At 33.5% G+C, this 57,671-nt stretch carries 56 protein-coding genes and 1 pseudogene (2 of these 57 running past the window's edge); 35 read left to right on the forward strand and 22 right to left on the reverse strand.

The genetic code is table 11. The annotated features are described in order from the left end of the window. Positions 1-108, reverse strand: partial view of a peptide-methionine (S)-S-oxide reductase MsrA gene (gene msrA / locus F6P99_RS09560; protein ID WP_152287256.1) — the 5' portion only. Its footprint begins 528 nt before the window's first position; the window shows 108 of its 636 coding nt (coding positions 1-108); the start codon lies at positions 106-108; its stop codon lies beyond the left edge, outside the window. A 179-nt stretch (positions 109-287) separates the two neighbouring features. Between msrA and dnaX the strand changes: the two are divergent. From dnaX to F6P99_RS09580, 4 genes and pseudogenes are all read left to right on the forward strand, one after another. Continuing rightward, positions 288-1,984, forward strand: a pseudogene (gene dnaX, locus F6P99_RS09565) (DNA polymerase III subunit gamma/tau). A gap of 137 nt (positions 1,985-2,121) precedes the next feature. Further along, positions 2,122-2,670 (forward strand): pyridoxamine 5'-phosphate oxidase family protein, encoded by a 549-nt coding sequence (locus tag F6P99_RS09570; protein ID WP_152287257.1) that lies wholly within the window; start codon positions 2,122-2,124, stop codon positions 2,668-2,670. Positions 2,671-2,672: 2 nt separating this feature from the next. Further along, complete coding sequence (miaE, locus tag F6P99_RS09575; protein ID WP_152287258.1) at positions 2,673-3,254, forward strand: tRNA-(ms[2]io[6]A)-hydroxylase; 582 nt, start codon at positions 2,673-2,675, stop codon at positions 3,252-3,254. 11 nt (positions 3,255-3,265) lie between these two features. Then, positions 3,266-4,030, forward strand: coding sequence for a TIGR02757 family protein (locus F6P99_RS09580; protein ID WP_152287259.1), 765 nt, complete (start codon positions 3,266-3,268; stop codon positions 4,028-4,030). Here F6P99_RS09580 and F6P99_RS09585 read toward each other — a convergent pair. Then, entirely contained in the window at positions 4,027-4,989 is a 963-nt protein-coding gene (locus F6P99_RS09585; protein ID WP_152287260.1) for an oxidoreductase family protein, read from the reverse strand. The genes F6P99_RS09580 and F6P99_RS09585 overlap by 4 nt on opposite strands. 100 nt (positions 4,990-5,089) lie before the next feature. Between F6P99_RS09585 and clcA the strand changes: the two genes are divergently transcribed. From clcA to F6P99_RS09635, 10 genes are all read left to right on the forward strand, one after another. Then, positions 5,090-6,400 carry a H(+)/Cl(-) exchange transporter ClcA gene (clcA, locus tag F6P99_RS09590; protein ID WP_152287261.1) on the forward strand — a complete coding sequence of 437 codons (1,311 nt, stop codon included), beginning with the start codon at positions 5,090-5,092 and terminating at the stop codon, positions 6,398-6,400. Between the two features lie 12 nt (positions 6,401-6,412). Continuing rightward, positions 6,413-7,306 carry an RluA family pseudouridine synthase gene (locus tag F6P99_RS09595; RefSeq protein WP_152287262.1) on the forward strand — a complete coding sequence of 298 codons (894 nt, stop codon included), beginning with the start codon at positions 6,413-6,415 and terminating at the stop codon, positions 7,304-7,306. A gap of 1 nt (position 7,307) precedes the next feature. Further along, positions 7,308-7,820 carry a hypothetical protein gene (locus F6P99_RS09600; RefSeq protein ID WP_152287263.1) on the forward strand — a complete coding sequence of 171 codons (513 nt, stop codon included), beginning with the start codon at positions 7,308-7,310 and terminating at the stop codon, positions 7,818-7,820. A gap of 67 nt (positions 7,821-7,887) precedes the next feature. After that, positions 7,888-8,658, forward strand: coding sequence for an outer membrane lipoprotein-sorting protein (locus tag F6P99_RS09605; protein WP_152287264.1), 771 nt, complete (start codon positions 7,888-7,890; stop codon positions 8,656-8,658). A gap of 1 nt (position 8,659) precedes the next feature. Then, positions 8,660-9,883 (forward strand): ABC transporter permease, encoded by a 1,224-nt coding sequence (locus F6P99_RS09610; protein ID WP_152287265.1) that lies wholly within the window; start codon positions 8,660-8,662, stop codon positions 9,881-9,883. Positions 9,884-9,886: 3 nt separating this feature from the next. Continuing rightward, positions 9,887-11,104 (forward strand): ABC transporter permease, encoded by a 1,218-nt coding sequence (locus F6P99_RS09615; RefSeq protein ID WP_152287266.1) that lies wholly within the window; start codon positions 9,887-9,889, stop codon positions 11,102-11,104. A 10-nt stretch (positions 11,105-11,114) separates the two neighbouring features. Continuing rightward, positions 11,115-11,801, forward strand: coding sequence for an ABC transporter ATP-binding protein (locus tag F6P99_RS09620; protein ID WP_152287267.1), 687 nt, complete (start codon positions 11,115-11,117; stop codon positions 11,799-11,801). Further along, positions 11,788-12,951, forward strand: coding sequence for a hypothetical protein (locus F6P99_RS09625; protein ID WP_152287268.1), 1,164 nt, complete (start codon positions 11,788-11,790; stop codon positions 12,949-12,951). Before F6P99_RS09620 ends, F6P99_RS09625 begins: the two co-directional genes overlap by 14 nt. Then, complete coding sequence (locus F6P99_RS09630) at positions 12,951-14,444, forward strand: YfcC family protein (RefSeq protein ID WP_317162580.1); 1,494 nt, start codon at positions 12,951-12,953, stop codon at positions 14,442-14,444. Before F6P99_RS09625 ends, F6P99_RS09630 begins: the two co-directional genes overlap by 1 nt. Before the next feature lie 62 nt (positions 14,445-14,506). Continuing rightward, complete coding sequence (locus F6P99_RS09635; RefSeq protein WP_152287269.1) at positions 14,507-15,100, forward strand: PhnA domain-containing protein; 594 nt, start codon at positions 14,507-14,509, stop codon at positions 15,098-15,100. Positions 15,101-15,164: 64 nt separating this feature from the next. Here the strand turns inward: F6P99_RS09635 and F6P99_RS09640 are convergent, their stop codons facing one another. Then, positions 15,165-15,887 (reverse strand): CDP-alcohol phosphatidyltransferase family protein, encoded by a 723-nt coding sequence (locus tag F6P99_RS09640; protein WP_152287485.1) that lies wholly within the window; start codon positions 15,885-15,887, stop codon positions 15,165-15,167. 137 nt (positions 15,888-16,024) lie between these two features. On the opposite strand from F6P99_RS09640, the gene F6P99_RS09645 reads away from it, so the two are divergent. The 3 genes from F6P99_RS09645 (at position 16,025) to lnt (ending at position 19,757) form a co-directional block, all read left to right on the forward strand. Further along, the gene (locus F6P99_RS09645) at positions 16,025-16,987 is read left to right on the forward strand and encodes a YheT family hydrolase (protein ID WP_152287270.1); all 963 of its coding nucleotides are present in this window, start codon (positions 16,025-16,027) and stop codon (positions 16,985-16,987) included. A gap of 76 nt (positions 16,988-17,063) precedes the next feature. After that, complete coding sequence (locus tag F6P99_RS09650; RefSeq protein ID WP_317162581.1) at positions 17,064-18,152, forward strand: putative type IX sorting system protein PorV2; 1,089 nt, start codon at positions 17,064-17,066, stop codon at positions 18,150-18,152. Between the two features lie 18 nt (positions 18,153-18,170). Next, positions 18,171-19,757, forward strand: coding sequence for an apolipoprotein N-acyltransferase (gene lnt / locus F6P99_RS09655; RefSeq protein ID WP_152287271.1), 1,587 nt, complete (start codon positions 18,171-18,173; stop codon positions 19,755-19,757). A gap of 38 nt (positions 19,758-19,795) precedes the next feature. On the opposite strand, the gene hisIE is transcribed toward lnt, so the two are convergent. The 14 genes from hisIE to F6P99_RS09725 form a co-directional block, all read right to left on the reverse strand. Then, positions 19,796-20,392 carry a bifunctional phosphoribosyl-AMP cyclohydrolase/phosphoribosyl-ATP diphosphatase HisIE gene (hisIE, locus tag F6P99_RS09660; protein ID WP_152287272.1) on the reverse strand — a complete coding sequence of 199 codons (597 nt, stop codon included), beginning with the start codon at positions 20,390-20,392 and terminating at the stop codon, positions 19,796-19,798. Positions 20,393-20,480: 88 nt separating this feature from the next. Next, on the reverse strand, positions 20,481-21,236 hold the full coding sequence (gene hisF, locus F6P99_RS09665) for an imidazole glycerol phosphate synthase subunit HisF (protein WP_152287273.1): 756 nt from the start codon (positions 21,234-21,236) through the stop codon (positions 20,481-20,483). A gap of 51 nt (positions 21,237-21,287) precedes the next feature. After that, a complete protein-coding gene (hisA, locus tag F6P99_RS09670; protein WP_152287274.1) occupies positions 21,288-22,019 on the reverse strand; it encodes a 1-(5-phosphoribosyl)-5-[(5-phosphoribosylamino)methylideneamino]imidazole-4-carboxamide isomerase in 732 nt (243 codons plus the stop codon). A 115-nt stretch (positions 22,020-22,134) separates the two neighbouring features. Then, positions 22,135-22,716 (reverse strand): imidazole glycerol phosphate synthase subunit HisH, encoded by a 582-nt coding sequence (gene hisH, locus F6P99_RS09675; RefSeq protein ID WP_152287275.1) that lies wholly within the window; start codon positions 22,714-22,716, stop codon positions 22,135-22,137. Positions 22,717-22,798: 82 nt separating this feature from the next. Continuing rightward, a complete protein-coding gene (gene hisB, locus F6P99_RS09680; protein WP_152287276.1) occupies positions 22,799-23,938 on the reverse strand; it encodes a bifunctional histidinol-phosphatase/imidazoleglycerol-phosphate dehydratase HisB in 1,140 nt (379 codons plus the stop codon). A 64-nt stretch (positions 23,939-24,002) separates the two neighbouring features. Continuing rightward, positions 24,003-25,046, reverse strand: a complete 1,044-nt coding sequence (gene hisC / locus F6P99_RS09685; protein WP_152287277.1) for a histidinol-phosphate transaminase — start codon at positions 25,044-25,046, stop codon at positions 24,003-24,005. A gap of 26 nt (positions 25,047-25,072) precedes the next feature. Continuing rightward, the gene (hisD, locus tag F6P99_RS09690; protein WP_152287278.1) at positions 25,073-26,359 is read right to left on the reverse strand and encodes a histidinol dehydrogenase; all 1,287 of its coding nucleotides are present in this window, start codon (positions 26,357-26,359) and stop codon (positions 25,073-25,075) included. Positions 26,360-26,427: 68 nt separating this feature from the next. After that, complete coding sequence (hisG, locus tag F6P99_RS09695) at positions 26,428-27,288, reverse strand: ATP phosphoribosyltransferase (protein ID WP_152287279.1); 861 nt, start codon at positions 27,286-27,288, stop codon at positions 26,428-26,430. Between the two features lie 256 nt (positions 27,289-27,544). Beyond that, positions 27,545-29,122 (reverse strand): sulfatase, encoded by a 1,578-nt coding sequence (locus F6P99_RS09700; protein WP_152287280.1) that lies wholly within the window; start codon positions 29,120-29,122, stop codon positions 27,545-27,547. A gap of 46 nt (positions 29,123-29,168) precedes the next feature. After that, positions 29,169-29,774 carry a pseudouridine synthase gene (locus F6P99_RS09705; RefSeq protein WP_226913055.1) on the reverse strand — a complete coding sequence of 202 codons (606 nt, stop codon included), beginning with the start codon at positions 29,772-29,774 and terminating at the stop codon, positions 29,169-29,171. Positions 29,775-29,812: 38 nt separating this feature from the next. Then, entirely contained in the window at positions 29,813-30,766 is a 954-nt protein-coding gene (locus F6P99_RS09710) for an acetyl-CoA carboxylase carboxyltransferase subunit alpha (protein WP_152287281.1), read from the reverse strand. A 61-nt stretch (positions 30,767-30,827) separates the two neighbouring features. Further along, entirely contained in the window at positions 30,828-31,916 is a 1,089-nt protein-coding gene (locus F6P99_RS09715) for an LptF/LptG family permease (RefSeq protein WP_152287282.1), read from the reverse strand. 31 nt (positions 31,917-31,947) lie between these two features. Then, a complete protein-coding gene (tgt, locus tag F6P99_RS09720) occupies positions 31,948-33,078 on the reverse strand; it encodes a tRNA guanosine(34) transglycosylase Tgt (RefSeq protein ID WP_152287283.1) in 1,131 nt (376 codons plus the stop codon). A gap of 47 nt (positions 33,079-33,125) precedes the next feature. Then, a complete protein-coding gene (locus F6P99_RS09725) occupies positions 33,126-34,358 on the reverse strand; it encodes a hypothetical protein (protein WP_152287284.1) in 1,233 nt (410 codons plus the stop codon). A gap of 175 nt (positions 34,359-34,533) precedes the next feature. Between F6P99_RS09725 and F6P99_RS09730 the strand changes: the two genes are divergently transcribed. From F6P99_RS09730 to F6P99_RS09785, 12 genes are all read left to right on the forward strand, one after another. Continuing rightward, a complete protein-coding gene (locus tag F6P99_RS09730) occupies positions 34,534-34,947 on the forward strand; it encodes a response regulator (protein WP_152287285.1) in 414 nt (137 codons plus the stop codon). Next, positions 34,944-35,483 carry a heme NO-binding domain-containing protein gene (locus F6P99_RS09735; RefSeq protein ID WP_152287286.1) on the forward strand — a complete coding sequence of 180 codons (540 nt, stop codon included), beginning with the start codon at positions 34,944-34,946 and terminating at the stop codon, positions 35,481-35,483. The genes F6P99_RS09730 and F6P99_RS09735 overlap by 4 nt, the downstream gene beginning before the upstream one ends. Positions 35,484-35,486: 3 nt before the next feature. After that, positions 35,487-37,544 (forward strand): PAS domain S-box protein, encoded by a 2,058-nt coding sequence (locus tag F6P99_RS09740; protein ID WP_152287287.1) that lies wholly within the window; start codon positions 35,487-35,489, stop codon positions 37,542-37,544. Between the two features lie 7 nt (positions 37,545-37,551). Beyond that, positions 37,552-37,875, forward strand: coding sequence for an Hpt domain-containing protein (locus tag F6P99_RS09745; protein ID WP_152287288.1), 324 nt, complete (start codon positions 37,552-37,554; stop codon positions 37,873-37,875). Further along, on the forward strand, positions 37,872-38,579 hold the full coding sequence (locus F6P99_RS09750) for a LytR/AlgR family response regulator transcription factor (RefSeq protein ID WP_152287289.1): 708 nt from the start codon (positions 37,872-37,874) through the stop codon (positions 38,577-38,579). The genes F6P99_RS09745 and F6P99_RS09750 overlap by 4 nt, the downstream gene beginning before the upstream one ends. Before the next feature lie 96 nt (positions 38,580-38,675). Further along, positions 38,676-40,187: a hypothetical protein gene (locus tag F6P99_RS09755; RefSeq protein ID WP_152287290.1), complete on the forward strand. Its 1,512-nt coding sequence runs from the start codon at positions 38,676-38,678 to the stop codon at positions 40,185-40,187. A 4-nt stretch (positions 40,188-40,191) separates the two neighbouring features. Then, positions 40,192-41,208, forward strand: a complete 1,017-nt coding sequence (locus tag F6P99_RS09760; protein ID WP_152287291.1) for an HlyD family secretion protein — start codon at positions 40,192-40,194, stop codon at positions 41,206-41,208. A 245-nt stretch (positions 41,209-41,453) separates the two neighbouring features. Next, positions 41,454-42,821 (forward strand): nucleotide sugar dehydrogenase, encoded by a 1,368-nt coding sequence (locus tag F6P99_RS09765; RefSeq protein WP_152287292.1) that lies wholly within the window; start codon positions 41,454-41,456, stop codon positions 42,819-42,821. Positions 42,822-42,849: 28 nt separating this feature from the next. Continuing rightward, complete coding sequence (locus F6P99_RS09770; RefSeq protein WP_152287293.1) at positions 42,850-44,226, forward strand: TackOD1 domain-containing metal-binding protein; 1,377 nt, start codon at positions 42,850-42,852, stop codon at positions 44,224-44,226. Further along, a complete protein-coding gene (locus tag F6P99_RS09775) occupies positions 44,223-45,545 on the forward strand; it encodes a glycosyltransferase family 2 protein (RefSeq protein ID WP_226913056.1) in 1,323 nt (440 codons plus the stop codon). Before F6P99_RS09770 ends, F6P99_RS09775 begins: the two co-directional genes overlap by 4 nt. A 105-nt stretch (positions 45,546-45,650) precedes the next feature. Next, complete coding sequence (locus F6P99_RS09780) at positions 45,651-47,747, forward strand: DUF4114 domain-containing protein (RefSeq protein ID WP_152287294.1); 2,097 nt, start codon at positions 45,651-45,653, stop codon at positions 47,745-47,747. Positions 47,748-47,872: 125 nt separating this feature from the next. Continuing rightward, positions 47,873-48,442 carry a CopD family protein gene (locus tag F6P99_RS09785; protein WP_152287295.1) on the forward strand — a complete coding sequence of 190 codons (570 nt, stop codon included), beginning with the start codon at positions 47,873-47,875 and terminating at the stop codon, positions 48,440-48,442. On the opposite strand, the gene F6P99_RS09790 is transcribed toward F6P99_RS09785, so the two are convergent. Further along, positions 48,434-49,573 carry a glycosyltransferase family 2 protein gene (locus F6P99_RS09790; RefSeq protein ID WP_152287296.1) on the reverse strand — a complete coding sequence of 380 codons (1,140 nt, stop codon included), beginning with the start codon at positions 49,571-49,573 and terminating at the stop codon, positions 48,434-48,436. The two genes, F6P99_RS09785 and F6P99_RS09790, sit on opposite strands and share 9 nt — an antisense overlap. 86 nt (positions 49,574-49,659) lie before the next feature. Further along, positions 49,660-50,277 carry a recombination mediator RecR gene (gene recR / locus F6P99_RS09795; protein WP_152287297.1) on the reverse strand — a complete coding sequence of 206 codons (618 nt, stop codon included), beginning with the start codon at positions 50,275-50,277 and terminating at the stop codon, positions 49,660-49,662. A 140-nt stretch (positions 50,278-50,417) separates the two neighbouring features. Here recR and F6P99_RS09800 point away from each other — a divergent pair, with 140 nt between their 5' ends. The 5 genes from F6P99_RS09800 (at position 50,418) to F6P99_RS09820 (ending at position 54,815) form a co-directional block, all read left to right on the forward strand. Further along, positions 50,418-51,890, forward strand: coding sequence for a sodium:solute symporter (locus F6P99_RS09800; RefSeq protein ID WP_152287298.1), 1,473 nt, complete (start codon positions 50,418-50,420; stop codon positions 51,888-51,890). A gap of 40 nt (positions 51,891-51,930) precedes the next feature. Continuing rightward, positions 51,931-52,578: a pyridoxamine 5'-phosphate oxidase gene (pdxH, locus tag F6P99_RS09805; RefSeq protein ID WP_152287299.1), complete on the forward strand. Its 648-nt coding sequence runs from the start codon at positions 51,931-51,933 to the stop codon at positions 52,576-52,578. Positions 52,579-52,663: 85 nt separating this feature from the next. Beyond that, positions 52,664-53,152, forward strand: a complete 489-nt coding sequence (locus F6P99_RS09810) for a SixA phosphatase family protein (RefSeq protein ID WP_152287300.1) — start codon at positions 52,664-52,666, stop codon at positions 53,150-53,152. 12 nt (positions 53,153-53,164) lie between these two features. Next, positions 53,165-54,064, forward strand: coding sequence for a Ppx/GppA phosphatase family protein (locus F6P99_RS09815; protein ID WP_152287301.1), 900 nt, complete (start codon positions 53,165-53,167; stop codon positions 54,062-54,064). Positions 54,065-54,068: 4 nt separating this feature from the next. Next, entirely contained in the window at positions 54,069-54,815 is a 747-nt protein-coding gene (locus F6P99_RS09820; protein WP_152287302.1) for a peptidylprolyl isomerase, read from the forward strand. Here the strand turns inward: F6P99_RS09820 and F6P99_RS09825 are convergent. Further along, positions 54,812-55,384, reverse strand: coding sequence for a hypothetical protein (locus F6P99_RS09825; protein WP_152287303.1), 573 nt, complete (start codon positions 55,382-55,384; stop codon positions 54,812-54,814). The two genes, F6P99_RS09820 and F6P99_RS09825, sit on opposite strands and share 4 nt — an antisense overlap. A 175-nt stretch (positions 55,385-55,559) precedes the next feature. On the opposite strand from F6P99_RS09825, the gene F6P99_RS09830 reads away from it, so the two are divergent. Then, on the forward strand, positions 55,560-56,189 hold the full coding sequence (locus F6P99_RS09830; protein WP_152287304.1) for a 7-carboxy-7-deazaguanine synthase QueE: 630 nt from the start codon (positions 55,560-55,562) through the stop codon (positions 56,187-56,189). A gap of 156 nt (positions 56,190-56,345) precedes the next feature. Here the strand turns inward: F6P99_RS09830 and F6P99_RS09835 are convergent, their stop codons facing one another. Beyond that, on the reverse strand, positions 56,346-57,194 hold the full coding sequence (locus F6P99_RS09835; RefSeq protein WP_152287305.1) for a transketolase: 849 nt from the start codon (positions 57,192-57,194) through the stop codon (positions 56,346-56,348). 81 nt (positions 57,195-57,275) lie between these two features. Further along, positions 57,276-57,671, reverse strand: the 3' end of a protein-coding gene (locus F6P99_RS09840) for a 3'-5' exonuclease family protein (RefSeq protein WP_152287306.1). The gene runs 960 nt beyond the window's last position; the window shows 396 of its 1,356 coding nt (coding positions 961-1,356); its start codon lies off the right edge, out of view; it ends in the stop codon at positions 57,276-57,278.

Here is a 57,671-nt window from a genome sequence, read left to right on the forward strand (position 1 = left end):
GACTTTTAATTCTCCAGATTTTAGTTGCTTCTTAAACTCTTGTCCAAAAACATTTCCTGAAAGCATCAATAAAAAAATAGCCGTACTTATAATTTGATTCCTTTTCATTTTATTTATCGTATTAAAAATTTATTAATTGGTACGAATAATCTTCGATTCATTACAATAATAATTCTATCTAATGTATCCAAATAATCATCACATCAAAAAACTTTTCTTGAAGTCTCTTTTTTGTTGTTTATCGCCTTTTGAATTCCTACATTTGTTTTTCAATTTTTTGCGCATTTATGGAACAATTTATAGTATCAGCACGTAAGTATCGTCCTCAAGTTTTTGAAGATGTGGTAGGCCAACAAGCCATTACCAATACTTTAGAAAATGCTATTAAAAACAACCATTTAGCTCAAGCATTATTATTTACCGGTCCAAGAGGTGTTGGTAAAACAAGTTGTGCTAGAATTTTAGCAAAAAAAATAAACGATGAAGATGGCAGCCATCAAGACGAAGATTTTGCTTTCAATATTTTCGAATTAGATGCAGCTTCGAACAATTCGGTAGACGACATAAGATCACTAACGGATCAAGTGAGAATACCTCCGCAAACTGGTAAATTTAAAGTCTATATTATCGATGAGGTGCACATGTTATCACAAGCAGCCTTCAATGCTTTTCTTAAAACTTTAGAAGAACCACCTGCACATGCTATTTTTATTTTAGCAACTACCGAAAAACATAAAATAATACCAACCATACTATCTCGTTGTCAAATATTTGATTTCAAACGAATAGGTGTACTTGATGCTAAATTGCATTTAAAAAAAATTGCTGAGCAAGAAAGAATTACAGCTGATGACGATGCCTTACACATTATTGCGCAAAAAGCTGATGGTGCAATGCGTGATGCTTTGTCAATTTTTGACCGAGTAATTAGTTTTTCAGGAAAAAACTTAACACGAGAAGCCGTTACAGAAAATCTAAATGTATTAGATTACGATGTTTATTTTAAAGTAACTGATTTGATGCTTAAAAATAACATCCCTCAATTGTTAATTGAATTTAACAATGTATTGAGTAAAGGTTTTGAAGGTCATCATTTTATCAATGGTTTAGCTTCTCATTTTAGAGATCTTCTTGTTGCCAAAGATGCTGATACTATACCTCTTTTAGAAGTTGGAGATGCTGCTAAAAAACAATATCTTACACAGTCTAGTGCCGCGCCAATGCCTTTTTTAATGCAGGCTATTGAAAAGGCAAATGAATGCGACTTGAAGTATAAAACAAGTAAAAATCAACGATTGTTGGTTGAGCTTACCCTTATGCAAATCGCATCTATCACCTTCGAGGCAGAAAAAAAAAAAGCAGTAACTACATAATTCCAGCTTCATTTTTCAAGTCTCAACTGGTAGAAGAAAAAATTCAATCTATCAAAAAAGAGCTTCCGAAAGAAACTCATACAACACCATCAACGCCAAAACCAATCGTTCATTCAACCCCAAAACCTGCACCCAAAGTGCGAACTGGTCGGAGAAGAACCTCTGCCCTATCGTTAAAAAGTTTAAGCGAAAAGGTAGAAGCTGTTGAAATAACACCTGAGGATGAAATCGACAGAGACACCTTGCCTAAAACCCCATTTTCTGATGCAACACTTCAGAACTTATGGACGCAATATGCGCAAGAACTCATCAAACGTGGAGATAAAAGTTTGGCATCTATAGTTTTGGCCTCTAAACCCATCGTCAAAGGCTTTCACCTGCATCTCACTTTGCCCAACCAATTAATGGCGGATCAACTAGAAAAATTGAGACCTAGGTTGTTGAGGTACCTAAGAGAGTCTTTAAATAATTTTAGCGTTGATCTTACCGTAAAAGTTGAGATTACTCAAACTAAAAAATTCGTTTACACTCCTCAAGAAAAATACGCGAAACTCAAAGAACTCAATCCTGCTATTGAAATGTTAAGAAATCGCTTCAATTTAGACGTATAGCATCTTTATCAAATATTTATACACCTTGTACCGCTAACAATTTAAACTTTGTATTCGCGTAGAAACACAGCAATTCGAGTTGGTTTTTCTCTTTTTGATTGTGTAGCTTGCAAAAAAAATCAATAAACATTGATGGAATGGGAAAACAACATGAATCAATCACCAACGAATTTCAAGATTTTATCAATTCACAAAAAATATTTTTTGTTGGAACAGCAGCAAATAAAGGTCGAGTAAATATTTCACCGAAAGGAATGGATTCTTTTAGAATTGTCAATGAAAATAAAATTCTTTGGTTAAATCTTACGGGTAGCGGTAATGAAACTGCCGCTCACTTACTGCAAAATAACAGAATGACGATTATGTTTTGTGCTTTTGAAGGAAAACCTCTTATTTTACGTTTGTACGGAACCGCCAAAATATACCATGAAAGAGATGAAAAATTTCATGAATATCTACCAAGCTTTCCTAATTTTGCAGGTGCACGACAAATTATCGAAATGGAGATTGACTTGGTACAAGCTTCTTGTGGCATGGCAGTACCGTTTTTAGATTTCAAAGAAGAGCGCACGCATCTTGAAGACTGGGCTAAAAAACAAGGAAAAGAAAAATTAAAAGACTATCAATCAGAGAAAAACTCGAAGAGCATCGATGGTTTTGAAACTGAAATCAATACAAATAATTAAATATGTTAGGTTTAAAATTACCAACTGACCCTCGATGGGTGAACATTGCTGAAAAAAATATTGACGAAATATTAATCGATCATGCACATTGTGAGCAAAAAGCTGCTTCTACGGCAATTTCTTTGCTTGTAAGTTTTCCTGAATACACCGATTTAGTTCAAGAAATGATTGCATTGGTAAAAGAAGAAATGAGTCACTACAAATTGGTTTTAGACAGATTGATTGCTCGCGGTAAAACGATGGGTAGAGACCGAAAAGATTTGTACGTTTTAGAATTATTAAAGTTTTTCCCTAAAGGAGGTAGTAGAACTGATCAATTGGTACATCGCTTGCTATATGCTGCTTTGATAGAAGCCAGAAGTTGCGAACGTTTTCGTTTATTGTCTGAGAATTTAGAAGACAAAGATTTGGCAAAATTCTATAGAGATTTAATGGCATCTGAAGCCAATCACTACACCTTATTTTTACAATTCGCGAGACAATATGGAAACCGTGAAGAAGTAGACAAAAAATGGGATGACTTACTGGTATATGAAGCAAATATCATGAAAGATTTAGGTACCAAAGAATCGATTCACGGTTAAGAATATCATTCATGAATCAACAAGAACTCAAAGATTTTTTAGATGCCAAGGTTATAGCATACAACACATTGGAGTTTATTGACTCCGATCCTGTTCAAATTCCTCATTTATACGAACAGAAAGAAGATATTGAAATTGCAGGTTTTCTAGCTGCAACCATCGCTTGGGGCAAACGAGAAATGATCATTAAAAACAGTCATAAAATGATGTCCTTTTTAGGGAATTCTCCTTATGATTTTGTCATGAATCATACTGCAGAGCATCTTGAAGCTTTTGAACATTTTGTCCATAGAACCTTCAACTTAGATGATTTTAAATACTTTATCACGGCACTGAAAAACATCTACACACATCACCAAGGCATCGAACAGGTCTTTGAAAAATACCAAACCGAAAACTCGTTGCAACCTGCTATTCATGAATTCAAAAAATTGTTTTTTGAACTTCCTCACCAATCAAGAAGTACCAAACATGTTTCTGATCCTTTAAAAGGTTCTGCTGCGAAACGTATCAATATGTATCTTCGATGGATGGTAAGAAAGGACAACCTTGGAGTAGATTTCGGTATTTGGAAAAACATCAATCCTTCAAAACTGTCTTGCCCTTTAGATGTACATTCTGGGAACGTTGCAAGAAAGCTCGGACTCTTAAAAAGAAAACAAAACGATGGTAAAGCATTATTAGAATTAGATACTGCTTTACGAAAAATGGACCCACTAGACCCTGTAAAATATGACTTTGCTCTTTTTGGCCTAGGCGTATTTGAAAAATTTTAATTTATTTTCTTTAAAGTTTCTCTGGTTATTCGTTCGCTGTAAGAATTTATTTTCCAATGTCCAGGACTCCATCCTTTTAAAAAACGATGAAAATCTGTCCATGCAACAGGGTACAACTCACGCCAATTTTTCTCCAAAGCTTCAAAGTCTATTCCACTATTTCCTACAGCACTTTTCAATGCTTTGAAATATAGCTCAAGAATATATTCTTCATTGTTTTCACAGTCTTCTTCATAAAAACAACTTCCTACAAAATAAGCCAAATCCTTTACACCTACACCGCCTCCAACATATTGAAAATCTACAGCTGCGACATTTCCTGCTTTTGAAAAACAAAAATTAGCCAGTTTTGCATCACCATGAACTAAGGTTTGAAACGGACTTTCGTTTAAAATTTGATCTATTTTTTTACTTGCTTTTTTCAAATCAAGATCTTCTAAGACTTCTAATTCTTCTGATCTTGTTTCTAAATGCCAATACGTACCTACTTTCCACAATCCTACTGGAGCAATATGTAAGTGAGTGGCATGAAATTTTGCCAACCATTCTATGCAATGTTTAAGCTCTAAATCAGAAATTTGATTTCTGCGGATGGGATAACCAGCTTGATCAAGATCTTCTAACAAAATACAAACTTCATCTCCGATCTTTTTCACTCCAAAACATTTTGGTATTCTCGTAGTCTTCAGTTTTTCTGCATAATGTTCGTACCAATAAGATTCAACCTGATAGGATTTAATTTTTCTTTCATGCGATATATTGGTATTCCATCCTCGAGGATGTTTTTCTACTTCAGGTAATTTTATGTGTTTTACAATAATTGTTTTATGTATTGAACCTTCAAGGCCATACCTTACAATACTTCCATAACCACTCCAAAGTGACTGAATCATTTCAATTTCAAAAGTCGAATCTGAACCTGTTTGAACACAAATAAAATCTTTAAATACCTCTCGCATTTCTTAGTTAATTATTACTCCACAAATATAGAGATTCATAAGAAAGGTAACCGTATTGTTTTTTTAGTTATTTTTATTTTTCTAGACCAAAAATCACACAATGAAATATCATTTTAGAACAAGTAAAGAAAATAAAATACATTATCGCTTGTTGTTTTATGCTTTGTTAATTGGGATATTGGTTGGTCTCGTAAGTTCTATCTTTCGTATAGTCTTGTCTTTGGTTGAAGAACTTAGAAAAGATATCTTTTCCAATGTTACAAATGAAACACTGATTGCGTATGTATGGCCATTTTTGTTTGTATTGATAACCGTTAGCATTTCTGTATTCTTAGTTCGAAAATATGCCCCTGAAACTGCCGGAAGTGGTATTCAGGAAATTGAAGGAGCCCTAGATGGTGTTCGTCCAATGAGATGGCAAAAAGTGATTCCTATTAAATTTATTGCCTCTATTTTTTCTTTAGGAAGTGGAATGTTATTAGGACGAGAAGGTCCCACAATTCAACTCGGCGCAAGTATTGGTAAAATGATCAAAGACACCTTAGCCCCTGAGTCCATAAAAGACAATCCGTTAATTTCTTCAGGAGCCGCTGCTGGACTAGCAAGTGCTTTCAATGCACCTTTTGCGGGTATTATTTTTGTGATTGAAGAAATGCACGAACATTTTAAATGGAATTTTTTCTCTGTTGCCGCAATTATGATTGGAGCCGGTTCTTCTGATATGGTTGTGCGTACGTTAATTGAAACCAAACCAAGTATAGAAATGAGCATTTTCTCTTCCCCTGAACCGGGAAGTCTTTGGTTGTATATTTTACTAGGAGTTCTATTAAGTATTTTAGGATATACTTTCAATCTATTGCTTTTAAAATCTTTAGATAATTTTCAATTTTTAAACAAAAAACCAATCATCTTAACTGGTTTCATTGTTGCTATAACGATCACTAGTATCGGGATTTATTATCCTGAAATGATTGGAGGAGGCTACCACACAGTGACAAAAGTTTTAGATCATTCTTTTTCATTGAGTTTTTTATTAATTCTCTTAGCTGCTAGAATGCTACTAACACTTTTCAGTTATGGAACCGGAGTTGCAGGTGGTATTTTTGTACCTCTACTTACATTAGGAGTTATAGTAGGCATGTTTTACGGAAGCGTGATGCAAGATCTATTTCCAGAACATATTTCTCATTCAGGAGTTTTTGCCGTAGCAGGTATGGCAGGTATATTTGCTGCAACCGTAAGAGCACCACTTACTGGTTTGGTATTGGCTGTAGAAATGACTTCGAATTATGAACTGATTCTTCCTCTAATTTTAACAACCGTGTCAGCATCTGTAATTACCACTCTTATGGGTAACAAGCCTATTTATGCCACTTTATTGACAAGAACATTAAATGCTTCAAAATCTTAATTTCTTCGTCTTATGAATTCAAACAGTCCCAAATTATTGAAAATAGAAAGCTACATAGTACCCACGCTTCTTAAGAAAACGAGATTACAAGATTTAGCTGCGGATATGTTTACCATGCTCCCCACAAAAAGTGGAGTAAAAAAAGCGCTCAAAAACAAACTGGTTAAAATTGACAACCAAATAGTCAACAGTAGTACTTTTCTATATGGAGGCGAAACCATTGACTTGTATCAAAATCAAAAAAACAACCAAAAACCTACGATACAAATAGCTCTAAAAATAATATACGAAGACGAGCACTTAGCGCTTATCAATAAGCCAGCTGGTATTACGGTAAGTGGAACAAAAAAGTACACTTTAGAAAATGCATTGTCTGGAAATCTCGCAAAAAGTAAGGAGCCTGATGCATTGATTCGGCCAGAACCCATTCATAGATTAGACCATCCTACCAGTGGAATTTTGTTAATCGGAAAAACATCAAAAAGTGTGGTAGCATTGAATAAATTATTTGAAAATAGAACCATCCGAAAAACATATTATGCTATAACTATTGGAAAAATGCAACCATTTGGATCTATAGAAACCGCTATTGAAACTAAAAATGCACGTACTTCTTACGAAGTTATTTATAGTGAAAAATCAGATCGTTTTGATTTTCTAAACCTTGTAAAACTAAGTCCACATTCGGGTAGAAAACATCAATTGAGAATACATCTTTCAGAACAAGAAACCCCCATTTTAGGCGATAAAACTTACGGTTCTGAAGGAAAAATACTGAACGGAAACGGATTGTATTTACATGCCTATTCTTTAGAGTTTACACACCCAATAACAGGAGATACAATCAACTACAAAGCAAAACCACCAAAGAAATTTACACGATTATTCCCAGAAATAACCTATTAACATGCAATATACCGAAGCATTTTTCGAAAAATTATTTGAGACAACGAGAAACAAAAAAGGATTGCTGAATTTTATAAAAAGTCATCCTGAGGCGTTTATACCCCTTTTCAAATTATCGTTAAAAAACAATACTACCGCTTGGAGAGCTTCTTGGTTAATAGGGCATACCATGAATATAAATGATGGGAGGATTGTAGCCGATGTTGATAAAATGATTTCAATACTTCCGCTATTGAAAGAAGGGCATCAGCGACAAACCATCATTATTTTGCTCAACATGTTTTTGAACGATGAGCAAGAAGGAAAATTATTCGATACCTGTTTGAATATTTGGGAAAACATAAAATTGATACCTTCTACTAGAATTACAGCAATGAAATTTATTCTAAGTGTTGTAGAAAAATTTCCAGAGCTAAAAAGTGAAATAAAATTATGGACACAAGATATGTACCTAGAGAGTTTATCACCAGGTATCAAAAACAGTTTAACCAAACAAATCAAAAGAATTTTATAAACCGAATCTGTTGTTTTACCCTCAATTATTTCATACTTTTATTTTATAAATTTCATACTTCTCTCCTATGCAAAAACGGTATATTCTCGAAAAATTTATCTTTATATTATGTATCACGATTTCTTTTTCTACAAACGCGCAAACGTCTGTAAACTTAAAAGATATTATCTACAAAGCAGAGAACAAACTTCGAGGAAAGAGTTCTGTGGCTGAAATGAAAATCACCACAATCCGCCCCAAGTATACCCGTGAAATGGAAATGAAATCATGGACTCAAGGAGAAGATTTAAGTTTGATGTATATCACAAAACCTGTACGAGATAAGGGAACAACCTACCTCAAACGCTATAAAGAAATTTGGTACTACCTCCCGTCTATCGAGAGAAACATAAAAATGCCACCTTCTATGATGAATCAAAGTTGGATGGGTACCGATTTAAGTAATGACGATTTGGTAAAAAAAACATCGCTTTCGAAAGATTTTGAACATACCTTGCTAGGTGAAGAAACTATCGACGGGCATACTTGCTATCATATCAAATTAATTCCTCATGAAAATGCCGATGTTATCTGGGGAAAAATTGAATTATGGATAGAAAACAATCACTACAATGTGATGAAACAACAATCATTTGATGAAGATATGGAACTTGTAAATACCATGACAGCATCAAACATTCAAGAAATGAGTGGAGAAACTATTCCTTTGAAAATGGAGTTTTTCCCAGCAGATAAGCCACAGCAAAAAACTTTAATGGAATATATTTCTATAGAATTCAACGTAAAGATTCCGACTCATTATTTTACCACACAGTACATGACCAAAATCAAAGCCTAATATGAAAAAACTGTTTTTAATATTAGCTTGGAGAAATATTTGGCGAAATAAAAAAAGAGCCTTCATTACAATTTCTTCTATCGCTGCATCTCTTTTCTTTGTACTCTTTCTAAGGCAAATGCAATTTTGGGTGTACGATTTCAACATCAAAAACAGCGTAGCTGCAACTGTTGGATACATACAAATTACAGACAGTAGTTATGTAGATGAAAAAATTATCGACAACACTTTAAGTTCCAATCAAGTTGATGTAGAAGCTTTGACAAAAATTGAAGGTGTTAAGGGAGTCTATCCAAGATTTCTATCAGGAGCTTTGGTATCAACAGGTATCAAATCTAAATATGCAGGGATCAGCGGAATTTCGCCAGAAACAGACAACAAACTATTAAAGCTAGATATCAAACTAAGAAAAGGAACCCTTATCAATGCAGATGACAGAGCCATCATGATTACCGAAAACATGGCAGACTACTATCAAGTATCTGTTGGAGATTCACTCATTTTAATGGGACAGGGTTATCATGGCTTTACAGCAGCAGGAATTTATCCTATCAAGGCCATTTTGAATTTCCCTGTTGGTGAATTATCTAGTATGGTATTTATGCCTATAAAAGAAGCACAATTTATGCATGTCGCTGATAACAGGTTTACGCATGTTTTGATAGATATTGAAAGTAACAATCAACTAGAAGAAATATATTCAGAAGTCAAAAAAGTGAGCAATGATTCACAAATATCAGTAAGAACTTGGGAAGAAGTAGTTCCTGGTTTGAAACAAGGAATTGACATGGACGCAAATTCGGGATTGATCATATCTGGAATTTTATACATGATAGTAGGTTTTGGTATTTTTGGAACCATTGTAATGTTACACAACGAACGAAAATTTGAGTTTGGTGTATTGAATGCCATCGGCACCAATCGATTCGATCTCTTGTTCATCACCTTAACAGAACTAACCATTTTAACTTTAATCGGAATTGTAATTGGTAATTTATCTTCGTTACCGCTGCTCTACTACTTCAATCAAAATCCAATAAAAATTGGAGGTGATGCAGCACAAGCTGTAATCGATCAAGGATTTGAACCTTATATGGGTACCGGCTTATTTCTCGATGTGTTTACTGCAAACTCTCTAGCTATTTTAGCAATTGCTACTTTTGTTTCTTTATATATTGTGATAAAGATCATCCGTATCAATGCACTTAAATCCATGAAAAAATAACCTATGAAAACTACGATAAAAATAGCTTGGAGAAACTGTTGGAGAAACTCATTGCGTTCTTCCATCGTAATTGCTTCAATAGCTCTTGGAATTTGGAGTTCTATTTTTCTAATGGGATTTTCAACCGGACTGGTCGAGCAGCGTATCGAAAAAATGGTAAACCTAGAAATAGGTGATATTCAAATTCACTCAACTACTTATGATGTTCAAAGCGACATTTTAAGTACAGTACAGGACTTAGAAACTACCGAAAACCTTTTGAGCTATAACCCAAATGTTGCCAGCTACTCATCAAGATTTAAGACTGATGCTTTTGCGCTTTCTCCACACGGACAACAGGGTGTTAAATTACTCGGAGTAAATCCTGCAGATGAGATGAAAGTACTCAACTTGGCAGAGCACTTAGAAGAAGGAACTTTTTTAGACTCTAAAAATACATACCCTATTTTAGTCGGTAAAAAACTAGCGAAAGAATTGCATTTAAAACTCAATTCGAAAATTCAATTAAATTTCACTGATACTAATGCCAATCAAATCACAAAAAACTTTAAGGTTTGTGGTATTTTTTATGTCGGGAATGATGCCTTTGATGGTTTTACCGTTTTTGCTCCAATCAAAACCATCGAAAGATTAACAGGTGAACATTTGATTCATGAGATTATTGTCAAAACAAAAAACACAGATAACCTTGCTTCTATCGCAACAGAACTTCAGAGTAACAATCCGAATAACTTAATTGAAAACTGGCAAAAAAGATACCCTGAAATTGCCTATGGAGTAGACATGATGGATACTACCATGTACATATTAATGTCGATAATTATTGCCGCACTATTATTTGGAATTGTCAACACCTTAGTAATGTCAATTCTAGAAAGAAAAAAGGAGTTGGGAATTTTAATGGCAATTGGTATTTCTACTTGGAAATTAAGAATGATGATTGTTTTTGAATCGTTGGTTTATGGTTTGGTTGGTGGGCCATTGGGTGTATTCTTAGGATATGTAACGATACAATACTTTGGAGAAAAAGGTTTAGATTTATCTGGTTTTGGTGAAGGCATGGAAGCATTCGGGTACGACCCAATAATCTATGTTCAAATAGACCCAAAATATTATTTGATCTATACATCATATATTTTACTTGCCACTTTTATAGGTGGTTTTTACCCTAGTAGAATGGCGACAAAATTGAATCCAATTGAAGCCATTCGTTCTATCTAAATCGAAGTTTATGAAAAAAGTAATTGAAACTAAAAAAGTAAATAAAATATTTGGCGATGGCGAAATTGCTGTACATGCTTTAAACGATGTATCTATAGAAATATCTGAAGGTGAATTTACTGCATTGGTAGGACCTTCAGGATCTGGAAAGACTACACTACTAAATATGATTGGTGGTCTCGACAACCCTAATAGTGGTAATGTAATATTGAATGCCCAAGACATAGGAATGCTAAAAAAGAATGAAATGACAGAGTTTCGTCAAAAAAACATTGGTTTTGTATTTCAAGCATATAATTTAATCCCTGTGCTATCAGCCTATGAAAATGCCGAATTCATTATGCTTCTTCAAGGCATCTCATCTCAAGAAAGAAAAGAGAGAGTCTATAAGTTATTAGAAGAAGTTGGTCTAAAAGGCAAGGAAAACAACAAACCTGGTGAATTATCGGGCGGACAGCAACAGCGTGTTGCCGTAGTACGTGCATTGGCTGCCAAACCAGCCTATATTCTGGCGGATGAGCCAACAGCAAACCTTGATAGTACCGCTACCAATGATTTGCTAGATTTAATGTATCGACTCAATCAAGAAGAAAATATGACTTTTGTATTTGCCACACATGACCAAAGGGTAATTGACAGGGCAAAAAGAGTAATTTATTTAGACGATGGAAAAGTAGTCAAAGATGAATTACGTTAAAACCTACATATTCATTCTTTCGTTAGCACTTTCCTGTACTTTAACTGCGCAAGAAAAAACTATATTTCAAGAAAATTTTTCATTTCGTGGATATTTAAAATACATGCAAACATTGGCTTTTGCAGGGAATACTGATTTAGCCGTAGACAACTTGTTTCACAACCGATTGAACTTCGCATATGAAAATCAAAAGGGTCATAAATTTGTTGCAGAATTTAGAAATCGAATTTTTTATGGTACCTCTGTAAACAGCATTCCAAATTATGGAAATTTGATTAATGAATACAATGGTGTTTTGCCTTTTGAGTTTTTATTCGTTAGTAATAGTAATGTAGTAATGAGCACGATTATAGATCGGGCCTACTATCAATACACAAGCGAAAAAACACAATTTCGTGTTGGTCGACAACGCATCAATTGGGGAATCAATACCACATGGAATCCGAATGACTTATTTAACAGTTATAATATTTATGATTTTGATTATGAAGAACGAGAAGGTGCAGACGCCGTTCGTTTTTCTTACTTCCCCACTTATATGTCAAGTTTTGATATTGCCTATAAGTTTACCGGTGATTGGAAAACAGATATTTTTTCTGCAATGTATAAATTCAATAATTGGAATTATGATTTTCAATTTTTAGCAGGAAAATTTCAAGAAAAAATTTCTTTGGGTACAGGTTGGGCCGGAAGCATCAAATCAATTGGTTTTAAGGGTGAATTGACTTTTTTCCAACCCTATGATTTTGTATCAAAAATGAACACCTCTTTCTCGACAAGTTTAGATTACTCTTTAAGAAACGGAACGTATTTAATGGCAAGTTATTTATACAACTCATCGGGTACAAATATGTTGAGTGACATTACCAATCCGATTTTTGAAGTACCAAATGCAGAATCTTTAATGCCTGCTAGTCACAATATCATGGGGACAACTTCTTATATGTTTAGTCCCATTTTTTCTGGTTCATTAATGACTGTATATAGTTTTGGAATCAATAGTTTATCACTTGCACCCGCGGCTACCTTTAGCGTGATGAATAATCTAGATTTAGATATTATAGGTCAGTTTTTCTGGCAAGAATTTACAGATAGTCCATTCCAAAATATTGGGAATGGTGTTTATTGGCGTTTTAAATGGAGTTTCTAATGATGAAAAAAATTAAAATTCCTTCGGCTCCAACTTTTCTGATGATCATCTGCGGTCTCGTGACTATTTTGACATGGATCATTCCAGCAGGAGCTTACGATACTTTAGTCTATAATAACTCAGAAAATTGCTTTGAACACACCTCTCTGCAATACACAAAAACGTTGCCAGCAAAGCAATCCACTCTTGACTCATTAGAGATTACAATTCCATTGAAGAATTTCACTTCTGGAGCCATTTGGAAACCAATTACGATACCAAAATCTTATCAAATAATAGAAGCAAATCCACAAGGTTTTATTGCCTTTATTCAAGCCCCTATAAGAGGGATTATCGCTGCTTCTGACATAATTTTTCTTGTGATCATATTGGGTGGACTCATCGGAATTATGAACTACACCGGTGCATTTGATGCTGGAATTTCTTGGTTAGGAAAAGTATTGATCGGTAAAGAATACTTACTTATTGTTTTCACGACTGTTGCTATTGCTATTGGAGGAACAACATTTGGTTTGGCAGAAGAAACGATTGCCTTCTACCCTATTTTAATTCCAATATTTTTGGCGGCACGTTATGATGCTATGGTAGCTTTGGCTTCTGTTTATGTAGGTTCGTCAATAGGAACCATGTTCTCAACTACCAACCCGTTCAGTACGATTATTGCCTCAGATGCTGCCGGAATCAATTGGACTAGCGGTATAGAGCTGAGAGTTTTGTTCTTACTATTGGCAACTAGTATTTGTATAATTTATATCCTTAGGTATGGTAAAAAAGTTCAGAAGAACCCTAAAAATTCTTTTATATACGAACAAAAAAACGCCATTGAATCTCAATTCATGGATATAAAAAAAATTGATTTAAACTGGAGATTTAGAATAATTCTACTCGTATTTGTAAATGCATTTATTGTAATGATTTATGGAGTTTCACAACTAGATTGGTGGTTTTTAGAAATGACAACCGTATTCTTTATAGCTGCAATTATCATTGGGCTTCTTGCTAAAACCAATGAAAAAACATTTGTAGCAACATTTATCAAAGGGGCTAGTGAGCTACTTGGTGTTGCAATCATTATTGGTATTGCTCGTGGAATCTCGATTATCATGGATGATGGAATGATTAGTAATTCTGTTTTACATTTTACAAGTGAATTAACAACAGGTATGAACAAAGGAGTTTTTGCAAACTTATTAGTAATTATTTACGGAGGCTTATCTTTCTTTATTCCTTCCTCTTCAGGAATGGCTGTATTGACCATGCCTATTATGGCTCCATTAGCAGATACTGTTGGTATCGGTAGAGAAATTGTTGTAAACTGTTATATCTATGGTATGGGTCTTTTTGCATTCATCAATCCTACAGGGCTCATATTAGCGACATTAGCAATTGTGAATGTAGGCTACGACAAGTGGTTAAAGTTTATCATGCCATTAGTTGTAATTCTTTTGATTTTTGTAATTTTCATAACAACAATATCCGTAAACATTTCATAAGAATGCACAACTTGTTGTTCTAGAAAACTGTAAGTTTGTCTTTCAATATAAAACTATTTTCTATGAGCGTACTGGCCGAATTAGAAGCACGAAGTAATTCTAGTTGTGAATTATGTGGTGCCCAAAAATCTTTACATCCCTATCAAATAAAACCAATGCAAACAGGTGGTATCGACGAACATTTATTGGCATGTACAACTTGCATAGATCAAATAGAGAATCCTGAAAAAACTGATGCCAATCACTGGCGTTGTTTAAACGATAGTATGTGGAGTGAATTTGACAGCGTTAAAATTATTGCTTGGCGTATGTTGAACAGACTTAAAAATGAAGGTTGGCCACAAGATTTATTAGATATGTTGTATTTAGAAGACGACGTACTAAAATATGCAGCAGCAACAGGGGAAGGTCTTAGTGAAGATGAAAAAATTATACATAAAGATTGTAATGGTGCACTATTAAGTAATGGAGACACCATTACCCTAACCCAAGACTTAGATGTAAAAGGCGGTGGAAACTTTACTGCTAAAAGAGGAACGGCTGTTCGCAATATTTCTTTAACTCATGACAATGCTGAACACATAGAAGGAAGAATTAATGGGGTACATATTGTTATTTTAACAAAATTCGTGAAAAAATCTTTTCCTAAAGAATAGCACATAGCTTGAACATAAAAAAGGCGATTTCAAATCTTTGAAATCGCCTTTTTTATTAGAACAATTATTTTCGACCATTATTCCAAACAGATATCAACACATATAGTAATATAATTATAGGAATTGCCAAAACTTTCAATCCAATTAGCAGTCCTAGTGATATTGCAAGAAAAATGAATTTATAGTTATTTTCTTTCCACCCAAAATTTTTAAATTTTAATGCAAACAATGGAATCTCAGCGTTCAACAAATACGAAAACAATACCGTTATAAATAGTAAGACATATACATTTTCTAACAATTGCTGAACCAAAGCTAAATCACTATAAGTCAATACCCAGGGTAAAGAGACAATAAATAAGGTATTGGCTGGTGTTGGCAAACCAATAAATGATGTTGATTGGCGTGTATCGATATTAAATTTTGCCAAACGATACGCCGATGCCAATGTCAGAATCAAACCTAGAAAAGGTAAAAACTCAATAGTTCCTTTTGCAAATAAATTTTCTATAGAAGTATTTGTTGTTGCTCTTAACAACAATTGAAACATAACGATGCCTGGAACGAGTCCGGAGGTAATCATATCTGCCAACGAATCCAATTGTTTTCCTAATTCCCCTTGAACATGTAACAATCGTGCTGCTAATCCATCAAAAAAATCAAACCCAATTCCTAATACCGCAAACAAACCCGCTATTTCTAAGTGCCCGAATACTGCATAAAAAACTGCTATGATACCCGAAAATAAATTAAGCAGAGTAATTGCATTCGGAATATGTTTCTTAATTGTCATGCTATTAATTTTCTGTAAAAATAGAAAAACCAATCCTATTACCTTCTGATTCATTTCAATCTTTTAAATTAAAAATACTACGAACAAATATTTTGTACGATTCCCTTTATATTTGCGACAACTAAACATATATGGCAATAATAAATTCTGATTTCAATACATTTTTTCCGTTTTCCAACAAACATTTCAGTACCATTTACCGAACGGTATTCACAAATCCGAAAGTAAAATTCGAACGAAAAAGAATGGAAACTTCAGACGGAGACTTCTTAGACTTAGATTGTAGTTTTGTGAATTCTAAAAACGCTGTAATCATTATTCATGGCCTTGAGGGTAGTTCAAACTCTAAATACGTTCTCAGCAATACAGTTTTTTTAAACAAAAACAATTTTGATGTAATCGTAATCAATTTGAGAGGTTGCAGTGGCAGTACCAACAAAAAATTTAAATCATACCACAGCGGAGAAACTGGTGATTTACATGAGGTGATTCGTTTTATTGAAAAAAATCACGCTTACAATAATATAGCATTACTTGGTTTTAGCTTAGGAGGAAACGTTGTGTTGAAATATGCAGGAGAACAACAAGGTGCTATAAATACTCTAGTAAACAAAGTAATTGCTATTTCACCCCCTTGTGATTTAAAAGGAGCTTCAGAAGTATTAGCAAAAAAAAGCAACTTAATTTATATGAAACGCTTTTTAAAAACGTTACTAGAGAAAGCGAATAAAAAAGCACTCCTATATCAAGAAATAAATATAGACATCGAAAACATCAATAAATCTAAAAATTTTGCTGATTTCGATTCTTTATTTACTGCCCCTTCATTTGGATTTAAAGATGCTGAAGACTATTGGGCGAAGGCAAGTTCAAAACCATTTTTATCAAAAATAAAAGTGTCGACATTCTTGTTAACCTCTATAGACGACCCGTTTTTATCACAAACTTGTATACCAATAACAGAAGCTAAGAACCACAATTATTTACAATTAGAAATTACAACAAAAGGTGGTCATTTAGGGTTTGTGCCTTGGTTCGGTTCAAAAAACAAAAATTGGTTAGAAAAAAAGATTGTAAAATATTTAAAGGAGTAAAAAACTCGTAATAAATACGATATATTTGCATTTCGCATCCATTTCAATCGGAATGCCCAAACAAAGAATAACACATTTGAAAAGAGTAAGTTTTGTCATTTTAATGTTCACCTTCCAAATTTTATTGGGACAAGTAACGCGAAAATACTCCAATGAATTTTTAAACATTGGTGTGGATGCTGCTGCCTTAGGAATGAGCAAATCCGTGACAGCTTCTTCGAATGATGTAAATTCTATTTATTGGAACCCGGCTGGACTCACAAACGTAACAGTGAATCAAGGAGCGTTAATGCATACTTCACACTTTGCAGGTATTGCTAATTACGATTATGCTGCCGTTGCTATCGCTCCAAAAGAACAAGATGGACTCGTTTTGGGTTTTTCATTTATCCGATTTGGTGTTGATGATATTTTAAATACCACAAAATTAATCGACAATCAAGGCAATATAGATTACAACCGAGTGAGTTTATTCTCAGCAGCAGATTATGCTTTAAGTTTTGCAATAGGTAAAAAAATCAATTCTGTAAAAGGGTTGAGTGTAGGTGCAAATGCAAAGGTAATTCGAAGAACTATTGGTGAATTTGCTTCTTCATGGGGGTTTGGTATCGATGCAGGAGTACAATATTCGCTTCAAAAATGGCAATTTGGGTTGATGGTACGAGATGTTACTACTACTGTAAATAGTTGGACGATAGATCCAGATGGCTATGAAGACATTAAAAACGCCATTCCTGGTGAAAATGATGAGCTACCAGAAACCACCGAATTAACAATACCGAAAGTTCATTTGGGAATCGCAAGAACCTTTGATTTTAAAAACAAAGATTTTCAATTGCTTTCAGAATTGAATTTCCATACTCGCTTTGCACAAACAAATGATTTAATTTCTACAGAATCCATTAGTGTAGATCCTTCTATTGGATTTCAGCTAGATTACAAAAAAATAGTTTTTCTACGTGCGGGGGCAGGTAATTTTCAAAAAGTAGACGAATTTGATGGTTCAGACTCATTAAGTCTACAACCGAATATTGGGTTAGGTTTTAGCTATCATGGAATTCAAATTGATTATGCACTTTCTAATATCGCAAGTACTGGAAATGCTCTCTACTCAAACACTTTTTCTTTAAAAGTAGACTTTGATTTTATGAAGCCTAGAAAATAATCTTTTCAAGAATTTTTTATGAAAAAAATAATCTTAGCGATTTTAACCGGTGGTTTATTAGCGATTTCTTGGCCTACTTATGGATTCCCTTTGCTCCTATTTATCGCATTTGTACCTTTATTGTTAGCTGAAAAAAAACTGAGAATTTCAAATACGAAAAAGAAAAGCCTAAAGTTACTTGGACTGTCTTACTTATCGTTTGTAATTTTCAATTTAGCCACAACTTGGTGGTTGTATTATGCAACTCCATTCGGAATGTATTTTGCGGTTTTGGCAAATGCGTTACTGATGAGTATTGTATTTCTGTTGTATCATTTACTCGCAAAAAAAATCTCCCAAAAATTAAGTCTGTGGATGCTTGTTTGTCTTTGGATCGGGTTCGAAAAATTTCATTTGAATTGGGAGTTTTCATGGCCGTGGCTCAATCTTGGTAATGGATTTTCTGAATATTACACCTGGGTTCAATGGTATGAATATACAGGAACATTCGGAGGTACTTTATGGGTTTGGATTGTAAATATTTTAATCTTTAATGCCATCATAGCGTTTCAAAAACATAGAATTCAAAAAACACTAATAAAATCGTTATTGCTTCCTATAGCTATTATTGTAATTGGAATCTTTTCATCTCTTTACATATACTACAATACGACTATCCCTGAAACTAAAACTGATGTAATTGTATTACAACCCAATATAGACCCTTATAAAGAAAAATACCAAATGTCAAATCATGGTATGGCGAAAAAACTAATAGGGTTAGCTCAAACTAAATTAGACAGTGCTGTTTCATTTGTAATCGCACCAGAAACAACACTACCTAGACCCGTAGACTTGAAACAATTTACGACTACCAAAGCATATTATGAGCTCAACAGTTTTATTTTAAAGAACCGTAATATTTCGCTCTTATCAGGCATTACTTTTTTCAAAAGTTATCCAGCTAGCAAACCTATCAATGCAACAGGGAATTACTTTAGAAACAGCAAAAATTGGTACAATAGCTACAACTCTTCTTTCTTTTTAAGGTTTCAGAAAAAAATGGAAACTTATCATAAATCGAAACTTGTAGTTGGTGTAGAACATTTTCCTTACAGAAACATTATCTCACCTTTGGTCAATGGTTACATGATTGATTTAGGAGGCTCAGTATCTACGTTAAGTACACAAAACGAACGTACTGTTTTTTCTGACAAAAAAAACACCGTAGCGCCCATTATTTGTTATGAATCGGTGTATGGTGAATACGTTACTGACTATGTAAAAAAAGGTGCTAATTTTTTAGCCATCATTACCAATGATGGATGGTGGAGCAATAGTCAAGGACACAAACAACACTTCAGTCTTGCTAGACTAAGAGCTATTGAAAACAGAAGAAGCATTGCCCGTTCTGCAAACACAGGTATATCGGCCTTGATAAACCTGAGAGGAGACATTGAGCAGTCTCTAGGCTATGAAAAAACAGGAGCTATTCGAGGGAAAATAGCAATCAACAAGCAAATTACGTACTACACACAACACGGTGACTATATTTTTAGAGTTGCTATGTTGGTATTAGTTATAGTACTACTAACATCGTTTACCAAAAGAAAACAAGCTTTCTAAAAAAAATCCGATTCAAATTGAATCGGATTTTTTTATATTTATTTATGCCTTCCTTTTAACTCAGCTTCTATATCTTTTAACTTGAATCCTTTTGCTTGTAACAACATTAAATAATGGAACAACAAATCCGCAGATTCATATAAAAATAAGTCATCATTAGTATCCATAGCTTCGATTACAGTTTCTACAGCTTCTTCTCCTACTTTCTGAGCCACTTTATTAATTCCTTTTGAGAATAAACTTGCAACATAAGATTTTTTAGTATCCTTGTTGGCAACTCTTTCTGAAATAACATCTTCTAAAGTAGAGAAAAATCCATAGGTAGAAACATTCTCTTCTTTCCAACAAGTATCTGTACCTGTATGACAAGTTGGACCAACAGGATTTACTTTAACCAATAAAGAATCATCATCACAGTCATTGGCAATACTCACCAATTCTAAAAAATTTCCGCTCTCTTCCCCTTTTGTCCACAATCTATTCTTACTTCTGCTAAAAAAAGTAACCTTTCCTGTTTCCATTGTTTTATCGAAGGCATCTTGATTCATATACCCTAACATCAACACATTTTTTGTCGTTGCATCTTGAACAATTGCAGGTACCAATCCGTTGTCTTTAGAAAAATCTATTTTCATTATTGTTTCATTTTATTTTGTCCCTTGAGCCTGTTGAAGGGTACATTATTATGTTGACTTCGACAGGCTCAGTCAACTAACTTATTTTTTATAATCTTACAGCAATTCCTTGCTTTTTCAGTTCCTTTTTTAGGTCTTGAATATCAATTTCTTTAAAGTGAAAAACACTTGCCGCTAAAGCCGCATCAGATTTACCTTTTATAAAAGTATCTGCAAAATGCTGCATGTTACCTGCACCACCCGAAGCAATGATAGGTATATTCAACATTTCAGATAGTATCTCTAAAGCTTCGTTAGCAAAACCATCCTTGGTACCATCATGATCCATAGATGTAAACAAAATCTCTCCTGCTCCTCTTTCTTCAACCTCTTGAGCCCACTCAAATAAATTGATGTCTGTAGGTACTTTACCTCCTACTAAATGTACAAACCACTCTCCATCTATTTGTTTTGCATCAATAGCCACTGTGATACATTGAGAACCAAATTTTGCAGAAGCATCATTTATCAATTGCGGATTTTTAACTGCCGAAGAGTTGATAGAAACCTTATCGGCTCCAGCATGTAATAAATTATCAATATCCTCTACAGAAGAAATTCCACCCCCAACTGTAAATGGAATATCCACTGCTGCTGCTACTCGCATCACTAAATCCAAAAGCGTTCTTCTTTTTTCTTCAGTTGCAGAAATATCTAAAAAAACCAATTCGTCAGCACCTGTATCAGCATATATTTTGGCCAATTCTACGGGATCACCAGCATCTCTTAGGTCTACAAAGTTTACACCTTTTACAGTTCTACCATTTTTGATATCTAAACAGGGAACTATTCTTTTTGTTAACATGCTATTAGTATTAAGTTCTAAGTAGTAAGTTTCGTACGATGAATGTACTTATTACTTTGTACTATTAATAATATAATTTTCTAATTGTTTTAAGCTTATTTTATTCTCATAAATAGCTTTACCGATAATGGTACCTTCACAACCCAACTCAGCTAATTTTGGCAATTCATCAAAAGTAGAAATTCCACCACTTGCAATCAATTTAACCCCTGGTAACTGTGCTAACATTTTCTTATACAAATCAAAAGAAGGCCCTTGCAACATTCCGTCTTTGGCAATATCAGTACAAATTACATACGACACTCCGTCTTTCATATAATCCGCTACAAATGGTATCAATTCTTTGTCTGATTCTTCTAACCAACCACTAATCGCAATTTTTTCGTTGTTGGCATCAGCTCCTAAAATAATTTTATCTGCACCAAATTTAGACAACCAGTTTTTAAACACTTCAGGTTGTTTTACCGCGATACTACCACCAGTAATTTGACCAGCGCCTGACTCAAATGCAATTCTTAAATCGTCATCTGTTTTCAATCCTCCGCCAAAATCAATTTTTAAACTAGTCTTAGTTGCTATTTCTTCTAAGACTTTATGATTTACAATATGACTTGCTTTAGCCCCATCTAAATCTACTAAATGTAAATATTCAATTCCATGAGCTTCATATTGTTTGGCTATCTCTAAAGGATTTTCGTTATATACTTTTTTAGTATTGTAATCTCCTTTCGATAACCGAACACATTGTCCGTCTATAATATCAATTGCAGGTATTAATCTCATTTTTAAACTAGTATTTTATATCTGGTATCGAGTACTCGATACATTTTTATTAATAACATAAGTAACATTTCGAAATCTATTCTTGATACTCGATATCTGCTACTTGATTCAGAACCTATAGGTTCAAAAAATTCTTTAATATTTGTGTTCCTGCTTTGCTACTTTTTTCTGGGTGAAATTGTGTTCCGTAAAAATTATCTTTTTGCAAAGCCGTAGAATATTTCAATCCATAGTTTGTAGTTGCAATGGTTTCAGAACAAATTGGCGCATAAAAACTATGAACCAAATAAATGAACTCATTTTCTTTTATTCCAGTAAATAAATCACTCTTTAATTCAGCAATTTGATTCCATCCAATCTGTGGAACCTTAACTTCGTTGGTGAATCGGTGGACATCAACATCAAAAATACTCAAACCTTTTGTATTCCCTTCTTCACTTGAATGACACATCAATTGCATTCCTAAACAAATTCCTAATACAGGTTGTTTTAAATTCGGTATTACCGTATCCAAACCTGTTTCACGTAACATTTTCATTGCGCTACTAGCCTCGCCCACACCAGGGAAAATAACTTTATCAGCAGCCATTATTTCTTCAGCATCGTGACTCAAAACCGCTTCATGCCCTAAACGTTGCACAGCAAATTTTATAGACTGAATATTTCCTGCTCCGTAATTTATTATGACTATTTTCATTTATCTTGTCTTGAATCGTACCCTTCGATAGGCTCAGGGTACAATTTAGTTTAAATTTATCGTAGACTGAGCTTGTCGAAGTCTACAACATTCCCTTTGTACTCGGTAAAAACATTTTATTTGCATCACGCTTTACAGCCATTTTCATCGCTTTCGCAAAAGCTTTAAAAATTCCTTCAATTTTATGATGTTCGTTTACGCCTTCTGCCTTGATATTTAAATTGCATTTTGCTCCATCAGAAAATGATTTAAATAAGTGGAAAAACATTTCGGTTGGCATATCACCAATCATCTCACGTTTGAATTCAGCATCCCATTCAATCCATGGTCTACCACCAAAATCAACGGCCACTTGCGCCAAACAATCATCCATTGGCAAGCAAAAACCATATCTTTCAATTCCTAATTTATTACCTAGTGCTTTGCTAAACAATTCTCCCAAAGCAATCATTGTATCTTCAATTGTATGGTGCTCATCCACCTCTAAATCACCATCCACTTTCACTGTTAAATCCATTGCACCGTGACGACCAATTTGATCTAACATATGATCAAAAAACTTTACACCTGTTGAGATGTCATTTTTACCAGAACCATCTAAATTTAATTTGATATAAATTTTTGTTTCGTTTGTGTTTCTCGTGATTTCAGCAGAGCGATCTTCTAATTTTAAAAACTCATAAATAGCTTTCCAATCAGTACTTGTTAGGGCAATACAATCAATAATTTCTTGCTTGTTCGATTCTATTTCATCAGCGCCTAACTCAGGGTTTTCAGACAAGTAAATTCCTTTAGCTCCTAAGTTTTTAGCCAACTCCATATCAGTGATTCTATCACCTAAAACAAATGAATTTTCTAAATCAAACGCTTCCGAGTTTATATACTTCGTCAACAAACCAGTACGAGGTTTACGTGTTGGCGCATTTTCATGTGGAAATGTTCTATCTATTGCAATATCAGAAAAAACAACACCTTCATTCTCGAAAGCTCGAATTACTTTATTCTGAGCAGGCCAAAATGTATCTTCAGGGAAAGAATCTGTTCCTAGCCCATCTTGATTGGTAACCATCACCAATTCATAATCTAGCTCTGCCGCAATTTTACTCATGTATTGAAATACTTTCGGGTAAAACTCTAACTTCTCTAGGCTATCTAACTGATAATCTACAGGAGGTTCGATACACAAAGTTCCGTCGCGATCAATAAATAATACTTTTTTCATTTTTTCTAATATTCAATACAAGCTGTAATAAGTACCCTAAAGTACAATCATTTGTTGCTCGTTATTATTCTATAATTTTAAGTGCTTCAATCAATTTTTTATTTTCCGAAGCAGTTCCGACTGTTAATCGTAATGTATTTTCACACAGTGGTTGCGTTGTTCTGTTACGAATTACAATTCCTTTTTCAATCAATTGATTGTAACGCTTAGTTGCATCATCGACTTTTACCAAAACAAAATTGGCATCAGAAGGATAGATTTTTGAAACATATGAAACCTCTACTAAAGCAACTTCTAATAAGTTTCGCTGATTTAAAATAGTTTCAATTTCTTTTTCAACCTCATTGTATTTCAACAAACGTTCTTTCGCTTTTTGTTGTGTAAGTTCGTTTACATTGTATGGAGGTTTGATGCGATTCAATACTTCAATAATTTCTTCAGAAGCATAACAGATACCTAAACGAATACCAGCCATACCAAAAGCTTTGGATAGTGTTTGGGTAATGATCAAATTAGGGTATTTATTCAATTTTTCCAACCAACTTTCTTGACCAGAAAAATCTATATACGCCTCATCTATAACTACCAAGCCGTTAAAACCTTCAACGATTGCTTTTATTTTTTCTTCAGAAAAAGCATTCCCGGAAGGGTTGTTTGGAGAACAAAGAAATATAATTTTTGACTTGTCTGTAATCACTTGTAAGGTTTCATCAACACGAATATCAAAAGCCTCTGTTAACAAAACTTCTTTGGTTTCAATGTTATTCAACTCAGCAAGCACGCCATACATTCCATATGTCGGTGGTAAAAAAACTACATTGTCTTCTTTAGGCTCACAAAAAGCTCTAAACAATAAGTCTAACACCTCATCACTTCCGTTACCCAATAAAATTTGGCTTGTAGGAATTCCTTTCAGTTCAGAAAGCAAAACCTTAACGCTTTTTTGTTTTGGGTCTGGATAACGATTTACTCCATTCTGAAACGGATTTTCGTTAGCATCTAAGAAAACCATATCAGCTGTAGCTTCTTCAAACTCATCACGCGCAGACGAATAAGCTTTGAGCTTAGCGATATTTTCTCTTACTATATTTTTTAATTCAAATTTCATTTTCTCTTTTTTTGACCTGATAAAATCTATGATTTCAAACTATCAAGTCTTAAGGTCACCGCATTTTTATGAGCTTGTAAACCTTCAGCCTCGGCCATTAATTCTATTGCCTTACCTATATTTTGAATTCCTTTTTCAGATAATTTCTGAAATGTAATTTTTTTGGTAAAAGCATCCATATTTACACCACTATACATACGTGCGTATGCATTTGTTGGTAACGTATGGTTGGTACCTGACGCATAATCCCCAGCGCTTTCTGGAGTATATGGACCGATAAACACTGATCCAGAATTTATTATTCTATCTAAATACAAATCTTCATTTTGCACATTCAAAATCAAATGCTCTGGAGCATACTCATTGATAAAATCAATTTGCTCTACCAAATTATCAATCAGAATGAATTGCGAATTATCAATAGCACTCTGCGCCATTTCTCTTCTAGGGAGTACCGCTAGTTGACTCGTTACTTCTTCTTGAATCGCCTCTAAACTTTCTTTAGTATTTGCTAGACAAATCACCTGACTATCATGTCCATGCTCCGCTTGAGACAACAAATCAGACGCTACAAAGGCTGGTGATGCTAACTGATCTGCAACGACCATCAATTCAGAAGGTCCTGCAGGCATGTCTATAGCGACGCCTTTTGTCAATGCGAATTGTTTCGCTCCGGTAACAAATTGATTTCCAGGTCCAAATATTTTATATACGTTTGGCACAGACTCAGTACCTAAGGTCATCGCGGCAATCGCTTGAACACCACCTAACTTAAAGATATCTGTTACACCAACTAATTTTGCAGCATATAAAATTGCCGGATTTATTTTTCCGTTCTCATCAGGAGGTGTGCATAAGACTATTTCTTTACATCCAGCCAATTTCGCAGGAATCCCTAACATTAAAATCGTAGAAAATAACGGTGCCGTTCCTCCAGGAATGTACAAACCTACTTTCTCTATCGGTCTCATTTCTTGCCAACACTCTACCCCTTCTGTAGTTGAAACTACTTTTTTAGAAATAAACTGAGATGCATGAAATATTTTAATGTTTTGTTTAGCTAAAGCAATCGCATCTTTTAATTCATCTGAAACTAGAGCAATTCCTTGATTGATTTCATCTTCAGAAACTTTTAGATTTCTAAGATTTGCCTTGTCAAACTTTAACGTATACTCTTTTAAAGCTTTATCTCCATTCTCTTGAACATTGTCAAAAACTTCACCTATGATTTTACTTAAATCACTTGCTTCTTTTGCTGGTCTTTCAGTTAAAGTATTCCAGGTATCTCTAGATGGATTTTCAATAATTGTCATTGTATTCTATATTTTTCACAAGTGGTAATCAAAACAATCACCCACCAGTAATTTGTAAAAGAATTTAATTAAAGTACCATTTTTTCAATTGGCACAACCAATATTCCTTCTGCTCCTCTAACTTTCAACTCGTCTATTAGATCCCAGAATTTACTTTTCCCAATTACAACTGTATGAATTGAACTCCACCCCTCTTGTGCCAATGGCAATACCGTTGGACTTCTCATACCAGGAAGCAATTCAATGATATCATCAATTTTTTCATTCGGAGCATTCAATAAAATATATTTCGAGTTTTGCCCTCTCAATACTGATTGAATTCTAAACTGAATGGTATTCAAAATTTCTTGCTTCTCTGCAGATAAATTTGGAGCAACAGTAAGTACTGCTTCACTCTCTGACATTTTAACTACTTCTTTCAATCCATTTTTGAACAAAGTACTTCCACTAGAAACAATATCACATATGGCATCAGCTAAACCGATGTTCGGAGCAATCTCTACTGAACCATTGATAATGTGTAAGTCTGCAGAAATCCCATTTTCGTCGAAAAACTTCTTTACCGTGTTCGGATAAGATGTTGCGATACGCTTTCCATCTAAATCTTTTAAATCAGTAAATGCCGCTTCCTTTGGCACAGCTAAAGAAACTCTACATTTAGAAAAACCTAATCGTTCTACAATTTTCAAATCCTCTCCTTTCTCTACCAACGTATTTTCTCCTAAAATAGCGACATCAACCACACCGTCTCTTAAATACTGTGGGATATCTCCATTTCTCAAGTACAATACCTCAACCGGGAAATTACGTGCTGAAGCTTTTAATTGGTCTTTTCCATTATCGATAGAAATACCACAATCTTTTAACAATTTTAGAGAGTCTTGATTAAGTCTTCCTGATTTCTGAATGGCGATTTTTAATTTTGTCATTTTGATTTTTAATTGTGTTTCAGCAACTGAAAATGATTTGATTTTTACTAAAAAAACCCATTTGAGTTACTCAAACGGGTTTTTTGAAAATATGTTTATAAACTACATAACATTCCTAGCTCGTTTGACTACAAGTATTAGAATGATGATGATGTAATTTATTTGTGTTCATCTGTGTTATTTTAACGTCGCAAATATAAGAATTAAATTAAAAAAAAGTCAAGTCTTTATTTGTTTTTTTCCTCTATCAAAAGAATTAATCTTTTGTTAACTGACTGCCCCACCAATCTTTGTTCGGTTCAAAGTTTTCCTTCAGCATTTTCTTTCGATATCGCTCTAGAATAATCTTTTTTTGTGTCTTATTTGCTGTTCTCATTTTCTCTGATATCACGGCACTATACAAACTATCTTTTGAAGGGAATTTTGCATTGACTTCTTTCAAGTATGTTTTAAGCATCGTGTGCATAATTGTAACTCTATCCTTTAATTTATTTGAAAGGTCATTTCTTTCATTGATGTCTTTTTCCACATTATATAGTTCGTTTCTGCCATCTTCGTAATAATGAATTAGTTTCCATTTTCCTAAACGGATAATTGAAGAAGGATCTCCACCTTGATTCCCATAATGAGGGTAATGCCAATAAATAGGTCGATCTTTAAACTTCGATCCTTCTAACAAAGGTTTTAGACTCTTTCCATCGCGGTGTGCATTAGGCTCTAAGGGAATCCCTACTAAATCTAACAATGTCGGATACAAATCAGCACCCGTAACAGGGGTTCCATTCTCTATACCGGCCGTATTCATCCAAGGAACTTTTATCAAGTATGGCTCACGAATTCCTCCTTCCCACTGATATCCTTTACCACCACGCAAAGGCAAGTTTGAAGTAGAAAACGAATCACCCGAGGCAACCCCTCCATTATCAGAAGTAAAAACAACGATGGTATTTTTATCTAAGCCCAATTCTTTTAGCTGATTTAAAACACGACCAACCGCAGCATCCATAGATTCTACCAGCCCTGCATAAATAGGATTGTCTTGAACTACACGAATAGGCAACACAGCTTCCATATCGTATCCTTCCTCTTTTACTCCTAAGGCAACTGCCTTTTCTCTGTATTTTGCTCGCTTTTCTTTTGTTGTTTGTATCGGACCATGTACCGCGTAAAAAGATAAAAAGGCGAAAAATGGTTTATTTCTATTCTCTGCAATGAAATTTACAGTTTCATCTGCCAATCTCATGGATAAATTTTCTCCTGGTTTACCTCCTTTCAAATAGGGGTTTTTATAAGGGTAAAAATACCCACCTGCAGGACTTCCTTTATGGTAACCTCCTTTATTTATATCGAACCCATGGTCGGTCGGCAAAGACCCATCACCTCCTAAGTGCCATTTACCAGCGAAAAAAGTTTGGTAGCCTCCCTTTTGAAAAGCTTCCGGTAAAACTACTGGTTTTGAAGGCAAATTGTGTTCGTAATCAGCTGGTAACAATTTATCATAACGTTTTCTTATTCTCCAATCTTTACCTGACTTTGCACCAATCCAATCGGTGATACCATGTCTTGCAGTAAACTGTCCTGTCATAATACTAGCTCTTGACGGACTGCAGACTCTAGAACATGCATAACCATTTGTAAAACTAGTACTTTCTGAAGCTAATTTGTCAATGTTTGGAGTTTCATAAAATTTACTTCCAGCATACCCTGTATCAAACCTTCCAAAATCATCAACGAGAATAAAAACAACATTAGGCATGTTCTCATTAATTTTTTGTTCTTGTCGACATGAAGCAATAGCGAACAAAAATAAAACGAATAAAAGTATTTTTTTCATAGTAAAAATTTAGATTGACAAATATAAAGAAGCCATGTAATTATAACTAATTGTAATTTAATTCTGAAACCGGGACTACTTGCCCCGGCTTTAAACCTTGTAAATAGATAGCTCCAATACGCACTCGAACCAAGCGTAATGTAGGAAAACCAACGGCAGCTGTCATTTTTCTTACTTGACGAAATTTCCCCTCATTGATTGTTATAGAAATCCAAGTGGTTTTGCCATGACGCTCGTCACGAATTTTTTTTGATCTTTCTTCAAAATGTGGTGCCTCTTTCAATACAACAGTCAAACAAGACTTTGTAACATACCTTTTCCCATCAAAGCCAATTTCAACACCCTTACACAAATCTTCTAAAGCTTTTTGTGTAATCTCACCATCCACCTGTACATAGTATTCCTTTTCGACTTTACTACTACAAATAGTATCACTTAATTTGCCATCAGTAGTCAATAACAATAACCCTTCAGATTTAGCATCTAATCGACCTATTGACATGGTACCTTCAGGAAACTCATACAATTCACCCAACAATTTCTTCTTCCTGTTTTTGTTGTTAACAAACTGCGAAATAAAACCAAATGGCTTATTGATAATAAAATGTTGATGTATACGATCTTTCATTTCAATTGCAAATAAAAAAACCATCTAAAAATAGATGGTTTTGAATTTATATAGGGTTTATACTATTCTTTGTATACTCCCATATTTTCGTATTTAGAAATACGTTCTTCAATCATTTTCTCAACAGATAATTTTCTAAGTGCCTTTAACTCTTCAACAACTGTCTTTTTCACTGTTTCAAAAGTTTCTTCTCTGTTAAAATGTGCTCCTCCAACAGGTTCTCTAATTACACCATCAACCAAATTCAATCCGGCCATATCTTTCGATGTTAATTTCAATGCTGATGCTGCCTCTATTTTATAATCCCAACTTCTCCACAAAATAGTAGAACAGTTTTCAGGAGAGATTACCGAGTACCATGAGTTCTCCATCATCATTACTCTATCACCTACACCTATACCTAAAGCCCCACCTGAAGCTCCCTCACCAATAATTACTGTAATAATTGGCACTTTTAATATACACATCTCAAAAATATTACGGGCAATCGCTTCTCCTTGTCCTCTTTCTTCAGCTTCTAAACCTGGATAAGCACCTGGGGTATCTACGAAAGTCAATACTGGAATATCAAATTTTTCAGCCATACGCATCAAACGCAATGCTTTTCTATATCCTTCTGGATTCGCCATTCCGAAATTACGATACTGACGAGTTTTGGTATTGTAACCTTTTTGCTGTCCGATGAACATAAAAGACTGGTCACCAATCTTACCCAAACCACCAATAATCGCTTTGTCATCTTTTACAGATCTATCACCATGTAGCTCCATAAAAGTATCACCAGCCAATGCTTTTACATAATCTAATGTATAAGGTCTATTTGGATGTCTTGACAACTGTACTCTTTGCCAAGGTGAAAGGTTTTTATATATTTCTTTTTTTGTTACCTCTAATTTCTCTGTAAGTTTCTTACATGTTTCAGAAACATCAACAGCACTTTCCTCTCCGATCACTTGACATTTGTCTAATTGCTCCTCAAGTTCCTTTATTGGTAATTCAAAGTCTAAATATTCCATAATTATATTGTTATAAGATGACAAAGATACTAACTTCGAGAAAGTATCAAAATCATATTTTTTATTTTTTTGATTTTAAATATAGGTAAAACGCCAAACTACCAAAAACAAAATTTGGCATCCAAATTAATAACATCGTATTACTACCAGCCACTGCTCCCAGTACCTCAGCAACTTTCATAAAGAATACATAAATAAACATGAGTCCGATTCCTACAGCCATGTTTATTCCCATTCCTCCTCGTTTTTTTCTAAAAGAAAGACAAACCGCTAAGAGCGTCATTATATAAGACGATATAGGTAATGTTGTTCTTTTGTACAATTCTACATAATAAGCGTTTAAGTTTTTCACACCTCTCAACTTAGACTTCTCAATAAAACTCTTCAGTTCTGCCGAGGTCATTTCTTTCGATAAATAATCTACATACAGCAAGTCTCTTGGAGAAAAATCAAATATGGTATCGAATTTTCTACCTGTTTCTATACTATCACGATCATTAAATATTCTACGTTTAGAATAACTAGACAATTTAAAAGTACTATCTCTTTTAGACCAAGTAATTTCGTTTGCTGTCAGGCGGTATTTCATTTTTAACCCATCGTACTCTTCATAAGAAAAATCGTAACCACGGTTTGTTCTAATACCAAAATTCTGTATATAGATATACCTCCCTTTCCCTAAACGCATGCTAAATTCTTTTACATAATTTTCTTTAACATTGTTATGGGTAGCAAAATATTTTTTATCAAATTTCGTCAAGGTCTCATTACTATTTGGCACGACGTAATGATTCATGTACAAAGCATAAACCGTTACAATCGTTGCTCCAATAAAATATGGTTTTAAAAACCTTGTAAAGGAAATACTCGCACTATTGATTGCAATAATCTCTGTATTGTTTGCTAATTTTGAAGTGAAAAATATTACAGAAATAAACAGTGCCAAAGGCATAAACGTATTGGCATAATAGATTATAAAATTCACATAATAATCTTCAATAATCTCACCAACTGACAAGTTTGTATGACGTAAAAACTTATCAATTTTTTCTGATACATCAATCGCGATAGCAATTGGTATCAAAATAAACAAGGTAAAAAGGAATGAACCTAAATATCTTTTTAAAATGTATTTATCTAATATTCTCAAATGTAGAAATTGAAGCGTAAATATAAATTAATTACAAACGGTTATCCATTTGTCTTACCATTTTATTTTTCCATTCTGCAAAATCTCCAGCCAAAATATGTTTTCTAGCCTCTCGTGTCAACCAAAGATAAAACCCTAAGTTATGAATCGTTGCTATTTGCTTACCAAGCATTTCGTTTGATGCGAATAAATGACGCAAGTATGCTTTAGAATAATAGGTATCAACATAGGTAATACCCATAGGGTCGATAGGAGAAAAATCATCTTCCCATTTCTTGTTCTTTATATTGATACTTCCTTCAGAAGTAAACAGCATTCCGTTTCTGGCATTACGTGTTGGCATCACACAATCAAACATATCAACACCCAATGCAATATTCTCTAGTATATTAATTGGCGTACCTACTCCCATTAAATATCTTGGTTTGTCTTCAGGTAAAACACTACAAACAACATCTGTCATTGCATACATTTCTTCTGCTGGCTCACCAACTGAAAGTCCACCAATTGCATTTCCTTCTGCACCTACACTAGCAATAAATTCTGCAGATTGTTTACGTAAATCTTTGTATGTACTACCTTGTACTATTGGAAAAAACGTTTGCTCGTATCCGTATTTGTAAGGTAATTTTTCTAAATGCGTGATACAACGTTTCAACCAACGATGTGTCATGTGCATAGACCTTTTTGCATACTTATAGTCGCAAGGGTATGGTGTACATTCGTCAAATGCCATGATAATATCTGCTCCAATGGTGCGTTGCGTTTCCATTACATTTTCTGGAGAAAAAAAATGGTACGAGCCATCGATATGACTTTTAAACTTTACACCTTCTTCTTTAATTTTTCTTCTTCCAGACAAAGAATATACCTGGTACCCACCACTATCTGTTAAAACAGGTCGATCCCAATTCATGAATTGATGAATTCCACCTGCTTTTTCTAAAATTTCCATTTTAGGACGCAAATACAAATGATAGGTATTCGCTAGAATAATATCTGGATTTACTTCTTCTTTTAATTCTTTTTGGTGCACTCCTTTTACGGTTCCCATAGTTCCTACAGGCATAAAAATTGGAGTTTCTATATCGCCATGATCAGTAGTCATAACTCCTGCTCTAGCTTTACTTAATGGATCTTTCGATTTTATTTCAAACTTCATAAGCGACAAAGATACTTAGAAACAAAAGAATAGGAAAAGTAATTTTTCTAAAAATAAAACATCAGTCCAAAACTAATTCTCATCGCATCTCTTCTTGGAGAATCACTTATTGTCGTTCCGTTTGCTTCGCCATTATAGTCTAAAGATTTTGTTCCGTAATCCAATTCTAATCCGTACGTCATTCTTTCGTAATGATCATACATTACATTTACAATTCCATAGGTATGTACGTGATTTACATTTCCGTTGAGAACTACTATTTGTTGTGGGTCGTTCACTATAAAAAACCGAGCTACGTCATTGGTATAAAATCTTGTGTAACCAACTACGAAATTCGTATGTAACTTTGGTGTCCAATAATGTTCATAAGCCGCCCATCCACCGATGGATGGCGTTGCATCTAACTCTCCTTGCACCGTAGGAAAACCATCATATCCAAAACCTGCAATACTGGTTATATATGATGTAATACCTTTTCCGACAGTCCCCTGAAATTGCAAACTGTTTTTGTTCTTTTTTAATTTACCTGAGAACGACAAACCATATCCAAAAAACGAGCTTTGTTCGTTATTGTATTTGTAGTTGATGTTTCTAAAAATTGTCGAAGCTCTTAAATGCCCCCATTTTTTTTCATGTTTCAATCCTAAAATAACATCAGGAGTAGATTGGTGCGCATTGCCAACCAAAGGATCTATTTCTGAAAAACGATTGTAGTCGGTGATTGGTGCATCTAAAGCAATGATATACCGCCAATCCGGATCGTTGCCGATTTTATTAAAATATTTTATATGAGGGCTTCGTACCCATACCCCAGAAGGTGGTCCTTCCCATTCTAAAATATTCGGCCATAAAGCCTCATCACCGAAAGACGCCCACCCTTGACCAATTTGCCAATGATCAAATTCTACGTAAGCTTTTCTCAATCGCATATGTCCATTTCCACCCCAAAAATCAAACTCTACTATGGCATAAACTTTCTCTCCATCTCCTGTAAGTATGGTTGACTCAAACTTTAATTGCGTTTGATACATGTCCATCTTAAAACTATTGGAGTCATCAGTTCCATACACATTAATTTTTCCGACATTGAAGGTCTCGCTATCCTGAAGACCACCAAATGCATCAAAGTATCCATTTAATTTAATATTTGCTCCAAAACTACTTTTAAATTTGGGCGCACCATTTATGGAATCTTTTGAACGAATGGTTAAGAACCTTTCTTGTGCATTGACTCCCAAATGCACAAAAAACAATGCTACAACAATTATTATTTTTTTCATAGGACTTGGTTATACGACAGAAATTTAAGCAATTTATATGATAAACTTACTTTTAAATAACTCCTTTTATCGGCACTAGAATTCCATTCACCGACACTTATTGTCGATTCATCTATTGACTTATCGATAATAATACTGAATGTTTATTTTTGATATATTGAAAATAATTTAAACTATGAGTAGCCTTTCTATATTGTTAGTTGAAGATGATACTATCGAAGTAATGAAATTGAATAGAACAATATCAAAACTTAATTTGAATCATACTGTTATAGAAATGAAAAATGGCGAATTAGCATTAGAATATTTAAACGGTGATCATAAATTACCTGATATCATTCTACTCGACTTAAATATGCCAAAGTTAAACGGTATTGATTTTTTATCTATATTGAAAGAGGACAATGAATTAAAACACATTCCGACTATAATATTGACAACTTCTTGCAATCAAAAAGATTTACAAGAATGTTACAATTTAGGAGTTACTGGTTATATATTAAAACCTTTGCGGTATGAAGAATATGTGACAAAAATTGAAAAGATAGTTGCTTATTGGAGTATTAACGAACTAATCCAAAAAAAATGAAAGGAATTGTATTTACGGAATTTTTAGACCTTGTCGAAAATAAATTTGGTCTTGTTATGGTTGATAAAATCATCAGCCAATCGAAATTAGAATCAGGAGGTGCTTATACTGCTATTGGCACCTATGCTTTTTCTGAGATGCTTCAACTACTAAAAAACCTGAATAAAAATACGGGTATTGCAATCGACGATTTATTATTAGTATATGCAGAGCACTTTTTTTCAGTACTTGAAAACAGTTATCCAGCCCTATTAAATCAATACAGAGATCCTATCGAGTTACTTGCTTCAATTGAAAATCATATTCATGTCGAAGTGAGAAAAATATATCCAGATGCAGAATTACCAGAGTTTGTAGTTTTGGAAAAATCAAAAAATTCTTTAATTATGTTGTACCGTTCCAATAGAGCAATGCATCATTTTGGATTAGGATTGATGAACAAAACTTTTGAGCATTTTAATTCAACTGCAGAAATTATTCTGGAAAAGATTAAAGAAGACGGAACTGAAGTGAAATTTATTATTCATAAAAACTAATGAATGGATGATGAAAAAATAAAAATTCTAGAGCGTGCTCTAAAACGTGAAAAACAAGCTCGTAAACAAGCAGAATTAATTCTCGAAAAAAAATCGTTAGAATTGTATACCATTGCTCAAGAGTTAAAAATTGCAAATGAAAAACTCGGAACATTATTGAATGAAAAAGACACTCAACTAAAAGGTGTTTTTGAAAACATTAATGATGCTTATCTTATCATGGATCTTGGAGGAAACGTATTAAAAATGAACGACTCTGCAGTTGATTTTTTTGAATACGACATCCAAAAAGAGAAATTAAATGTTCAAAACCTCATTTATATTGAAGATACTGAATATGCTTTCAACTCGTTTGGAGTCTTACTAAAAGAAGGTCATTTTAGTGATTACACAGCAAGAATCATCACAAAATCGAAAAAAATAAAATGGGTTCATATCAATGCTAGTATCATCTTCGACGACAAAAACAAACCTATTGCAGCTCAAGGTATTGTGCGAGATATTACAGAAACCAAATTTAACAACGAGTTAATAGAAGAACAGAAAAACCAACTGAATGCGATTGTAGAAAACGCACCATTTGGGATTGCATTGACACAGCAAGGCTCGTTTATAAAAACCAACAAGGCATTTATTGATCTCATTGGCTACAATGAAAACGAATTGCATACCATTTCTATCAACGACATTACTCACCCAGAAGATGTTGACAAATCAAAAAACCTAAAAAAATCTCTTGAAAAAAGCGATCTAAATAATTTCTTAGTTCATAAAAAATACATCAAAAAAGATGGAAGCGTAATATGGGCAAAGACAAATGTCAGCGCCGTTAGAAACACAAATAGATCGTTAAAATACGAAGTTGCAATTATAGAAGACATCACTTCTGAAAGAGAAAAGAACTTGATTTTAGACACTATTCAGAAGCTCACACGATCCATTTTAGGAAAAGTGAACATCTATGAAATCTCTTGGGAAATAATTAGCCAAATAGCGAACTTTTTAGAAACAGATGAATGTTCGCTATACTTAGTTAATAAAGAAACTAACAGTTTAGATCAAATAACTACTATAAACCCAAATACAACTGATCCTAAAAAAATAGATATTCGTTCAGCGGAACTAGTTGATATCACAAACAATGGTCTTTCTAAAATTTTTGATAACAAAGCATCAAAATCTGTGTATGGTTCTGAAGCTTTCATTCCTATTTTAAATGAAAATATAGTAATCGGAATAATTCACTGCAAGCACAGACAAAATAATTTTTTCAATAAATCCAACATCAATACTCTTGAAAACATAGCTAGTTTGGTCGCAATTCAATTGAAAAGCGCCATTCATTTAAGAGCCCGAAACAAAGCTGAAAAAGAAAACATTACACTTTTAAAACAGCTAGAAAAAAACAATTTAGAATTACAAGAATATGCACATATAGTATCTCATGATTTGAAATCCCCTCTTAGAAGTATCAATGCGCTAGTTAGCTGGATTCGAGAAGACAATCAAGACATATTAGATAATGTTAGTTTGTCTAATATGGATCTTATCGACACTACTCTAGAAAAGATGGAGCAATTAATTTCTGATATACTTATCTATTCAAGCATTGGAAATAAAGAAACTAAAAAAGAAAATGTCAATCTAAATTTGTTAATCGAAGAATTAAAACAAATAATGTTTGTGCCCACAAACATTCAAATAAACATACTTAATGAACTTCCAACACTTAACGCAGACAGAATAAAGCTCCAACAATTGTTTCAAAACCTAATCAGTAATGCCATAAAATTCAACGACAAAAAAGAAGGAATTATAGATATTTCTTTGATTGAAGAAAAAAAGAACTACACTATTTCGGTTAGAGACAATGGTATCGGAATAGATGAAAAGTACTTTAAACAAATCTTCAAAATTTTCAACTCTCTTAAAGAAAGTAAAGAATCTTCAGGTATCGGATTATCCATCGTAAAAAAAATTGTGGATTTACTTGGTGGAGAAGTTTGGATTGAATCTGAAATGAATGTTTTCACTGCATTTTTTATAAAAATACCTAAATAACGAAACTTTGAGCGATCCAAACCTAAACTACATCAAGGAACTGAGTGGTGGAGATGTAGAATTCGAAAAGAAAATAGTTACTATCTTAAAAGAAGAACTTCCTGTTGAAATACATGCGTATTTCAAACACTTCAGAAACCAAGATTTTATAAAAACTGCTGAGATAGTACATAAGATAAAGCATAAAATAAGTATATTAGGCCTAGAAAAAGGTTGTCAAATTGCAAATCTCTACGAGCAAAAACTCAGAGAAGAAAAAACAGAAGGAAACCAACGGTTTGAAATACTACTAGAGCAAATGACACTTTTTCTTAAAAAAGTAACACTATGAAAAAATGCATTTTAATCGATGATGACGCATCTGCAAGATTGATTATCCAACAGCTAATTATAAAAACTGAAAACCTTGAAATTGTTGGCGAATTTGAAAATGCTATTGAAGCAATTAAATATCTAAACGAAAACACAGTAGATGTTATATTTTTGGATATTCACATGCCTACATTCTCGGGATTCGATTTTATAAAAACGCTCAAAACTCCACCAAACATTATCTTGGTTACCTCAGATAGAAATTTTGCTTTAGATGCATTTGAATACAATTGTGTAGTAGATTATTTGGTAAAACCTATCGCATATGAGCGCTTTCAAAAAGCATTGAACAAACTAGCTTCTGTTAAAATAAAACCTGAAGTATCTAAAGAAAACACCAATTCAAAAACAGAAGACAAGTTGTATGTAAATATCGATCGGAGATTGGTAAAAATCCATATTCCAGACATCTACTTGATTGAAGCCAAAGGTGATTATATAAATATTAAAACAGAAGGTAAAAATTACATTGTACATTCGACTTTAAAAAAAATAGAGAATAAGTTACCTGAAGAAATTTTCATCAAAGTTCATAGATCTTTTATTATAAATTTCAATAAGATAATCGATATAGAAGACAATAGTGTATTAATCAAACAGGATATTATTCCTGTAAGTAGATCTAACAGAAGTGAACTAATGCGACGTTTGAATCTCTTGTAACCGTTTATCGACACAAAACAACCATAGAACGTTTATAGCTCGGTTCTTGGTCGATTAACTTCTGCCTGAGCATCTTTCATTACTACTTTTATGGTAATGAAAGTAATACTTATACATAGTTTCCTGCTGCTGTTTTGCATACAAATTAAAGGACAAAACCTCAACCCGTTGGTCAAGGAGGCTGAACTATTATTGAATAAAACCAAAACAAAAATTGTTTTCCCTTCAAATGAAGATGCAGAAATAAGTTTTCATCAGGCATTAGAAATCACCAAAAATTCTGACGTCAATCAATTAGAAATAGATTTAAAAAAGTACCAAGCCAAACAATTCCATCAAGATATTGGATTAAGTTTTAGAGCGGGTGCTGTCTATAACTTTAGAGAGAGTTATGATCAACAAACGTTTAGCAATAATATTGGTACTGCAAGTATTGGTTTAGAATGGGACCTATTGAAAACTGGTTTACGCCAGAACCGCATCAGTGAAGAAAAACTACATAACGAAATTACTACACTACATTTAGATTCCTACGCTACCAAAAACCATCTTTGGAGACGACAATTTAGAATCAACATCAATTTTGTTCTAAATATTGAAACCATTGAATTGTTTCAAAATCATTTGGATTTTGAAAATGAGTATTTTGATTTCTTAAATAAACTATACGTAAAAAAATTAATCAATCGAGAGTCATTGCTAAAAGTGAGCAATCAAATTACCGTTTTAGAAAAACAGGTAAAACATTATAAAAACCAAAATAGAATATTACGAGACAGTATTTCGCCTGCAATATTATCACAACGATCGCTACCTTTCCCTGACCTGGACCTACAAGAATTACAAATTCAAGACAAATGTCAAAGTTTAGAATTAAGAGAAAAAAACATTGAACTTGATCATCATTATTCGAATGACTACAGTCTTACTCTGATTGCAACCCAAAACTACACCTACTCTAATTTCAGACAGGTATTTTTTCCGTTAGTTGGCATTAGATTTAGAGCTCCGATACGTTTTAATCAAAAGTCAAATATTATAAAAACCAAAAAACAAATTTTAAGAGCTCAAGAGAAAGATAAATCAGTTGGGCAATACAATCAAATAATTACACAGACTAATGCCTATGCAGAGAAAGTGAGAGATCTGCAAAATCAATACAAGTCATGGGAAATTATCAATGAAAGAATACGTGTTTTGTCGTTGCTAAAAACAGAACTAAATAGCACTGAAAGTGGTTATAGAGTTTTACAGCTAATCGAAAACCAATTTGAAGTTCTAGAAAACTGTTTGCAATTAAAAAGACAATTGTATGTATTGGTTTCCCAACTGCAGAATTACGAAAACATAGAAAAATCCTGGAGTCCAGTTAGATTTGGTCAAAATAAATCTAACGAAATCTTCAAGTTAGAAAAGAGCGAAGTTTTCTCAATGGAATTTCAAATTCAATACATTCAAGCCAAAAAACTTAACAATATCGTTATTTCTGACGAAACACTTAACAACCAATTAAATCAAGAGAATATTCATTTCTCTGTAGCCCAAGACCAAAACATAAAAACGGTAGCAGAGTTAATCCAAAAAGATTTACAAACGATTAAAAAATAATCTGATGAAAAAATTCACATACAAATCAAACAAAGCCATCATAAGGACTTTAAAAGAACCTGTAATCAAAAAAAAGAAATTCAATTTTGACAGGGTAATTTTTATAATTCTTCTCCTAGGATTGTTTTTTTGGGGAACAAGTTTCCTTTACAAAAAAGTATTCTGGATTGAAGGTAATGGGCAAATGTTAATGAAAAAAGTTGATGTAAACTTCACAACTGACATTCGAGTAAAAGGCATTCACATTTTTGAGGGAGATACCGTGAAAATTGGAGACACTCTGTTTAATTATTACCAAGATCATTTTGATAGTGATGCTACTTTAGTAATTAAAAACAATGACAAACGAGAGCGTCGGTATAGTGATTTACAGAACATTCAAAAAGAAATACATTTAAAAAACCTTGAATTAAGAGCATTTAAAGACAGGTTAACTTATTTAAAATCTCAAGAAAAGAAAATCACAAACTTAATACTTCTTGATGTGTACACAGTAGACAAGTTAGATACCGTTAACGATCAAATTCAAAGTACAGAAAGCAAAATACGCTTACTTCAAAACGAGCTTTACTTTTTAAATCTAGAAAGAAAAAGATTGGCGCCAAATGATGCAAGCACCTATGGTTCTTCATCATACGGAAACACCTACTACTCTCCCATCAAAGGTGTCATCGGACAAATTCTAAAAAACAGTGAAGAATCTTGTTATAAAACCGAAAATGTTATGACCATACACGACGTAGAAAAAGTATTCATTAAAGCATATTTCAATTTAAAAGATATTGCTCATATCACAAAAGGTGATCTGGTTATTGTAGAATTCCCAGACAAAACAAAATCAAAGGGAATTATCAACAAGCTTTACATATCTACCTACGAAGCACCCACAGAGTTTCAAAAAAAATACGAACCAACCGAACGAAACATATTAACCGAGATAATTCCATTGGATAAAACTCAAATCTCAGAATGGGGTAAATTCTACAAATTAAACCTCAAAGTAAAAGTCGCCAAATATTAAATAGTGTATCTCAAAAAACCTTTCAATGAAAGGTTTTTTTGCATTGTTTCCAACCAATTAAAATGAGCGCACTAAATCTCTAATAAATCAGTTTAAAATCACCTTTTCTACAAAAACCATTCGTCGACAGAAAACGTTTCTTAGTCTACAGCTAGGCTTCTCTAAACTAATAATAAAATACAAACTCAAGACTTGAAGTAATTTAGTGGTATCAAATGAAATAATAACTTCTAAATCTAATAAATATGAACGCATTAGCTAAAACACAACAAATCGAAGAAACCGTAAAAAACAACCCAAAACTAGCTTACAGAAAAAGTACTCTTTTCAATGATTTAAAAACTAAAAAAGAGAATATTGCCGTAGTTGGATTGGGGTATGTAGGCTTACCATTAGCGGTACACATGGCATCAAAATTTAAAGTAATTGGTTACGATATTAGTGAAGACAAAGTTTTATCGTTAGTACAACACAAAGACCCTTGCGAAGAATTAGCAAGTGAGGAGTTCACTGGTAAAGACATTCAATTTACAGCAAATGCTGAAATTTTAAAAAATGCTAAATTTTATATAGTAGCAGTTCCAACACCAATCGATCATTTAAAAAAACCCAATCTAACACCAATCAAATCTGCAACTGCAAGTATTGCGAAACATCTAAAAAAAGGTGACTGTGTAGTATTTGAATCGACTGTATTTCCAGGTTGTACCGAAGAAGTTTGTGTACCAATCTTAGAAAGAATATCACGATTAAAATACAATGTTGATTTTACAATAGGTTACTCTCCAGAACGAATTAACCCAGGAGATACAGAACACACATTTACTAAAATCAAAAAAATAGTGTCAGGAAGCACGAAAGAAACCTTAGATATTATTTCTTCTGTGTATAGTGAAGTAGTGACTGCAGGAGTTCATAAAGCACCAAATATTCAAGTAGCAGAAGCTGCCAAAGTAGTAGAAAATATTCAAAGAGATGTGAATATTGGTTTGATGAATGAACTATCACAAATTTTCACTGCTTTAAATATCAACACAAAAGATGTACTTAAAGCTGCTGGAACAAAGTGGAATTTTCACAATTATTTCCCTGGTTTGGTGGGTGGTCATTGTATCGGTGTTGATCCTTACTACTTGATCAACAGAGCAAAAGAGAAAAGAATCAATCCTAAATTATTAGAACAGGTTCGTGAAATAAATGAAGGAATGATCAAACATATTGTTTTCCAATTATCTAAGCGATTATTCACAAAAAGAATGCGTAAAGAAAAAGTTTCAATATTGGTAAAAGGAGTTGCATTCAAAGAAAACGTAAACGACATCAGAAACTCTAAAACTGCAGAATTATGTATCGAGTTAGAGAAAAAAGGTTTCAACGTCGTTGTCAACGATTACTTGGTGAATGTAGATCAAGTTAAAAGACGCTATGGCATTACAGTAAATAATACAACATCAGAAAAATTTGATGCAATCATTTTAGCTGTCGACCATGAAGATTACAAACATTTAGCTCATTACGATTATTTAAAAAACGGAGATAAAGAGACAATCATTTTTGATATCAAAGGAGACAAAAAAGATAAATTTCCTGAAAACATTTATATGTCTTTATAAACTGACGTTTTCAACAAAAAACTGAGTCATGTTAAACATTTTAAAAAACAACAATTCTAGAAAGATAGTAAACGACGGGTATTCGCTGCTTATGGTCGCTCATGTAAATGAACTTAAACACGAGCAGCTTGAATATCTTGATGGTTTTGTTATTGACTCAGAAAATCGATCACATGTTCAAGAAATCATCGTACGAATTAGAACTCACAAAAACCTAAAGATTTGTTTGTTACCTATTTTCATTAACAATCTGTACAAACAACCTAAAGAATTAGTTCTCCACACCGATGGATATATCAACTTAGAATTAGAATCAAATTATTTTGAGCGTGTTATCACCATAGCAAACAGAATAAAAAATATTGAAACACCAAAAACCATTTATGTAAACTCTCTGATTCAGCATAAAACTATCGCGTATCTATATACACGTAATGCTATTCTAAAGCCTATAGCCGATAGAAAAAGCACGATCGGTTATACGTTTCCTTTTATTTCATTGTACTATAAGCACTACGAATCTATCGTTTTATTAAAAAACTTAGAGGAAATGAGAACCTTACATTATGTAACGTTCCAACTTAAAGACTATATACACCTTTGTAAATCTTGTGATGGAAATTATTTAAATTTTAGAGAAGCTTGCCCAAAATGTAGCGGTATTGATATTGTTGCACATGACATGATACACCATTTTGTATGCGCACATGTTGCTCCAGAAAAAGACTTCAAAATCGAAGATGGATTAGCATGTCCAAAATGTGATAAAAACCTTCGTCACATTGGAATAGACTACGACAAACCATCTACCATCTATTCTTGCAACTGTTGCAATCATGAATTTCAAAATGCAAATATGAAAGCACTATGTCTTGACTGTGAAACAGAAAATCAGCTAGAGGAATTATTAGAAAAATCCATAGGGGAATATAGTATTACACAAAAAGGTGAAAACATATTATTTGATGCTTCTATAAAAAATCAAATTCAAGAAAACCAAAGCATGAAAATTGGTAGTATGCCTCCTCAACTATTCAAAATTGTTCTGAACCAAGAAATCAAAAGAATAAAAGCAACCAATGGGTATAGTTATTTTGCGAAAATTGAATTTAGAAATCAACAATTGCAATTGTTGAATGATAATGTCAAATCTGCATTGACCAAAGAAATTTCAGGAATCATAAAATCTTATATGGAAGGTCCAGATATTTTATCTGCAGAAAATTTCAATTGCTATTATTTAATGCTACCTGACACCCGTGAAGATCAATTACAAAGATTAGAATTAATAGACTACAACTTGGCAAAACTAATCAATGATAATACTACAGGAGATAACCAAAAAGTCGAAATTAAAATACATCGAATAGATAAAAACGATACTTTACAAACCTTTTTCTCATGATACCATTAAGCTTACATAACATACTTCCAGAATACATGAATTATTGGTTTGTAGTTGGAATACAAAAATTTATTCGCGTTTTTTGGTTTTTCGTGATTTTTGAATTTACGCGTTACATCATTATCGATTATGTAATCGCAATTCTATTTAAAATATCGTCTAAATCAAGAACAAAGAAATTCGAATTAGCAAGACAGCAACTATTCAACGAAAATCCTTTTGTATCTGTTATCATTCCCGGAAAAAACGAAGGAAAACACTTATACAAATTAACACGATCATTAGCAGAACAAACGTTCTCAAATTTTGAATTGATAATCGTCGATGATGGTTCAGATGATGAAACTCCAATTATTGGAAAAAATCTTGAAAAACTTGGATTAATAGATGTATTCATTAGAAATGACATGCGTGGTGGTAAAGCTTCTGCAGCAAATCTAGCGTTGCGTTATAGCAAAGGAAAATACATTGTGCATCTTGATGCTGATTGTTCTTTTGATAGAGATGCTATTGAGAAAGTACTTCTTCCATTTTTTTTCGGTGAAAATATCGCAGCTGTCGGTGGCAACGTAAAAGTAAGAAACTACAAAGAGAGCTTATGCGCAAAACTGCAAGCTATTGAATACTTAAAAACTGTATCCATTGGAAGAATAATAACCTCTTATCTAGGAATCTACAAAATCATATCTGGAGCATTCGGTGCATTTAGAAAAGATGTGATTGATAGTATTGGTGGTTGGGACATCGGTCCAGGATTAGATGGTGACATCACTGTAAAAATCAGAAAATCGGGTTACAATGTATATTTTCAGCCAGATGCAATTTGTTTGACAAATGCACCAGCAAAATTTAAAGTCTTGACCAAACAAAGACTTCGATGGGATAAGTCGATCATTAGATTTAGGGTTCGGAAACACAAAGATGTGTATTTCCCTTCTGCGAATTTTAATTGGCTGAATTTTATAGCACTTTTCGAAAATGTATTTTATAATGTGGTCTTAGATTTACTATGGTGGGTATACATAATTGATATAATTGTCAACTACAGCAGTTCATTAAAATTTATAATCCCCATGAACTTCACCCTGTATTTTGTTATGTCGTACGTTCAAATGCTAAGCATCTACATTTTTTCGGAACGACGTGAAGAAGAAAAATATTTATGGCCATATGTAATTTTAATGACCATCTATACGGGAACCTACTTAAGAATTGTAAGAACTGTTGCCTATTACAAAGAGTTCTTTTTTAAAAGATCTTTTGAAGACCCGTGGAATCCTTACAAGTCGTCGATTCAAGCGAAGAGAGCTGGACTTTAAAAAGTAAACAAACCACCATTCGTCTTTACAAAATCGTCAGTCGACGAAAATTCTACAATCCAGCGGTAGTAAAAAGTAATTTTACTCAAACAAAAACCTACAATTATGAATTTAAAAATAGTACACAAAGCCAAAACTCTTCGAGTTCCGAACAACGAAAAAATTATCACAGAATTTGTAAAAATCTATCGTTCCATTGACTTGATAAACAAAAAGAAGCAAGTTTCAATGAGCAGTATTGTAGTTCAAGCTGCCCTATTTCTGATCATTGCGATTACTACGAGTTGTCAAAATGTTATTGAACATGATGTTATGACTCATGAAGAAACAGTAAAAGAAGAAGCAGCAGTTTACGAAATTGATAATAACGAACAAAGCTTATCTTCCAGAATTACTTACATCAATAGAACTGCAACCATCACTCCTATTATCAATGATGCGTCCTACTCTAAAAAAGGATCATTGAAAGCCAAAAGTGTCAATGGAGTGGAAGAAATGTATTATTGGGAACATGTTGCCGATGTAGCTCCATTAATTATTAATGAAAAATTTTTAAGTGTAACGCATATAACTTTAAATAACAACAAAGCATATATTAGTTATCACAAACAAGGTGATGAACATTTTGGAGCCATTGAAACTATTGATTTAAACAACCCTAATTTTCCGATTATTGCCAGTAGAGCGACATTCCCGAGATCAGATATCAATGCCATAAGCTCCGGACCTTCTGCGGCATCACCAAATGTAAAAGTTTGGTTGGCTATGTCAAATTCAAAAAACGGGGCACAACTTTATGAAATCGAAACAGATAATGGAGTGTACACAGATAAACACAGAAGAGTAAACCTCTCAAACATTTTCGATACAGGAATTTCTGCCTCTGCAAACGGAATTGCTAGTACAAGTCAATTTTTATATGTCACTTCAGGAAAAACTCATGGAGGAACTGTAAAACTGAATAAAAGCAGTCTAAAAGCTTTAGATTTTGAGAGCTACCAAAATGCAAAATACATTGCGGCAAATAGTTTCTCAGGGAACCCGGTTATTGCAAGTTTAGTTACTGGAGACAATGCTTCTTTAAAAATAAATCGTGATGAAAATGACCTTAATGCAACGAATTTTTCAATCGGAGAAATCTTTCATCAAAATGTAATTGAAACCTATCGTGGAAAATCAACTATGGAATTTTCTCCAAAAAACTCTAATAATTTATACATAGCTAAAGGTAAAGATGGGATTGGACTATATGATATTAACAACGGAGTTGAATTAAACAAATCTAAAGGGACCATGTTAATTGCTGGAAACACCAATGGTGTGAGTACAGATATCGATTATGTTTATGCAGCAAACGGTTCTGATGGCATTTCCATCTCTCCACATCCAACAAATCAAAATGAAGACATCTGTCCTATCTTTTATTGGGATCTAGCAGAAGAAGATGCTTCGGCAAATTACATTATTGCAGATGGCGAATGGGTATTTGTCGCTAAAGGAAAAGGTGGATTTAAAATTTTAAGAAAAAGAACCAAAGATGAATACAAAACCGTAACTACCTACAATGATAACGGTAAACCAGATGGAATGGAAGACGATAAAGAAGTATGTAGTACACTACTACCAAATATCTATAGCAATGTTTTACCTGAACGACAAAACGCAATGAAACAACATCCTGAGTATTTTTTAAACCCTGTGAAAAACCTGGTGATTAAAGAAAAGACAGAATTAAATTTGACTTTTATTGATGAAGGAGCTGGTTACAAAAATGTTTTAGGATACTACACCTACAACGAAAATGATCCTATAACGGAAGAAAATTTATTAGATAAAATAGTAATTTTTCCAAACGTATCTGCACAAGGTTCAGGTGGACAATTGATAAGGGGTAACACAATGAGATTGTTGGGTGAATTTGAACCAGGTACAGTGGTCGGTTTCTTTTTGATAGCCAACGGATGGCGAAATGGCTCTATAACTGATGGTTATTACTCTCAACATACCGATATAAACTTTAACCGAAGTGGTAGACAACAGAGTATTATTTTTTATGATGCCAACTGTAATTCAGTAGTGATTGCCTTTGAAGATATCAGTGTCCCGAATGGAGACAATGATTTCAACGATGCTATATTCGAAATAACTTCTTCAAATCCTAATGCCCTTGAAGTTGAAAGTTTCAACCAAATAGGTAACTAAATCAAAAAAAATACTGCATTTCATGCCCAATGTAAATTTCATTGGGCATTATTTTGTCTTAGAGTAATCAATGAAAAAATTTAATTCTATACATTTGTTCATTGAATCTTTAAAAGACAAATGCAATGGATTACTATTATATAAAAGCCTTACACATTATCTTTATTGTTACATGGTTTGCTGGTTTGTTTTACATCGTTCGCTTATTTATCTACCATGTAGAAGCTGATAAAAAACAACAGCCAGATAAGGGCATATTGCAACGTCAATATAAAATCATGAGCAAACGCTTATGGTACATAATCACATGGCCTTCTGCTATTTTAGCAAGTATCTTTGCTTTTTGGTTATTATATGAAAACCCTACTTTATTAAAACAACAATGGATGTGGATCAAGTTATCTTTTGTTGGAATCCTATATTTTTATCAATGGGGGTGTCATGTGATATACAAACAATTGCAAAACGATATTATCAAATATAGTTCTGCAAAATTAAGACTTTGGAATGAGGTGGCAACTGTTGTTTTATTCGCTGTTGTCTTTTTAGTTGAACTTCAAAATAATATTGATTGGATTTGGGGTGTCATCGGAATTTTCTCTTTTGGTATTGTCTTAATGTTACTCGTAAAACTATACAAGAAAGCTAGAAAAAAAAGAAGTTGGGATGCTTCTGAAAAGGACTTTCTAGAGTAAATCTATAATTTCTCCTCTTCCATCGGAAGAATTACTCCCTATAACATATGTGGTATCTGTGGAATGGATTTTAAAAATTAATCTTTCAGAATGCAATTGAGCTATGATTTCAATAATTTTCTCGTAAGACAACGTAGATTCATCAAACCATACTTCTTCAATTTTTTTCTTGATTGTATAACGCTCTATTTGCTTGATAGAATTGAACTTTACAAACGATAAATTTCGATGCATTTCTTTGTCAATCGTTACCTTTTTATTTCCAACGTATAAAATATTTTCGCGCTCTGAAATAATAATTACTGGATCGGCCAGTTGAAAATATTTGTATAAATACCACAACTTTATTCCGATTTTCATAGCAGTGTCTTTGAAAAAATTTGCTTTGAAATGTTTCTTGTAAAATATTTCCATGGCACCGTGAAAATATTTCAAATACTTTACATCTTTCCTTGTAGACTCACCTTTAAAATGTATTGCTTTAACGCCTCCCAAATAATAATTTTGCAATCCGGCATTTAGCAATTTATAACTGAGATCAATATCTTCACCATACATAAAATAATCTTCGTCAAAACCACCAACCACTTTGTAAACACTCGTTTTTAAAAACATAAATGCACCAACTAAAATCTCTACTTCACCCGAACCATCTTGCTCAATATGATTGGCATAGTAAGTTCCCTTAGCATTGTTTCCTCCAAATAATTTATTCAAAGATGCTTTGAAGGTTGGAATCCCTCTTTTACTTTCTGGTAAAAATGCACCTGTACCATCGATGAGCTGTACTCCTACCGCTCCTAATTTATCTTTTGTAGCTGCAAAATCTAGCAAATCAATAAAAGTATGTTCTCCTACAACCGTATCTGGATTTAAAATAAGTACATGTTCTCCTTCAGCAATTGCAACACCTTGATTATTCGCCTTGGAAAAACCAACATTTTCCTTATTTGCGATTAGTTTTACATTCGGAAAGTTTTTAGCCAATAACAGACTACTATTGTCTGCTGAATTATTGTCTACTACAATTATTTCACCGCGTATACCTTCACAAGCCTTTTCAACACTTTTTAAACACAATTCTAAAAAGTGATAAACATTATAACTTACTATCACAATAGATAGTTCCATATGGGGAGATTTGGTCAAAGTAATTACGGTTAAATGGTAGTAGCGAAAATAGAATTTTTATTTTTCTTATTCAAGGTAATATTTCCTTATTGCGCTAAGGAGTCTCCAAAAGGAACGCGATTTGCAATACTTCTTCCTAAGGTTACCTCATCTGTATACTGTAATTCATCTCCAACCGAAATACCTCTAGCAATGGTTGAAATGGTGATTTGGTATTTTTGTAGTTGTTTGTAAATATAAAAATTTGTGGTATCGCCTTCCATAGTTGAACTCAATGCCAAAACCACTTCCTTTACAACACCAGATTCTATTCTTTCAATCAACTCCGAAATCGTTAAATTATGAGGTCCTACCCCTTCCATTGGAGATATCCTTCCACCGAGCACATGGTACAAACCTTTAAATTGAACTGTATTTTCGATTGCCATCACATCTCTAATATCTTCAACAACACAAATAATTTCTTTGTTTCTTTGACTACTCGAACAAATTTCACAAACCTCAACATCAGAAATACTGTAACAACTTTTACACAACTTCACCTGCTCAACTAAAGCATCTAGCGCTGTCGTTAAATGTTTTGTATGTGTTTTCGATTGCTTCAACAAATGGAGCACCAATCTCAAGGCTGTACGCTTTCCGATTCCAGGAAGCTGAGAAACTTCATTCACAGCATTTTCTAATAATTTTGAAGAAAAATTCATGCCACAAAGATACTCAATTGCTTAAAAAAGCAATCGTAATTCTAAAGAGCTTTCAAAAAATATATTTGATTTTTTATGCAAATAAGAATCTATCTTAAAAACTTTAGTATTTTCACTTTTTATTCAAAAAACAAATAAGAATGCAGGCTATTCAAATTATTTCAATCGTAGTTATATATTTCTTTGTCCTTCTTGGAATCTCATATTTCACAGGTAAAAGCGATTCTAATAATTCCTTTTTTAAGGCAGAAAAAAAGTCGCCTTGGTATGTGGTAGCCTTCGGAATGGTTGGTGCTTCACTTTCTGGAGTTACATTCATTTCTGTTCCAGGTTGGGTACAAGCGAGTCAGTTTAGTTATATGCAAATTGTATTCGGATATTTGGCTGGATATTTTGTAATTGCATACATATTATTGCCAATCTACTACAGAACCAACATCACCTCTATCTACGAATATTTAAGAGAACGATTCGGAGTTGTAAGTCATAAAACAGGAGCCGTTTTCTTTTTCATTTCTCGTGTACTTGGAGCCTCTTTTCGATTATTTTTAGTGGCTTCAGTTTTTCAGTATTTTATTTTTGACACTTGGAATATTCCTTTCGAAGTTACTGTAGTGATATCTATTTTGCTCATATGGATGTATACCTATAAAGGTGGTATGCGAACGATCGTTTGGACCGACACCTTGCAAACTCTTTTTATGCTTGCTGCAGTCTTTGCATCCATTTATATTATTTGTGACAGTTTCGGACTTACAGTATTCGAAGCCTTTAAATCAGAAGAATTCAAAGAATATTCACAGATGTTTTTCACGGAAGATATCAACAACAGCAAACACCTACTCAAGTCATTCTTCGGAGGTATGTTTATCGCAATCGCAATGACTGGTTTAGATCAAGACATGATGCAAAAAAACCTTACTTGTAAAAGTACCAAAGAAGCTCAGTGGAATGTTTTGTCTTTAGGTTTTATTCTAATCGTTGTAAATTTTATTTTCTTGTTTTTAGGCGCCTTACTTTTTATGTATGCTGATAAGAACGGAATTGCAATTCCTACAATTGATGGGAAAATAAAAACCGATTTATTATTCCCTCAAATTGCATTAAATGAGAACCTAGGTCTTCCAATTGCCTTGTTCTTTATTTTAGGTTTGATCGCTGCAGCGTATTCAAGTGCAGATAGTGCACTTACTTCGTTAACAACTTCATTTTGTTTTGATTTTTTAAGACTTGAAAACCAAGAGGAAAAACGACAAAAAACAATCAGAAAAAAGGTACATATCGGTGTTTCTATACTTTTAGTACTCGTTATTATAATATTCAAACATGTATTGGATGACAATGTAATCAGCAGTCTGCTAAAAGTAGCTAGTTATACGTATGGTCCTTTATTAGGTCTTTTTGCTTTCGGAATATTCACCAAACATCAGATCATCGAAAAACGAGTTCCTTTCGTTGCATTATTTGCCGTAATTACAACGGCAATTCTAAATTATTATTCAACAGTTTTGTTCAACGGATACAAATTTGGATACGAATTGTTAATTGTCAACGGAGCTATTACATTCTTAGGTTTGTTAACTATAAAATCAAACAAACCAATTTCTCAGTAAATCACTATCTTCTACTTCAAATAATCATTATTTTTGTAGCATGGAAAAAGACCTAAGCGACTATAGAAAAGTGTACAAAAAAAAGGAGTTATCAGAAAATGATATTCCTGAAAACCCCTTGGAATTATTTCAAAAGTGGTTTTACAATGTAGAACAATCTAATTCGATTGACGAGGCCAATGCGATGACGGTTTCAACCATTGGTACGGATGGCTTTCCAAAAAGCAGAGTGGTATTGATGAAAAAATTTACCTGGGAAGGTTTTATCTTTTACACGAATTATAACAGTGAAAAAGGACAAGCCATTACCAACAATCCCAACTTATGTCTTTCGTTTTTTTGGCCAGGAATGGAACAACAGATCATCATCAAAGGAATCGCTGAAAAGGTACCTGAAAACTTGTCAGATGGTTATTTTGAATCTCGTCCTGATGGTAGTAAACTAGGTGCATGGGCTTCCAATCAGAGTCAGGTAGTTGCATCGAAAGATGAATTGTTGCAAAATCTTGAAAAATTTGAACAAAAATTTGAAAACTCAGAAATTCCAAGACCAAAGCATTGGGGAGGCTATTTGGTGAAACCAAAATCGATTGAATTCTGGCAAGGAAGACCTAATCGTATGCATGATAGAATCTTATATACGCTGCAAGAAAATTTCGATTGGAATATTGAACGTTTGGCCCCTTAACAAAAGAATATAAATTTTATTTTTCTATCCATATAAAAAAGCCAATTCAACTATTTTAGTATCTTTGAATTATTAATTTGTATACATGAAAACAGTATATATTGTAAGGCATGCAAAGTCTTCTTGGGAGTACAATGGCATTAAAGACATTGATCGACCATTAAAAAAAAGAGGTATCAAAGATTCTTATCTTGTTGCTTCGGCGCTATCTGAAAAAATAAAAAAACCTGATGTTTTTATTACAAGTAGCGCGTCTAGAGCCTTATCCACGGCGGTTATATTTAGCAACGTTTTCGGATACCCTTTATCAAATTTGCAAATCAAAAAATCTTTGTATAGTTTTAGTGATGGTTATTTAGTAAAAACCATCAAAGCTTTGGATGATGAATTTGATTCAGCCATTATTTTTAGTCATGATCATGGGATCAACGACTTTGTAAATAAATATGGAAATGTTTTCATTCCGCATGTACCTACTTGTGGGGTAATTGCCATAGAATTTGACAACAATCACTGGAAAAGTATAAAAAAAGGAAAAACTCTTTTTCAAGAAGCACCTAAAAATCACAAATAAAACAATATCATCTTGTTAAACATAAAGAAATACGCTGCTATTGATATCGGTTCTAATGCCGTAAGATTACTAATTTCAAATATTATTTTGGTTGAAGATGAAGAACCAAAATTCAAAAAATCAGCACTAATTCGTGTACCAATTCGTTTGGGTGCCGACGCATTTATTTCGGGGACTATATCTGATGAAAATTCTAATAGAATGGTTGAGGCCATGAAAGCCTTTAAGCTCTTGATGAATGTACATGGTGTAGAGACCTATAAAGCATGTGCGACTTCAGCCATGAGAGATTCTTCGAACGGACCAGAATTAATTGAAAAAATCAAAAAAGAAGCTGATATTAAAATTGAAATTATTGATGGTAAAAAAGAAGCACAAATAATAGCTTCTACCGATTTATCTCAGCTTATAGAAGGTCATAAATCATATCTTTATGTTGACGTTGGTGGAGGAAGTACCGAATTCACAATATTTTCGAAGCAACAGGTTGTTGCATCAAAATCATTTAAAATGGGTACTGTACGTCTATTAAACAAAGAAGTAGACAAAAAAGAAACATGGAAAGAAATCAAAAAATGGATTGAAAAAAACACCAAAGACCTAAAGAAAATTGTGTTAATCGGTTCTGGTGGAAATATCAATAAGATATTTAAAATGTCTGGTCAAAAAATAGACAAACCTCTTTCTTATATTTATATGAATGCTCATTACCAGTTTTTGAAAAAGATGTCATACGAAGAACGTATCTCAGAACTTGGATTGAACCCAGATCGAGCGGATGTAATTATACCTGCCACAAAAATTTATTTATCAGCAATGAAATGGAGTGGAGCAAAAAAAATCTACGTTCCAAAAATTGGATTGTCTGATGGTATTATCAAAAGTTTGTATAGTGGGATAATTGAAGCATAGTTTGATGGTATCATTTAGGTTATTATTTTTCATAACTGCTAGTGTTCTCTTAACTAGATGTGAGTCTCAATCAAATGACAAACAACAACACAAAACAAAGACTCAAAAAGATTCTGTTGCTGCTATTTCAACCGTTGTTGTAAAAGAAAACAAACCGCCAGAAAAATACATCTTACCGCAAAACAGACGATACATCTTTGATTCTATCTCTACAGAAAATGCTGTAGAATTCTTTACAGAATACGGAAAAAAAAATCCTGAAACGAAGATAAAAATAGAAACCAGATTAGGTACCATAATTGCAAAATTATACGAAGACACTCCGATTCATCGAGCGAGTTTTATCTATTTGGTAAAAATGGGATATTACAACACTACCTGCTTTTATAGGGTAGTACCTGACTTTATAGTACAAGGTGGAAACTCAGACAATTTGGTAACCCCTGCCTTTAAAGAACAATTACACGACTATAAAATTCCTGCAGAATTCAGAAAAAACAGAGGTCATAAACGCGGCTGTATGGCAGCTGCAAGGGACTGGGTAAACAACCCTGAAAAAATGTCAAGTCCTTTTGAGTTTTATTTTATTCAAGCCACAAAAGACCAATCTCACTTAAATTTCGAACACACAGTTTTTGGAGAAATCATCAACGGAATTGAAGTTATAGATAAAATCACCAAAGTTGCTATCGACCGTTACGAATGGCCAGAGAAAGAAATTCCTATGAAAATTACGGTGCTAAAAAACTAATCAAACCAAACGACAAAACTTGTAGGCTTTACAAGGTTTGGTATTTGTTCTAATTGTACATCATTTGTTTGAATAGTAGTAATTCCCAAATCTAATTTATCCAATGTCATCGTTGCATTTAACGCATCTAAATACAAAACAACCTTTGTAAAAGTAGATTCCGTTTTTGAAATATTTGTCAATAAATTTATCTCTTCAAAAGTAGACCCAAGACCAATGCCTTCTTCTGTTGTATATAGCTCGTCGTGAATTTCAATAACTTTAAAAGTTGATAACGAATCTAAGGGTTCTTTTGGAGTAAGAGTCAACAGGTGTTTTCCTTCTTTAGAATAAATATAGTAATAGTCATCTGCTTGAGTATAACTACCTTTGTAACCTAAAACACCCTCACTTAAATTTTTAACAATCGAATCGTTCTCAAAAAGTGCATCAACTTCTTCTACTGTCGTTTCATTCGTTACTAGCCCTACTCTATTTTTTGAAATCGTATAAGCATCATTACCCGAACAGGCGACAAGTTGCACTGCGAAAAAACACACCAAAACACTTTTGAAAATCGTTTGTATCATAAATTGAAAGAATCTAATTATTGTTGGGGCTAAATGTAGTTTTTTTCTTTTAAATCACCATGAGCTTCACTCGTAAAAAAATCAGAAGTACTAGGTATGCAGAAAAATATTCTTCGATATTAACTTATAAAACTATCCCTTTTAAGTATCTTTGCAGCCTTAAAATCAAGCATTCATGACACAAGAAGACAAAGATTTAATAGCCGCTGGTAAAATGCTCCCACTGATGGAAGAATTTTACACCATTCAAGGTGAAGGAGGCTATACCGGTACAGCAGCTTATTTTATTAGAATTGGTGGTTGCGATGTCGGATGTCATTGGTGTGATGTAAAAGAAAGTTGGGATGCCAATCTACACCCGCCTACCCTTACAGACACCATAGTTTCAAATGCAAAAAACTACGCTAAAACAGTAGTTGTTACTGGTGGCGAACCCTTAATGTGGTCTCTTGATTATGTTACTCAAAAACTAAGAAACGAAGGAATTCGTACACATATTGAAACTTCTGGTGCGTATCAGTTATCGGGTATCTGGGATTGGTTTTGTTTGTCTCCGAAGAAAACAAAATTACCTTTGAAAGAATGTCATCAAGCAGCAGATGAATTAAAAATGATCATCCATAATGCAAATGATTTTATTTTCGCTGAAGAACAAGCAGCGAAAGTATCTAGTTCTTGTGAACTCTATTTACAGCCTGAATGGAGCAAAAAAGAAAAAATGATTCCACAAATTATCGACTATGTAATGAAAAACCCTAAATGGAAAATCTCATTACAAACACATAAATATTTGAATATACCATAGTTTGATTATCTAAGGCTTCGACATCCTTGCACAAGCTCAGGGAACAAGCTAAGTCTACGAAACATAGCGAACCTTGAGACTAATTGAAAAGTTAAAAAAAAAAAAAAATCCCAATCAAACGATTGGGATTTTTTTATGTATTATATATACTGCTGTTTAGTAATCTCCTAATGTAGCAGGATTTTGGCTCAATGCTTCTTCTAGCTGAGCATCGTTTGGAGCTTTACCATGCCAAGCATGCGTGTTCATCATAAAATCTACTCCGTTACCCATTTCTGTTTCTAACAAAATACAAACTGGCTTTCCGTTTCCAGACAAATCTTTTGCTTTTGCTAAAACTGCTTGAATCGCTTCGATATCATTTCCTTGCTTCTCTTCTAAAACAATCCATCCAAAAGATTCAAATTTATCTTTTACAGAACCCATTGCCAATACATGGTCAGTAGTTCCGTCAATTTGTTTACCATTCAAATCTACTGTAGCAATCACATTGTCAACATTTTTTGCTGCCGCATACATGATAGCCTCCCAGTTTTGACCTTCTTGCAACTCTCCATCACCATGTAAGCTGTAGACTAACTTGTCATCGCCGTTTAATTTTTTAGCTTGAGCAGCTCCTAAAGCAACACTCAATCCTTGTCCTAAAGAACCTGAAGCCATACGAATTCCTTCTAAACCTTCATGTGTTGTTGGGTGACCTTGCAAACGAGAATTTAACAATCTAAATGTTGCTAATTCTTCAACAGAAAAATACCCGCTTCTTGCTAAAACACTATAAAAAACTGGCGAAATATGTCCATTAGATAAAAAGAATAAATCTTCATTTTTACCATCCATATCAAATTTTTCAGAATTGTAAGACATCACATCTTGATACAATACTGTTAAAAATTCAGTACATCCTAGAGATCCTCCTGGGTGACCAGAATTCACTGCGTGTACCATACGTAAAATATCTCTTCTTACTTGTTGAGAAAAATCTTTCAATTCTTGAGTTGTAGCCATTTTATAATATTTATTCGGCAAAAGTACATCTTTTTGTAAGATGTTACAAGCATAAAAATTGAATAAATCTGAGGTTTTTTTCTAGGCTATTTCTATCAAATTTGACTGATTATTTTTCAAATAACTCTTTAATATTCGATGGATGTCTTTATTGTCTTTTTGTGGTGTAATTTGAGATAAATAGGTTTCTCTTGAAGCTGTAGAAATTTCTTCATCAATATATCCAAACCCCATATAAATACCATTCAACACCAATGCATAAGCATATTCATTTGGCTTTCTCCCAGACTCTTTGATGATGAAGTTATCCTTTTTAAACTGAACAGACTGTATCGCCTTTTGCACCCTTTTATTATAGGCTTCTACCGGCTCTTCACTTCTACAAACTCCCCTGCATTGTTTTATTTGGTAATGAAAGCAACTGCTAACATTGGTTTGGAGGTTGCAGTATTTTGGACACAACTCATAAGTTTCACA

The sequence above is a fragment of the Flavicella marina genome, assembly GCF_009193215.1.
GTDB lineage: Bacteria > Bacteroidota > Bacteroidia > Flavobacteriales > Flavobacteriaceae > Flavicella > Flavicella marina.

Coding starts and splice junctions, on each gene's coding strand:
- F6P99_RS09570 (WP_152287257.1), top strand. CDS start 2,122: ATGGGAAAACAACATGAATCAATCACCAACGAATTTCAAGATTTTATC.
- miaE (WP_152287258.1), top strand. CDS start 2,673: ATGTTAGGTTTAAAATTACCAACTGACCCTCGATGGGTGAACATTGCT.
- F6P99_RS09580 (WP_152287259.1), top strand. CDS start 3,266: ATGAATCAACAAGAACTCAAAGATTTTTTAGATGCCAAGGTTATAGCA.
- F6P99_RS09585 (WP_152287260.1), bottom strand. CDS start 4,989: ATGCGAGAGGTATTTAAAGATTTTATTTGTGTTCAAACAGGTTCAGAT.
- clcA (WP_152287261.1), top strand. CDS start 5,090: ATGAAATATCATTTTAGAACAAGTAAAGAAAATAAAATACATTATCGC.
- F6P99_RS09595 (WP_152287262.1), top strand. CDS start 6,413: ATGAATTCAAACAGTCCCAAATTATTGAAAATAGAAAGCTACATAGTA.
- F6P99_RS09600 (WP_152287263.1), top strand. CDS start 7,308: ATGCAATATACCGAAGCATTTTTCGAAAAATTATTTGAGACAACGAGA.
- F6P99_RS09605 (WP_152287264.1), top strand. CDS start 7,888: ATGCAAAAACGGTATATTCTCGAAAAATTTATCTTTATATTATGTATC.
- F6P99_RS09610 (WP_152287265.1), top strand. CDS start 8,660: ATGAAAAAACTGTTTTTAATATTAGCTTGGAGAAATATTTGGCGAAAT.
- F6P99_RS09615 (WP_152287266.1), top strand. CDS start 9,887: ATGAAAACTACGATAAAAATAGCTTGGAGAAACTGTTGGAGAAACTCA.
- F6P99_RS09620 (WP_152287267.1), top strand. CDS start 11,115: ATGAAAAAAGTAATTGAAACTAAAAAAGTAAATAAAATATTTGGCGAT.
- F6P99_RS09625 (WP_152287268.1), top strand. CDS start 11,788: ATGAATTACGTTAAAACCTACATATTCATTCTTTCGTTAGCACTTTCC.
- F6P99_RS09630 (WP_317162580.1), top strand. CDS start 12,951: ATGATGAAAAAAATTAAAATTCCTTCGGCTCCAACTTTTCTGATGATC.
- F6P99_RS09635 (WP_152287269.1), top strand. CDS start 14,507: ATGAGCGTACTGGCCGAATTAGAAGCACGAAGTAATTCTAGTTGTGAA.
- F6P99_RS09645 (WP_152287270.1), top strand. CDS start 16,025: ATGGCAATAATAAATTCTGATTTCAATACATTTTTTCCGTTTTCCAAC.
- lnt (WP_152287271.1), top strand. CDS start 18,171: ATGAAAAAAATAATCTTAGCGATTTTAACCGGTGGTTTATTAGCGATT.
- hisIE (WP_152287272.1), bottom strand. CDS start 20,392: ATGAAAATAGATTTTTCTAAAGACAACGGATTGGTACCTGCAATTGTT.
- hisF (WP_152287273.1), bottom strand. CDS start 21,236: ATGTTAACAAAAAGAATAGTTCCCTGTTTAGATATCAAAAATGGTAGA.
- hisA (WP_152287274.1), bottom strand. CDS start 22,019: ATGAGATTAATACCTGCAATTGATATTATAGACGGACAATGTGTTCGG.
- hisH (WP_152287275.1), bottom strand. CDS start 22,716: ATGAAAATAGTCATAATAAATTACGGAGCAGGAAATATTCAGTCTATA.
- hisB (WP_152287276.1), bottom strand. CDS start 23,938: ATGAAAAAAGTATTATTTATTGATCGCGACGGAACTTTGTGTATCGAA.
- hisC (WP_152287277.1), bottom strand. CDS start 25,046: ATGAAATTTGAATTAAAAAATATAGTAAGAGAAAATATCGCTAAGCTC.
- hisD (WP_152287278.1), bottom strand. CDS start 26,359: ATGACAATTATTGAAAATCCATCTAGAGATACCTGGAATACTTTAACT.
- hisG (WP_152287279.1), bottom strand. CDS start 27,288: ATGACAAAATTAAAAATCGCCATTCAGAAATCAGGAAGACTTAATCAA.
- F6P99_RS09700 (WP_152287280.1), bottom strand. CDS start 29,122: ATGAAAAAAATACTTTTATTCGTTTTATTTTTGTTCGCTATTGCTTCA.
- F6P99_RS09705 (WP_226913055.1), bottom strand. CDS start 29,774: ATGGTTTTTTTATTTGCAATTGAAATGAAAGATCGTATACATCAACAT.
- F6P99_RS09710 (WP_152287281.1), bottom strand. CDS start 30,766: ATGGAATATTTAGACTTTGAATTACCAATAAAGGAACTTGAGGAGCAA.
- tgt (WP_152287283.1), bottom strand. CDS start 33,078: ATGAAGTTTGAAATAAAATCGAAAGATCCATTAAGTAAAGCTAGAGCA.
- F6P99_RS09725 (WP_152287284.1), bottom strand. CDS start 34,358: ATGAAAAAAATAATAATTGTTGTAGCATTGTTTTTTGTGCATTTGGGA.
- F6P99_RS09730 (WP_152287285.1), top strand. CDS start 34,534: ATGAGTAGCCTTTCTATATTGTTAGTTGAAGATGATACTATCGAAGTA.
- F6P99_RS09735 (WP_152287286.1), top strand. CDS start 34,944: ATGAAAGGAATTGTATTTACGGAATTTTTAGACCTTGTCGAAAATAAA.
- F6P99_RS09740 (WP_152287287.1), top strand. CDS start 35,487: ATGGATGATGAAAAAATAAAAATTCTAGAGCGTGCTCTAAAACGTGAA.
- F6P99_RS09750 (WP_152287289.1), top strand. CDS start 37,872: ATGAAAAAATGCATTTTAATCGATGATGACGCATCTGCAAGATTGATT.
- F6P99_RS09755 (WP_152287290.1), top strand. CDS start 38,676: ATGAAAGTAATACTTATACATAGTTTCCTGCTGCTGTTTTGCATACAA.
- F6P99_RS09760 (WP_152287291.1), top strand. CDS start 40,192: ATGAAAAAATTCACATACAAATCAAACAAAGCCATCATAAGGACTTTA.
- F6P99_RS09765 (WP_152287292.1), top strand. CDS start 41,454: ATGAACGCATTAGCTAAAACACAACAAATCGAAGAAACCGTAAAAAAC.
- F6P99_RS09770 (WP_152287293.1), top strand. CDS start 42,850: ATGTTAAACATTTTAAAAAACAACAATTCTAGAAAGATAGTAAACGAC.
- F6P99_RS09775 (WP_226913056.1), top strand. CDS start 44,223: ATGATACCATTAAGCTTACATAACATACTTCCAGAATACATGAATTAT.
- F6P99_RS09780 (WP_152287294.1), top strand. CDS start 45,651: ATGAATTTAAAAATAGTACACAAAGCCAAAACTCTTCGAGTTCCGAAC.
- F6P99_RS09785 (WP_152287295.1), top strand. CDS start 47,873: ATGGATTACTATTATATAAAAGCCTTACACATTATCTTTATTGTTACA.
- F6P99_RS09790 (WP_152287296.1), bottom strand. CDS start 49,573: ATGGAACTATCTATTGTGATAGTAAGTTATAATGTTTATCACTTTTTA.
- recR (WP_152287297.1), bottom strand. CDS start 50,277: ATGAATTTTTCTTCAAAATTATTAGAAAATGCTGTGAATGAAGTTTCT.
- F6P99_RS09800 (WP_152287298.1), top strand. CDS start 50,418: ATGCAGGCTATTCAAATTATTTCAATCGTAGTTATATATTTCTTTGTC.
- pdxH (WP_152287299.1), top strand. CDS start 51,931: ATGGAAAAAGACCTAAGCGACTATAGAAAAGTGTACAAAAAAAAGGAG.
- F6P99_RS09810 (WP_152287300.1), top strand. CDS start 52,664: ATGAAAACAGTATATATTGTAAGGCATGCAAAGTCTTCTTGGGAGTAC.
- F6P99_RS09820 (WP_152287302.1), top strand. CDS start 54,069: ATGGTATCATTTAGGTTATTATTTTTCATAACTGCTAGTGTTCTCTTA.
- F6P99_RS09825 (WP_152287303.1), bottom strand. CDS start 55,384: ATGATACAAACGATTTTCAAAAGTGTTTTGGTGTGTTTTTTCGCAGTG.
- F6P99_RS09830 (WP_152287304.1), top strand. CDS start 55,560: ATGACACAAGAAGACAAAGATTTAATAGCCGCTGGTAAAATGCTCCCA.
- F6P99_RS09835 (WP_152287305.1), bottom strand. CDS start 57,194: ATGGCTACAACTCAAGAATTGAAAGATTTTTCTCAACAAGTAAGAAGA.